The following is a 47,924-nucleotide window of genomic DNA, read 5'->3' as shown; positions in this document are numbered from 1 at the left end:
CGGAGAAATGCCTTCATTACTGTTCTGTGATTGTCGATTTCAATTTTATTCCAGTTGATCTTTGGTTTTGTGTTGTCAAAATTCCTTATAGTTAGCGCTTGACTTATTTCACATTAAACGCTGTGTCAAAAACTATTCTAAAAGATTCTGGCAATACACGACAATTTATAATCCATACATTGCCACACTCGATGCATTAACATTTCAGATGTGGTTTTTCGATTCTATTCATTCGTATAAATTGTGTTTGAATTGTTTGTAACATAGGGACCATTTGGTAATCCCTCTCTTTTTTCATTAGGATTGTATATATAAAACAGCTTTACATTAATTACCTCTGTCGGAGAAATGTTACAATGAATTAAGATGGTAAGCGGGAACAAGTAAAACTAAAGGAGAGAGGCATATGCTCGATACTTCTGCACAAAAATCAATTGATAATTTAAAGAAGATTCTCACCAATGAAGACATGACCTTTAATGAACAGACAACGAAGCACTTTCTTATTCTTCCCTTCCTCACTTCACTCGGATACGACATAACAGATCCGAATGTCTTGAAGCATGAGTTCAAGCCGGCCAACCTACGGGGGAACAACGACAAAGTGGATTATGCGTTGGATTTGGGTGACTTCAAAATCATCATTGAGGCCAAGCCTTTAAACACCAATATTAAAAGGCATTACCATCAACTGCAGAAATACTATAATTCCACACCGGAAGTACAACTGGGAATCATTACAGACGGACGAAATTATCACTTTTTTACGGACTTCTACTATGAAAATCTAATGGATATCGAACCCTTTTACTCCTTAGATGTTTTAAATCTCACCGATTATGATTTTTACTTCTTGAATTTACTCAGTTACACGAAGATATCAGCAAACAGCATTCGAGAAGCCACTGAGGAAATTATCTTCCGGGATAAACTGCTCACCTCATTTAAGAAGACACTTGAAGAACTTCCGCCTGAGTTCATCAAATTGGTTGTCAAAGACTTTTACCCACATGCTGTTACAAAGAAAGTGATTGAAAAAGCGACGGCAATTGCCAAGCAGGTAGGAGCGAACAGATTGGATTTGAGCATTATCGACGAGTCCATCATTATGTCTAATGAGCGAGTAGAACAATTGGATAGCCCAACTACTGTGCCGGCTGAAGAAGTAGCACCGGAAACACCAGCCGATTCGGAAGTGAAAGAAGATAAGCCTGCTGAGAAAGAACCTGAAGTGTCAGCCCCTCAATCAGAAGAACCAGAGACCAAATTAGTGGAAATTGAAACGACACCTGCTCCAACCAAGAGGCCATCATTACGAAAAGGTGAGCGTGTCTCCTTAACTATGGATGACCCTCCGCTAACGAAACTCAAAGTTGGACTGGGCTGGGATGTCAGCAGCCAGCAAGGAACAGAGTTCGATCTTGACGTTCATGTATTCCTTTTGAATGAAAATCAAAAAGTGCCGAAGGAAGAATTTTTTATATTCTACAACAACCCTCAATCGCCAGATGGCAGCACGAATTTATTGAAGGATAGTCGTAATGCAGGAAACAATACTGAAACAGTCTTTGTGGAACTGGATAAAGTATCAAGCGAAGTAGAAAAAATTGTGTTTATTGTAACTATCTACGATGCTTTAACTCGAGAGCAGAATTTCAGCATGGTGAACAATGTCTTTATCCGGATGACGAATGCAGAAACCGGGGAGGAAATGTTCCAGTTTGATTTGGCCAATGGTGGTGGTCCGGAGACTTGTCTGATAGTTGGGGAAATCTATCGTTACAACGAAGATTGGAAGTTCACTGCAGTCGGAAACGGTTATCAGTCTGATATTCAGCAATTGTGCACCAACTTTGGAGTTCAATTAGCATGAAAATCAGTCAGGGTTTTTTAACGGAAGCAGACAAAAGAACAGAGGAAGTTCTGAAGTCGTTCTTAAGCGGTGATGAAGTGAATGAGGTTATTGTTGAGTTTTATTAAAAATTTAAATCGCGCCCATGGGAAAGAATTCTAAACGATTTTTACAATACACGACAATTTATATCCTATACATTCTCACACCCACTGCATCAACACTACGGGTGTGTTTTTTTGATCCTTTTAGCCTGTATAAATTTATGAGAACTGTACCGAATCCAGCGAACACTCACTAGAAATGGCGTGCTAAAAAAATGAGTGTTCTTAGCGAGGTGAAATCAATATAAGTGAAAAGTATTGCGATACGCCAACCAGATAGTACAAATGCTTCATGTATGTTAAATAAAACAGTTTGTTGGAGTGGTTTTAAGGGAAAGTTAATATATAAGGGAGTTTTTACCCATAATATGCAGCGCTTAATCAATTTCTGGTAATTGGTTTCTATGAACTGAATTTAATAGTGATTCAGTTTAAAAATATAAAAAAGGGAGGAAAAACGATGACGAAAATTTCATGGTCGAAATTAATGTTCTTTACGATGCTGATGTTCGTATTGACTTTGGCAGCATGCGGAAATGATGATGCTTCAAACGAAGAATCCCCTGATGATTCGGATGCTCCAACAGAAGAAAGTGCTGCAACAGAAGAAGGTGTTGACGAGGGCACTGAAGAAAGTGCTAATGAAAGCGCAGAATCTCAACCAAAAGTTACGGAGTTTGAACCGGCATTTCCAGAACAAACACGAGCACCTGCAGTAAAGACTGAAACAGAAATTGAGACAGAAGTGGTTGTGGAAGGTCTTGGCGTATCTTGGGGGATGGTAGAGTTTGAACCCAATCGCTTACTTGTAACGCAACGAGATGCAGCAGAACTTTTGATTGTAAATCTTGAAGACGGCGCTGTTTCAGATCCAATCGAAGGTACTCCCGAAGTAAATAACGAAGACCAAGGTGGTTTACTTGATGTAGCGGTTGCACCTGATTTTGACGAAACAAGGTTAGTCTTTATGACGTTTGCTCAAGATGTTGAAGGGGGTACAGTAACGGCTGTTGGTAAAGGTATGTTGTCAGAAGATGAAGCTTCACTTGAAGATTTTGAAGTGATCTTCCAAGCGACACCAGCATATGAAGGTACCTTACATTATGGTGGCCGGATTATCTTTGACGAGGAGGGCAACCTATTCTTAACAACGGGTGAGCGTTCAGATGATCCAATTCGCGAACGTGCACAAGACTTAGATGCTTATCTAGGTAAAGTCATTCACCTTACACAAGACGGAGAACCCGTAGAGTCGAATCCATTTATCGAAGATGAAGACGCATTGGATGGTATTTACAGCTACGGTCACCGTAATATTCAAGGAATAGACTTCCACCCTGAAACAGGAGACTTATGGATTGTTGAATTCGGTCCACAAGCTGGGGATGAACTGAATATTGTTAAACCAGGCAATAACTACGGATGGCCAATTGTTTCTTATGGTATCGAGTACACGGGTGAATTGATCAATGGGGGTGTTTCAGAACACGAGGCGCAAGGCTTTGTGGAACCACGCTATTATTGGGATCCAACAAGTGCGCCAAGTGGTAGTTCATTCTATGATAACGACGCAATTCCTGAATGGGAGAACAACTTGTTTATCGGTGGGTTAGTGTCGAGCTATATTGCGCGTGTCGTTATTGAAGGAGACACCATCGTTGGAGAAGAACGTCTATTAACTGATGAAGGCGAACGTTTCCGTGATATTCTCGTAACGGAAGATGGCGCGCTTATTGCCATCACGGACGGCGGTAAGGTTTATAAGATGTCTGCAGCAGGAGAATAAGTTATGATTCTCTAAAAGCACTTAAGCTTATATCAAGATCTTAAGACGCTTGAAAATATTAAAGAAGCAGGCAATCGTGGAAATTCATGATTGCCTGCTTCTTTTTTGTTGCCTATGCAGGTATTAACATTATTGAAGTTTGCCTCTGTGGAAAAACAACTTTAACAATGCATGATACTGGATAATTTAAATAAGGAAATAGCTGTATATATTTTGTTGATGGTGGTGTTTCCGAGAAATTGCTTTTTAAAATTCTGTAAACAAAATTCAACATGTATTATAGTGAAATTAGGGAATAGATTTAAGTAACTAAAAGGAGGAATCTTAATGGTAGTTTTAGTAAAAGGACAAAAGGTGGATTTAACAAAAGCGAATCCTGCACTGACAAAAATCAAGGTGGGACTCGGCTGGGATACTGGTAGCCATGGTCGCCACTTTGATTTAGATGTTTCTGCATTGTTGGTCAATGAAGCAGGGGAGCTTGCAGGGAAAGAAGGCCTTGTTTTTTACAACAACTTGAAAAGTGTGGATGGTGCAGTTCAATTAACTAAGGATAATCGTACAGGTGAAGGTGCCGGGGATGACGAGGAGATCCTTATTGATTTAAAGAACATTTCTTCTGGTATCAAAAAAGTTGTGCTGGCAATCCATTTGTATGATGGAGAATCCAAGAAGCAGGACTTCGGCCAAGTGGCAAACGCTTACGTCCAAATCGACAATGCCGAAAATGGACAACAATTACATAGGTACGAATTAGGAAAAGATTCTTTAACAGGAACGGGCGTCATTGCGGGTGAAATCTATGTGCATACCGGGGAATGGAAGTTTGCTGCTATTGGACAAAGTTCTAGTGACGGACTAGCTGAGCTATGCAAAAGCTATCACTTTCAGGCGGGTCTCGATTTCTTTCAAAAAGCACCAACGCAAGCAGAGCCGGTAAAACAGCCAGCAACCGCTTCGATTAATCTTACGAAAGTAGAGCTGAAAAAGACCGGAGATAAAATCAATTTAAACAAAACGAATGCCCCACTTGGAGAAATCCTTGTCAATTTAAATTGGAATCAGAAAACAGCCAAAGGATTTTTGTCTTCAGTCCTAGGCGCAGGCTCTTCTGTCGATTTGGATCTAGGCTGCCTCTTTGAACTGGAAGATGGCTATAAAGGAGCTGTTCAGGCTCTCGGAAATGGTTTTGGGAACTTAAGTAGCGAACCATATATTGCACTGGACCAGGATGATCGGACAGGAGCCATAAAAGGCGGCGAAAACCTGCGAATCAATGGCAATAAAATCACTAAATTCAAAAGACTTCTTGTCTATGCCTTCATTTACGAAGGTGCAGCGAATTGGTCAGAAGTGGATGGCGTTGTGACAATGAAACAACAAAGCGGACCGGACATTGAGGTTCGTCTCGATGAACACCGAAAAGGCAAGAGAATGTGCGCGATCGCGCTTCTCGAAAATGTGAACAATGAAACGATGAGCGTGAAAAAAGTAGTCGAATACTTTAATGGCCATAAAGAAATGGATAGAGCGTTTAAGTGGGGGATGAACTGGAGTGCCGGGTCGAAGTAATGGAACTGATTCTTGAATGGAGATGAGGGAACTGGTGACAGAAACAGTTTTTTATTTACACGCCTACTCATTTTGTCGACTATTAAGCATGCGAAAAAGTAGAAGAGTTAATTTAAATTAACTCTTCGATCTTAAAATACGAAATATTCACACTTTTTAAATTTCTGACTGGTAATCGAACATGAGTTCTGTTATATTAAATGCATACCACTATGGAATGAGGTGTATTTCGATGGTGCTTGCGATCAAAGAAGTGAACGGATTTGAAAAAGGGAAGAAATATACGAGGGATCTTAAGCTTTTGTCGTGCTTTAAAAATGACGAGCACCGCGTAGTCGCTTTGGTGGATACAGATGGCAATGTTCTTTATTGGATGACCACAGAAAATTCACCTGAATATCAAAACTTCCGTATAAAAGCTACCTATACTTTTACAGTTAGCTATATTTCTACAGTATTTGACCCTTCCACCCCTAAGGTTGTTATTGCCGAATTAAATGAGCTAACAACTGAGAACGGCATGTATGACAGAGCAATATAAATTAAATGCTTAATATATATAATTGCAAAAAGAACCTTGACAACCTCAAGGTTCTTTTTGTTTGGCTATCTAGTCAGTTAATGTCCTGTCCTAAAGAAAGAAACCATTCTAAACGGTTCCTACACTACAATGAATTGTACGGGACACATGGAATGTATGGAGACTGCTAGGAACAGCACAAACAATACTGCATATCTTCGAAAAGACTTCGTCATATAAAGCGACAGTCGCCTCACCACTCAAAATCTTCCGGATACTCTTCGTTAAATCGGATTTCCGATTCAGGCACATTCAAGTCGCGGGCGGCATCCATAATCCCTACTCTTGCATTTATATAGAGATGGTCCAGTTCACCGAGACGCTTTGCCATAATGCTGATGTTGGCCAGGCGTCTTTCTGGCTTCATTTTCAAAAACTTGATATTCAAGTGATCGACGTATTGAGTCGCGTAGTTGTGGTAAAGGCCATACGTATAGTTCATATAAGGGCGGATGTACTTTTTGAGGTGGCCATATTTTGATTCGGATAAGGTTTCTTGCAAACAACGCGCAACGGCCCCTTGAAATTTACGGACAGCAATGATGGTCGGATCCCAGGGGTGCGTGTTGCTACGCTTTTCATAGAGTTCAATAAAATCATTGAGTGAAAAGGAAACGAACAGTAATTCCGGCCACATGACTTCAAAGGTTAGGTAGATATTGGTGTCAGGGCCGATAATTGGCATGTAGCGAGCCCGTTCTTTATCGAAGCCATTGGGCACAGCAGTTGCACCGCGGCCGCCCATCATCGCGTGACGGATATCGTAACAGACACCAAGCACCCGAATCCGGACAGAGTCGTATGCAGGCAGTTCACCTTCTTCACCAACGATTAGGTGCAGCGCTTCGTATAATTCGTCAAGATCCTGGTAGTCGCCAGCAACGGTAACGCCAGCGTAATGTGGGGTATTGTTGATTTGCAGCATGTGAAGTCTCCTTTGAGGTTTTTCTCCATTGTAGCAAAAATCAGTCTTTTGCATACGAGTAACAAGAAAAGATGACAAAAAGCACAGTATCCATGAAATAAAACTGTCCACCTTTCTATAAGAGGAAAGGTGGGCAGTTCGCATTAAAATTATTTCTCCGAGTTATCTCTATCAGAATCCGTAGTAAAAGGTTTTTCTTCATAGAGTGATACGTCATACTCTCGAATTGATGGATATGTTTCGGAAGTTGAGTTATCAAGAATTGTGTCGTTCCCTGGGAAGAAAAATGATGTTATTCAGCTGTATAAATTGTTTAGAAAATTTATTCCTCCTAATTTGTCGACTGGATGTAGAGCATATTTTGCAGTTGAAAAGTCAAAGGATTTAAAATTAGTTTGACAATTTTGAATATTTTCATTATGGTTTCTTTAATCTGGGAATTTAAGGAGGAGTTTTATTAGCATAAAATTTAGTATGTAAATTGCTATTCTTGCCACGGAGAACAAAATGTTTAGTGATAGTCGATCTAATGTGCAATTGGTCAAAAAAAAGATAGGGAGATGAAGTCTTTGAAAAAGGTTTCGTATAGCTTATTGATTTTATTATTGCTCAGTACCGTGTTTACGTTTAGTTCAACGCCAAGTTTTGCAAAATCACAAGCACCTTTGTTGAATCCGAATAAGATTTTAAATGTGGCTCATCGAGGAGCTTCCGGATATGCACCTGAGCATACACTGGTCTCTTATGAATTGGGAGAAGATCTGCACGGAGATTATATTGAAATCGATTTACAAATGACAAAAGATGGTGTATTGATTGCTATGCATGATGAAAAAGTAGATCGGACGACGAACGGAACAGGCTACGTAAAAGATATGACACTTGCAGAGATTAAGCAATTAGATGCTGGCTCTTGGTTTAACGAAGCTTATCCTGAGCAAGCAAAAGCAGAATATGTTGGTCTAAAAGTGCCAACTCTTGAAGAAGTCTTTCAAGAATTCGGTCGCGGTGCAAGATATTATATCGAAACAAAAGCGCCAGAAGTTTACCCAGGTATGGAAGAAGAATTGCTGCGCGTTCTTACTAAATATAAAATGATTGGACAGAATGCGCCATCTAGTAAAGTTTTGGTTCAATCGTTTAGCCAAGAAAGCTTATTGAAAATGCATGCATTAAACCCGAGAGTTCCATTGGTTCAATTACTTTCATACTCGGGTCCTGCAACCATTACAGACGAACAAATTGCTGAGATTAAAGAATATGCCATTGGTGTTGGTCCAAGTTTCAAGCGCATCGATAGAGCGTATGTAGAAAAAGCTCGCGAAAATGATTTGTTGATTCATCCGTATACAGTGAATACAAAAGAGGACATGGAACGACTATTAGACTGGGGAGTAACCGGAATGTTTACGAATTATCCTGATCTTTTAAACGAAGTATTGAAAGGGAAAAAATAAGGTGGCTAGCTGACCTGATGGGTAGATTTAACAGGAATTCATAAGTATGAAGAATATGTAAGAAACATCAAGTAAGCGCTTGCAATATTCTGAATCTATTGTATAATTTAGCTAGTTGCATAACGAGGCAGAGACGATGAGATGAACGCCTGAATGCAAGTTCCTAATTACAGGGGCTTGGTTCAGCGTTCATTTTTTTTCTGCAAAACAACTAAAACACAAGGGGGAATTGGGATGAAGAAGGTTTCAGGATTAATGGTCGGATTAATGTTATCAGCAAGTGTGTTAGCAGGATGTGCTGGTGGAGGCGGCGATAGTGGAGAAGGCGGGGGAGAACGAATTACCTTGTATTCACCTGAAACACCAGAGTTTACAAAAGAATTGGCTACTAAATACGAAGAGCTTAACGGCAGTCCAGTTGATGTACAATACGCAGGAACAAACGTACTTGTCAACCAAATGCTAGCAGAAAAAGATAATCCAAAAGCTGATGTTTGGTACGGCGGTGGAGGAATTCTTCCTTTTGAAGCGGCGGTAGACCGCGGGATTTTGGCTTCTTATATTCCAGATGTTGCGGCTGACTGGAGCGAAGTAGAAGATGGCATCAAAATGAAACACGGCGATGGAAAATACGTAGGGGTAGAAGTCTTTGTACTTGGTTTTTCATATAATACAGAATTAGTAACTGAAGAAGAGGCACCAAAAACATGGGACGAGCTGTTAGATCCAAAATGGAAAGGCAAAATTCAATTTCCAAACCCAGCAGCTTCAGGAACAGCTACTTTAATGGTAATGGATCAGTTAATGCAACGTGGTGAAGAAGAAGGATGGGCATATTTCGAGAAGCTATCTGAACAAGCGAACTCTATGCCTGACTCAGGTTCTGCTCCAACAAAAGGCGTTGCAATGGGAGAAGCTCATATTGGAATTGGTTTTGACTTTATGGCATATGAGCAAAAGAATGCAGGCGAAAGCGTTGATTTTATTCTTCCAGATAAAACGCCAGTCCTCGTTAACCCAGCTTCGTTAATCGAAGGCGGACCAAATCCAGAAGGCGGAAAAGCATTTATCGACTACTTACTAAGTGAAGAAGCTCAACAAATCATGGCGGATGCTTATCATATTCCAATCAATTCAGAAGTAGAATCTAAGACAGATTTAACGCTAGAAGAAGTTAAAAAGAATGCGGTGGATCTTGATATTGATTGGGTCAACGAAAACTACGACCGTGTAAGAAACGAATGGAAAGATCGATTTCAATAATTAAAAAGAGGGTGAATGGATATGGGTTCTGTCAAAGTAAATAACTTGATAAAAAGTTTTGGAAGTTTTACAGCTTTACAAAATATTGATTTGGATATCAAGGAGGGGGAGTTTTTCGCCCTCCTTGGCCCTTCTGGGTGCGGAAAAACGACGATGATGCGCTGTATTGCGGGATTTGAACAACCAACTTCGGGGACAATTCGTATTGGCGACCGAGAAGTAGAAAAAATTCCTGCAAACAAACGAAATTGCGGTATGGTCTTTCAAAGTTATGCACTTTTCCCACATATGAATGTGTTTGAGAATGTGGCATACAGCTTGAATATTAAGCAACTAAATAGCAGCAATATCTTTAAACAAGCTGGAATTTATGCGCGTTTATTGAATAAAAAACTAGGTAAAACACCTAAACATATTGAAGCGAAAGTAATGGAGATACTAAAGTATGTAGAATTAGATCAACATGCGCACCGTTTAACAAGTGAGTTATCTGGTGGACAACAACAACGTGTCGCACTGGCAAGAGCTTTAGTAATGGAACCGGCTGTTTTATTGATGGATGAACCTTTATCGAATTTAGATCAAAAACTTCGTCATTCGATGCGCAATACGATTCGTCGAATCCAACAAGAATTGGGGATTACGACAATATTCGTTACACATGATCAAGAAGAAGCAATGAGTATGGCTGACAGAGTAGCTGTAATGGATGCAGGAAATATTATTCAAATTGGAACTCCTACAGATCTTTATAGTAATCCTGCAACTCCTTTTATTGCTAATTTTGTTGGAACTTCAAACATCCTTAAAGGAACGGTAATTGGAGAAGAAAATGGCTTGTACAGAGTACAAGGAGAAGGCTTCGATTTACAATCGACTAAAAAACCGAATAAACCAGAAGTAGATGTTATTATTCGTCCCGAACACATCAAAGTAGAAGCAGCAGAAAGTATTATCGAGTTATCAGAAACAAATGTTATTCAAGGAATTGTACTAATGTCTACATATTTAGGGTCGATTGTTCGCTATGACGTTCAAGTGGGCTCGTACCAATTAGTCATCGATACTACCTATTCTACGGGTGGGAGTATTTACGAAAAAGGCAAAGAAGTAAAACTGACAGTTGCTCACGAAAGGGTGCTGTTAATATGAAAAAGATAAAAAATACTTTTAGTGGATTAACAGTTATTAAGTGGTTGATCTATCTATTCTTCGGTCTTTTTATGATTTTGCCGTTAATCTCTGTATTCGTAGTCAGTTTTACAGGAGAGCCCATTAATATTTTAGGTTCGATAACGGATCCAGCTATTATGAGTTCCACAATTGAAAAACTTGGAAACAGCTCACTTGATAATTACAAACAAATTTTTAGTAATTCAGGATATGCAGATGCATTGAAAAACAGTTTGTTTTTGGCTTTTGGTGTAACGATTATTGTTATTATTCTTTGTATTCCTCTAGCATACGGAATTGCCCGTACTAAAATGCCTTTTAAAAAGACGATTTCTGCGCTATGTACTGTGCCGCTAATCGTACCGACATTCATTTCTGCTTACGCATTTATCATCATGTTTGGTAGAGCTGGATGGGTCACCGAGATTTACAATAAATTAGGTGGAGAAGGCATGTTAATTGATCCGTATTCCATGACTGGAATTGCAATGGTGCAGGTGTTCTTCTTCTTTCCATACGCACTTTGGCCACTAGTAGCAGCATTTAAAATTAGTGATGTTAGTTTAGAAGAAGCTTCCCAAAATTTGGGGGCAAAAAGTTGGTTTACATTTGTTTTTGTCACATTCCCACTAGCAATTCCAGGAGTAATTTCAAGTGCATTATTGATTTTTACAGTCAGTTTCTCGGATTTTGGAACGCCTATTATTCTCGCACCTGCTAATTTAAACTTATTGGTCGTTGAAGCATACCGTGAAATTGCTGGTTTCTTTAACTGGGGTGGTGCTGCCATCTTAACTGTTGTGATGGTAATTGTAGCTGGATTTTTCTTCTGGCTTCAGTATTTATTCACAAAAGGCAAAAATTATGGTTCTGTTTCAGGTAAACCGAAGCAACAAAAATTAGTAGAGCATAAAGGATTGAGCCGAGTGCTTGCTATATACTCATTTTTAATCGTATTAATTCCACTTTTTGCGATATTGTCCGTTGCATTGCAATCAATCGCAACAACGTGGGGAAGAGGAATGTTACCAAATGGATATACATTGGATCATTACCGAACCATTTTTAGTGGATCAATGGGCAATATTACAAATAGTATTGTCTTGGCAACAGGAGCGCTAATTTTAAGCGTAATTATTGCTACATTTGTTTCCTACTTTGTAGTCCGTCAAAATTCTTCGAAACTAGATTTCATGGCATCTATTCCATTAGTAGTACCAGGTATTGCATTTGGTATCGCTTTGATTCAGACCTTTAATACCGCTCCATTACAACTGACGGGAACCGCTTTCTTGTTAATCGTGGCCTATACAATTAGAAGGCTGCCGTATATGGTTCGTTCAACGATGGGATCAATGAGAGCTATCAAGCAAGATATTGAGGAAGCTGCAGTAAACCTGGGAGCTACTCCATTAACTGCGGCCATTACGATTATTGGGCCACTGTTACTGCCCGGTATTGCAGCTGGATCGGTTCTTGTATTTATCACGGTTATTAAAGAAGCGAGTGTGTCTATCCTGCTAGCTCCACCTGAATGGGCGCCAATGAGTTTAGCGATTTTCCAAAATATTTTGCGCGGTGAATTCTATACGGCTGCGGCAATGTCGATTGTGATGATTGTGATTGTGTTGATTTTACAGTATGTAGCAAGTCTGTTAACGCGTAAAGAGCAATTATAAAGTAGCCGAGGTGGATAGCATGAGGGGTTTCATATTTGATTTGGATGGAACAATTTACGTTGAAGATATCGTCATCAAAGGTGTTGTTGAAGCGATAAAAAGCTTAAAAGCGCGCGGAGATAAAGTTGTGTTTTTGACTAACAAATCGATAGCTAAAAGAGAAGATTACGTCACTAAACTAAACAGTCTGGGTATTCAAGTGAAATTAGATGAAGTCATAAATTCAAATTACATTACTGCTCATTATCTAAAATCACAGATGAAGGAAGACGATACCGCCTATGTAATTGGAGAGAAACCATTGTTTTTGGAACTGGAAGAGGAACAAATAAAGCTGGCAGATATTCCTGCCAGCGCTTCTTATGTCGTTTTAGGTTGGGATCGTCAGTTTACTTACAATAAATTAAATGATGCATTTCAGGCATGGCGTAATGGAGCAGTGATCATTGCAACAAATCCAGATAGAACTTGTCCTATGATTGAAGGAGAAGTTCCAGATTGTGGTGCAATGATTGGGGCAATGGAAGGTGCAACAGGAGAACCTGTCACTTTGATAACAGGGAAACCATCTTCATTAATGGCCGACTATATTTTAAACCGTGTATTGAAAATGAAAGCTTCAGATTGTTTTATGGTGGGGGATCGTCTAGAAACAGATATTCGAATGGCAAATGAAGCGGGTATCCAATCTGTTCTTGTCCTGACGGGAATTACGAAACCAGAGATGTTGAAACAAGCGACTTTTAAACCTGATTATGTATTAGAAAGTGTGAAAGACATTTGCACCTTATAAATCAAAATTCCACATCTCAGAATTTCCAGAAGAAACAGCAAGTGCACCAGCTTTTAAAGCTTCGTGAACTTCAGAGATGTTATCGATTAGGCCACCAGCTATGATAGGGAAGTCAATCTCATGTGATAATTGATCAATGATTTTTGGCATAATGCCAGGCATAATTTCAACAGCGTCGGGTTTACAGGATTTGACCATTTCAATCCCTTTTGCAATTGCAGTATGATCTAAAAGAAAAATTCGTTGAATGGTTTTTAAACCAAGTTCATTAGCCATTTTAACCATATGACTTTTAGTCGTAATAATTCCTGTGGGTTTCCATTGACTAGAAACGTATTCAATGGCATTACGAGAATTAGAGAGGCCGTCGATAAAGTCCAAATGAATAAATACGTGTTTACCAGCATCGCGCAGTTGATCAACGTAACTTGAAATCGTCATTAAATTTCCAGTTAATAAGAAGACAATATTTGCCTTGCTGTTCAGTGCATGATCTAAATCCATTTCGTTTGTTACAGATGCGATCATTTGAGATTCAACCATATCCACTAAACTCATACTTATCATCCTTTCGCCTTAGTATGTATTATAGGGATAGTGTACCATATGCACAAATTTCTGAATAAAAAATTTTAAAAGGAATCATCTAAAAATGGCTTGTGGGAAGTACTTCCATGAGCTTTTTTTAACTTCTGCGTACCATCTGTTGGTGAGTGGGTCGTACAAGCACGGATTATATTAAAAGCTGAATAAAATCACATAAAATTTCTAAACGATTCCAACGGTACACGACAATTTATATCCTTACATTGCCACACCCGCTATACCTGCATTGCGGGTATGGCTTTTTTATTTTACTCATCTCTAATACGCCTGGTTACACAACGTCAACTATACCGCTCTTTATAAAAGAACTACCTGCAACCTTAGTTCCACAAAGGTTATAATCAACTCAGGGGGGATTCTCATGAACTTACGTAATTTGAAGACCTATGTGCCGACAGTGATTTACAAGCGCGGCTTGGATTATTTTGAGCGAGATTTTGTTGAAGAGCTGACGGAAAACGCGCCGAATCGTTGGCATGCGGTTGTGGAGGGCACTTGGGATTATGATATAACCGTCAAGTTGACGGGAGAGGAAACGATCGTGTCGACTTCTTGTAACTGTCCGTTTGAATCGGATTCGCTGTGCAAGCATGAAGTGGCCGTGTGTCTCGCAATCTGTGAAGCTAAAAAAGAAAAGAGTTCGGCAAGCGTGGATGTGCGGGCGCAACTAAAGGCGTTGAAAAAAGCAGAGCTACTTGAAATTTTTGAAGAGTTGTTGAAAAAGCAGCCAGCAGTAGATCTTTACTTAACAGAGAAATTTTCGAATGCGAGCGGGTTGGACGAACAAACGGCACGTCGTATTATTCAGAATTCAGCTAACCGCGCGAGTCGTAGAGGATTTATCGAATGGGACCGGGCAAATCAGGCAATTGAAGGGGCAGAAGAAGTTCAAGAATATGTAGATAGCTTGCAGATAGAGCAAGATGCTGAGAAAATGATCTGCCTCAGTTTGATCGTCATCGAGGAATGCAGTGAAATGATGCAAATGGCGGATGATTCAGGAGCAGATATCAGTTCGACAATTAATGAGAGTCTAGCTAAAATTGATAAGACACTGGCAGAGTGGCCAGAACAACTGGATGAGTCGACTGTTGATCACATGCTCGAACTACTATATCCACACATCTTATTCCATTTGAAACAAGACATTATAGACGTTGCGGGTGATTTACTACAATCAGTCCTGCTATGGAATGAAAAGGGCGATTTCGCGGACAAGTTCTATGATTTTATTGAAAAAGTGATTGGCAGTAGAGAAATGCAAAATCAGTCGTATTCGTATACTGAAGAGCAGTTCCGCATGTGCCAGCTCGTGATTCTGCAGCAGGCTGGCGATCAGCAAGCGATCGAATCTTTCTGTATGAAGCATCATCGCTATTCGGGAATTCGTAAAGCACAGATTCTACAGGCGCTGGATGCGGGTGAATTCGAAAAAGTCATCCGGTTGTGTGCCGAGTCGGAACAATTGGATGTGAAGTCTGCAGGGTTGATACAGGACTGGAAAAAATTGCGCTTTCGAGCTTATAAAGGCATGGGTAACAAAGCGGGGATGATAGACCTCAGCTACCAATTCGCATTAGATGGAGAGCAAGAATATTATGACAAGTTGAGAAGTTTAGTAGCTGTGGAAGACTGGCCGAAAAAGATGGAAGCGATGCTTGCGGAGATGAAAATGCGTCCGCGGTGCCGTCCGCTTTATCTGGGTATTTTGATTGATGAAAAAAGATTCGCTGAACTGCTGGACTATTGCGAGAAAGATGTCGCTGCGATCGAACACTTGCATCCGCATTTAGTAGCTGATTACCCACATGAAGTGAATGAAATCTATACAAGCTACATCTACCGCTTAGTTGAACCTGCTTCTAATCGCAAGGCATACTGGAGTGCGTGTCAAAAAATCAACGGTTTCCAACAAGCGTTGGGTGCTGATGCAGCGAAGAGGTTGGTCGAAGAGCTGAAGTTTATGTATCCGAAACGAAAAGCGTTTTTGGATGAGTTGGGGAAGGTTGAGGGGAAGTAAGTAAAAAGCGCGCTCTGTGAAACGAAACGATAATATGCAATGATAGAATCAGCAAGTAATTCAAAGGAGTGACAAAATGGACGGAATAGTAAAACAAAAATTGAAAGAAATACGTGAAGTGTTTGAGGAACTTCCTCATTGTAAAGTTGAAACGAGCGTAGATGAGCAGCTTGTAATCACAGGTGACAAACCGGTTTCTTGGAGTGACTCTCTTGAAAACCAAAATGCGGAATCTACGCATAAAATGGGAACGATTAAACCGCATAAAGCTTCCCTTGGTCTTTATATTGATTTTCCGCACGGGTATTTGGATGTGGATAAGTTGGAAGCCATTATTAACCCAGAAGGAACGTTAATGTATTATCCACCGGGTACAAAGGCGCCTACTATAAAAAGCTGGTGGCGGTTCCGATCTGATGAACAATTTGACAGTCTTCACCTCGTTCTCAGAAAAATTGAGTTAGCTTATTATAATTTTAAACGGGAAGACTGGGTGGAGTTAATGCGAGAGATTACGGACGCTCATGAATAGACTATGATGTTAGAAATTACTTCTCTAACAAGCAGTAATTCTAATTGCATGTTACCGTTTATACTTTATACATCGCTACACCTGCCAATCAACAGAGCAGGTGTAGCATTTTTTATTTAGTCATTTGAGACTACCTTTATATTAGTTGCTGCAACCTATTAGCTGAGAATTCTTCTATCTTATATTTTATTGTTTTATTTTGCTGGTTAACAATGGAGTAAGTGTTTCCTTGTTCAATGATATTGAACTTCCAATGGTTGCCCATGGTCTTCGTAAATACAAATCGTTCTTCAGGCATCATTTGCTTCTTAAATTGAGCCAGGTCTGTTAACAAGAACTTATCGAAAAAGCGAATAAGCAAAAATCCCTTTGTAGATCTTTCATTGAAACGATCAATGTTAATTTTTCTCAAGTCAAACCAGTTGTGAGCGTTCTGCATTGAAGGCGATAAGACAAAAACCTGACTTTTCGTAAAGACTGTCGTATTTGATAATTGCATCAATCCTAAATTTTGTTTCAAAACAGATTTATTTACTTCGCTTGATCTTGAACGGATAGACATATAATCTCCTCATTTCTAGAATTTGGTATTATTCTAATTATACTTAATTGTAAGGAAATGTCTATAAGGTAAATAAAAAGACTCAATCTCTTTTGTGGTTTTTAAAAACTATTATTATGGAAATATGAATAGAACTAAAATCTACTTATAGAAAAAGGAGGTCTAGCCACCAATCCCGCAAAATTATTAGAAACTGTAATGAAAAACACCCTTACTGAGCGACGGGCATCTCGATGCCGACGATCCAATAAAGGGTGTTTTAAATGTCTCAATTAAACTCTGTAAGACTCCAAATCCGGTGCTTGGCGTTTCAAGCTTGCCTGTTCATAAGAAAAGGCGAGCTCGATCAAACGTGCTTCGCTAAACGCTTGTGCGCTAAACGTGACACCAACGGGATGCCCGCTGCTCGTATAGCCGGCCGGAACGGTGATGGATGGGTAGCCTGCTTTTGCGGGCATATCGGCACCGCGGTTGTTTTGGAATAATAATGCGTCCAGTTGGTGTTCTCGAGTGACGAGATCCAACCCTTCTGAAGTAGAAGTTCGTAAATCAGTTTCGCGATGTTCTAGGTATGTCGGGTTGTTCAAATCGTCGCTCAAAGCCTGCGATTTTTCCAGCTCGGCTTGGCCGAATTTCATGCGACGCTCGGGTTCTTGTTTGTTGAATTCGATAACGTCTGCGAGTGATTTGACCGACACTTCAGTAGGTGTGGTGCGCAAATAGTCGTTGACGTTTCGCTTGAATTCATACCACAAGACGTCTGACTCAAATGTTGACTTAGGGATCGTCACTTCAACAACCGTGGCGCCGAGTGCTTTGAATTGCTCGATGGCCTCATCCATGATGGCACGTTCTTCTGGTGCTTTATCGTTTAAAAAGCTAAGGTCGACGCCAATGCGGGCACCGTTCAAGCCGTCTTTTTTCAAATGAGACGTGTAATCAGTGAGTGCATGTTCCGCGCTTTTTAGTGTTGCCGCATCTTGTTTGTCGACGCCAGTCATCGCGCCAAGCAAAATCGCGGCATCCGTCACAGTACGCGCCATTGGTCCGGCTGTATCCTGGCTTTCAGCGATTGGAATGATGCGCGAGCGACTAATGAGGCCTAGGGTTGGCTTGATGCCAACAATCGAATTGGCACTTGCTGGACTCAAAATTGAGCCGGACGTTTCTGTACCAACTCCGACAACAGCGAAATTCGAAGCGATCGCGGCACCTGTTCCTGAACTCGAACCGCCAACGTCTTCTGCTTTAAAAACACCGACGCCATATGGGTTTAGCACTTGTCCTCCAAGTGAACTATAACCGCTCGGTCCATCTTGCGACATAAAATACGCCCATTCGCTCAAGTTTACTTTGCCAAGAATAATCGCGCCTGCGTTTCGCAATTGCTTAGCAACAAAAGCATCGTCTTTCGCAAAATTGTGTTCGAGTGCAATCGCGCCGGCTGTTGTTGGCATCGGGTCTTTTGTTTCGATATTGTCTTTTACTAGCACCGGTATACCGTAAAGGGGAACTTGGTTATTTTCTCCGCGCTTTTCATCGAGTTGTGCTGCGATTGTTAACGCGTCTGGATTGATCGCTAAGACGGAATTGATTTTCGGTCCATTTTGGTCGAAAGCTTTGATCCTGTCAAGATAAGCTTGAACCAATTCCACGGAGGTGAGTTTGTTGTTATGGAAAGCTTGTTGAATATCTTGGATTGTTGTTTCGTTTAACTGGAAAGTATTTGTTTTCATATGTAGGCTCCTCGCTAAAATGATGTGCTGTTGTTAATTGTACATTAATTCTTAATTTTACATAAAGTATAATGTGCTGCTTGGTGTAAACAACAAATCCGAAACCAAAGTGTTTGAGTTTAGAGAGAAGTAAGAGTAATCTGAAAATAGAATTGAGAGGAGTGGGAGTAGATGGAAAAATCAATTCCAGAAGTGACATTAAACGACGGAACAACTTTACCTGTTATGGGACTCGGTACATACGGGCTGTGGGGCAACGCCGGAGCGAACGCAGTCAGCAGTGGGATCAATGCCGGTTACCGGTTGATCGATACGGCGTATAATTACGAAAACGAAGGAGCGGTCGGCGAAGGCATACGACGCAGCGGCATTGCGCGTGAAGAGCTATGGGTAACGTCCAAATTGCCGGGACGTTATCACACATATGAAAAAGCTTTAGTAGCCATTCAAGAATCGTTGTATCGTTTACAGCTAGATTATTTCGATCTGTATTTGATCCACTGGCCAATGCCCAATCAAGATACTTACGTAGAAGCGTGGCAGGCATTGATTGATGCGCAAAAATGGGGACTCGTCCGGTCGATTGGTGTCAGTAATTTCTTGCCAGATCATTTAGAGCGCATTATTCAAGAAACGGGAGTGACGCCGAGCTTGAACCAAGTGGAATTGCATCCGTTCTTTAACCAAGCACATCAGCGAAACGTGCACGCGGATCATGGAATCCAAACACAGTCGTGGAGTCCAATTGCTAAAGCGAAAGATATTTTGACGAATGACGCCATCGGAAAAATTGCGGAAGCCCACAACAAGACCATTGCTCAAATTGTATTGCGCTGGCAATACCAAATCGGCTCTGTCTCAATTCCGCGTTCTACTTCGCCCGAGCGGCAGCGTGAAAACTTGGCTATTTTCGATTTTGAGTTAAGCGAAGCCGAAATGACGTCAATCTCAGAACTGTCCCACCCAGACGGCAGATTGTTTGATATGGACCCGGCTACGCATGAAGAATTTTAAGAGAAGGTGCTAATCTACATGCTAAAAAACGGACGTGCCAGAAACCACTCAGTTTCCAGCACGGCCGTTTTTATTTTTTATTTCTCCACATTCTTCTCTATTTTCACACTCTCTGGATCAAAAAACTTATCCACTAAATCGTAAATCGTGATGAGCTCGTAAAGAATGGTGAATTCGGGTGGGAATTCCGTTGGGCGCAGGGCGTCGCTTGCGGTGATGTTTTTACTATTGTCCCAAAACAAATCGGTCATGTTTTTTAATTGGCATTGGTGCTTTTCGTGATCGTAGTCAACCGAGTGTTTCAAGTCGTTTGCGAGTTCTGTGACGGCGTTCATAATAATCTCTCGCTCATCGGTTGTCCACGTCAACTTATGTAGCGGGATATAAAGTAGGGCATCTAAATGGAATTCTAAGTTATGTAAGAAGAGCAATTGCTTTTCTGCCATTTGAAGTTCGGCTTCTCGCTCGCGCACCCACGGGTACAAACTGGATTCGTCGCGCTGGAAATGGATGAGCTTCTCGGTTTTTCGAACTTCTGTAACTAGTTTTTTTACAATCAATTTTTCTTCTTGGCGATTTGCATCGCTGTCAAAAAGGATGGTTTGAAATGTCTGTTCCAACATACTGCCTGCACGTTCACTGATCGATTGAATGCTTTTTAGAATGTCTTTTCGGTAGTTGGGTGGGAACACCAGCATGTTGACAGCCGTAGACACTAGCAATCCAATCGTTGTTGTTCCTAGTCGAATGAAGAACGACACTAAGACATCGTCATGGATCACTTCAACCATCGCAACAGAGGTCAATGTGGCAACGAGTAATCCAGCGTGCAGATTGAGCCGGTAACAAACTAAAATCGTGGCAACTGCAGCGAGTGTATACGTAATCGGTGAATTCCCGAAGAGTGAGATAAAGAGGACAGCGAAGGCCGAACCAATGGCAGAAGCCGGAAACCGGACCAGTCCTTTTTTAATCGAATCGCTAACGGTTGGCTCGATGGTCACAATGGCCGTGATGACGGCGAAGACAGGCGGCCAGCCAAACCATAAACAAATCGTTGCGGTCAAAAAGATCGCAATGCCGGTTTTCACAATTCGCCCGCCACTGAAATGAAAGGATCGCATCATCGTTTGACCCCCCTTCCTTTTGTGTAGTATTTTTTCCTGTAGTCCAGTATATCATTCATGTCTATAGAGACTCTAACTCAATTAGCAACATGTCCTTGGGGAGATTTCGTATCTATTCCGGAAATCACGCAATATTTAAAGCATATTGACTATTGACAACGTTTACATTAGCCTAAAGAAAAGGAAATAAAAACGTTTTCTTAAAAGAAAATAGTAAGAAAGTTGGTTGTATTCGCCTTATGAGATCTTGTGTTTGAGACTGTTGTTCAACTACTACTAGTTGCCCTGTACTAAATAATAAAAAAAGAAGGAATGCCGAGAAAATGAAAGTAAATAATCATCAAAGCGAGACAAAAAGCGACGCACCTTACAAAAGGAGGAAATGAAAATGAAGAGAAACTATAAAAAAGATTTTACTTTACTAGCACTTTTACTTATTCCAATCGGGGTAGCCATTAACTTTGTTGGGTTTCAAGTAGCCCAAGTTTTAAGGTTACCCATTTTTTTGGACACAATCGGCACGATCTTAGTCGGTGTGATTGCAGGTCCGTTAGTTGCGATTGTAGCAGCTTTTATAACAAACTCAATTACTGCGATTTTTAATCCAATCTACTTCCCGTATGTTATTACGTCCATGGCAATCGGTTTAGGTGCAGGTTTGCTTTCAAAATACGGCATGTTCCGCACGATTTATAAAGCCATAATTTCAGGTCTTATAATTACAGCAATCGCGGTAATAGCTTCTGCACCTATTACGGTTTTGTTTTTTGGAGGAGCGACAGGCAATACGTCGTCTGCCATTACGGCGACATTTTTAGCGATGGGTCAGAATATTTGGAGTGCAGTTTTCACTTCAACTATTATTACGGAAATTGCGGACAAAGTAATCTCGGTCTTATTTGTTTACTTTATCGTGAAAAGTATTTCGGATCGCTATTTATCCAAAATGAAGTACGGCCATTTGTATATGAAAAAGAGCAATCGCAATAAATAAGTATTTCGCTGCTTTTGACTAAGCAAAAAGTACGTTAAGGGAGATAATATAGGATGAAAAACTCACTAGTGAATTTGTATCCGTTAACCAAATTTTATTTTGCTTTATTTATTGCTGCTACTGTCATCATTGTTCCTAATTATGTGTTTGCCTTTGCCTGGTTTCCGGTGTTGGTACTGATTGCAGTTGCTGCTGGTGTAGCCAAGTCATTTTTATCTTTTATCTCAAAAACGTTAGTTATCTTGTTAGTCATTGTATTTTTGATGCAGTTATTCTTTTATCCCGGAGAAGAAGTTCTTGCGTCCTGGTGGATTTTTGAGGTTTCCAGAGAAGGTTTGAATTATGGATTGACGTTAACATCACGAATTTTAGCAATTGGTTCTGCTTTTATTTTGTTTTTCCGCATTGTGGAAGTAAAAGATTTTGTGAAATCACTGGAAGATGCCGGCATGCCATCTGCAGGAGCGTATGTTGTGTTGTCAACATTACAAATCATTCCAGAGATGCGACGTCAGTCAAACACCATAATGGAGGCTCAAAAAACACGAGGAGTCGAAACAGAAGGTTCGATTATAACTAGAGCAAAAGCTTTCTTTCCGACATTAACACCGCTCATTCTTTCTTCGATAGCAAGTACAGAAGAGAGAGCCATAACTTTAGAGGCACGGGCTTTTTCTGCACCTGGGAAAAAGACCAGTCTTCACAAGTTGACTAAACGGCCAATCGATCGTGTCCTGCCGTGGATTTATATCATCATTGTGATAGGACTTATTATTTGGAGGGTTTTCTGATGACATCAATCATCCAACTGAAAGACGTTTCTTACAGGTATCCCGTTGGTGATGAATGGGTACTGAAACATATAACAGTAGATATAGAAAAAGGAAGCTTTGTATCCATAGTCGGAAATAATGGATCAGGTAAAACGACACTTTGCAACATCATCAGAGGCTTTATTCCACATTTTCATAAAGGAGAATTGGACGGTACCGTTATACTGGATGGCAAAGATATGAATGACTATGAACTTGGCCAACTAAGTGAAAAAATTGGGTATGTTTTTCAAAATCCATTTACGCAAATATCGGGTGTAAAAGAGACGGTTTTTGAAGAAGTGGCATATGGTCTAGAAAACTTAGGAGTTCCTGTAGAAGAAATCTATCCGAGAGTAGAAGAAGTTTTAACACTCGTTAATATTCAGGACTTACGTGAAAAAAATCCATTTGAACTTTCAGGAGGCCAGCGACAGCGTGTAGCACTAGCTTCTATTATTGTAATGGATCCAGAAATTTTAGTAATAGATGAGCCTTCTTCCCAGTTAGATCCTATCGGGACGGATCAAGTATTTGACATCATTCGATTAATGAAGGAAAAAGGAAAAACAATTATCCTTGTAGAACATAAAATGGATTTGGTAGCTGAGCATTCGGATACATTAATTCTTTTAAACGAAGGCGTTATTTTAGTGCAAGGTGAGACGAGGAAAGTATTGAGCGATCCTCTTTATGCAAGCGCAAATGTCCAGTATCCTCATGTAACCGAAGTGGCTCTTGAACTTCAAAAAGCCGGAGTTCCGCTAGAATTTTTACCTATAAAATATGCTGAAATAATGACTTGTTTTAAAACTAGCGTAGGGGGATTAACTGATGACTAATCTCGTTTTGAACAATATTAGTTTCAAATACCCTGATGGAACACTGGCATTGGAAAATTTATCACTGGAAATTCCGCAAGGGCAGAGAGTGGCAATAGTGGGACAAAATGGTGCAGGAAAAACAACGGCAGTAAAACTGATGAACGGCTTATTAAAACCAACCACCGGCGAAGTTGTTGTAGGAGAGTGGAATACAACTTCCAAGACCACCGCACAACTGTCGCGAAAAGTAGGTTACGTTTTTCAAAATCCAGACGATCAAATCTTTCATAACGAAGTGATAAAAGAAGTGCGATTTGGACCGAAAAATATGGGATTTGATCTGGAGCGTATTGAAGAGATGACTCAATGGGCATTAGAGCTTTGTGGCATTTCACAGTATGCAGAAGAAAATCCGTACAATTTGCCGTATTCCATGAGAAAATTTGTGACGATAGCATCTGTTATCGCAATGGATTCTGACGTGATTATTCTGGATGAACCAACAGCGGGACAAGATAAAATTGGTTTGGAAATACTGGGGAATCTGTTGAAAACACTAGAGTCCATGGGGAAGACTGTAATAACCATCACCCATGATATGGAATTTGTAACCGATCATTTCAAGCGAATCATCGTGATGGCGAATCGTCGAATTGTAGCAGATGATCAAGCAATCGCCATTTTTTATCAAGAAGAAATTTTAAAAGAAAGTAAGCTGAAGCCTCCGGCAGTTGCTCAAATGGCTGCTTTACTGAATATTCCTCATGCGGTTCTATCTAAAAAAGAGTTGATTGAGTATATAAAAAGTCACCATCAGTCTGTAGAAAAAGTATAATGCGTACGAAGACAATGGAGAGTCCGTCACGGCCCTCACTCATCTACATTGATGAACGTTACAAAGAGAAGACTGTGAATGTTTTACTGGAGAGCGGAGAGACCATTTCTATAGATTCGACCGTGCGTAAAGGAACGCTATTTATAGCGGAATAAAATAGCTACAATTCAATGGAACCAAAAGCTTAAGAGGATGCGCGTCACAGGCATTCTCTTTTTTCATGGTCTCTTTTGAACTTTACTATACAAAATCTTTTAATAAAAATCGGATTTTTCAGATTAATAATTATATTTTAGTAAAATAAACGATAAAAGGGTTTACTTTTAGTAAAACTATTGATTATAATACATTTATAAATAGCTAGGAGGGATAGGATGAAATTTTCAAAGGGGTATGTATTTCTCGTCTTTACTTTAGTGCTTGTCATGTTGTTATCGGCATGCAGTTCGTCAGAATCAAGCGATGGAAAAAACGAGGATGGCAAAGTCACACTTCGTTTTGCGACATGGGATGTAGGGGAAGATGTTGAACTTCAAGAGAAACTAATCGATCAATTTAACGCAGAAAACACAGATATTAATGTGGTTTTGGAGGCCTATGGTGGGGATTATGATACCAAAATCACCGCAGGCATCGGGGCTAAAGATGCGCCTGACGTCATGTATATGTGGAATTACCCGCAATACAAAGATGCGCTCGAGCCATTAGATCCTTATATTGAAGGACGCGACAAAGAGTATAAAGAAAATTTCTATGAGGCATTATGGAACTACAACTCAATCAACGAGGATGTCTATGGACTTCCAGTAGGATACACAACTCATGTTGTTTACTACAACAAAGACTTGTTTGACAAAGCAGGCCTAGCGTATCCGAAAGCTGGATGGACATGGGACGAGTTCCAGGAAGCTTCTAAGAAGTTAACAAATAAAGGGGACAAGACAACAGGTTTCGCTTTTCCAGGAAAACCAGATCCATATGATTTTGAAATGTATTTATGGGGTAACGGTGCGTCTTACGTCGACGACAAAGGAAACCTAGATGGCAGCTTGAATTCACCTGAGTCAATCGAGACGTTTGATCTGTTTTATAACATGCTTGAAGAAAAAGTGGCTATCACTTCTGAGAGCTGGGGCGATACAGAAATGAAATCAGGCAAAGTCGGTATGATCATCAATGGCGCTTGGTACCTGTCTGCGTTTGAAGAAGCTGGCATAAACTTCGGCGTTGTTGAAATTCCATCGTTTGGAGACAAGCCAAGTGCAAGTATTGTAAGTTCTTCTGGAGTTGCGATGTCTAAAGACTCGGAGCACAAAGAAGAAGCATTTCGATTCATGGAATTCTGGACTGGGGAGCAAGCAAACAAAGAAAGACTTTCGTTTGAATTGCCAGTTCTTAAAAGCGTCGTAGAATCAGAAAAATTACAAGAAGATCCAGCTAAAAAAGTATTTTATAGTATGTTAGAACAAAGTGAAGAATATACACCAACCTCCTTTATAACAGAGGATTGGAGTCAGTTATCGGAAAATTTAGAACTTACTTTCGAACAAATGTTCAACCCGAGTACACGAGTCGAACCGAAAAAAGCCATTAAGACTGTAGTGGAATAATTATGGACAGTTAGAAATATGAAGAAAAATGAGAACGCATTCAAGTTTATTCTCATTTTTCTTTATAAAGTGATTTATTGTTTTTAGGTCAAACCAATAAGAGGGAAAAACATGCCCATTAAAAAGAAAAAAGAAAAAAAGTTCACATTAATCCGTAAACGTGTTCCTTATCTATTCATCTTGCCATGGATTATTGGTTATCTTGCATTCACGCTGGGACCACTCGCTTTTTCGCTAGTCATGAGTTTATTTGATTGGCCGATTGCCGGTGAAGCGAAATTTATCGGTATAGCCAATTTTACTAAAATGTTCACAGCTGATCCTCAGTTCTATAATTCGCTTTTTATTACGTTCAAGTTTGCCCTTATTTTTGTTCCGCTCAACTTGGGAGTGGCATTGATTCTCGCACTTCTTATTACGCAGCCAATAAAAGGGATGAAATTTTTCAGGACCATCTTTTATCTGCCCGCTGTCGTATCGGGTGTAGCGGTATCCATTATTTGGGGATGGATGTTTAACACGGAATATGGGGTTTTCAATTACTTACTGTCTTTTCTTGGACTTGAAGAACCCAGCTGGCTTATCGATCCGAAATGGGCGATTGTAGCCATCGTCATTGCCAGCGCATGGGGCGTCGGCACTATGATGCTGATTTTCTACACGGATATTAAAAGCATTCCGCACGATATGTACGAAGCGGCTGCAATCGACGGCGCCGGTGTGATTCGCCAATTTATTAGTATCACGATTCCGTCTATTACACCGACCATTCTCTTTAACGTGATTACTTCTGTCATTGCCGCATTGCAGCAATTAACGCTGGTGCTACTCTTGACGGGTGGTGGTCCGTTAAAATCAACGTACTTTTACGGACTGTTTGTCTACAACAATGCATTCAAGCACCATGAACTGGGCTATGCCAGTGCCAATGCGTGGTTCATGTTTATCATCATCATGCTATTTACATTAATGATCTTTAAATCTTCCTCAGCTTGGGTCTTTTATGAAGCCGAAGTAAAAAAGGAGAAAAAAGAAAAAAGGGAAAAAAAGAAAAAAAGGGAGGTGAAAAATAATGAAGATTTCCAAAAGGCATAAAATTATTGTTTACTCTGTCCTTGTTATTTTTTCCCTTTACTTTGTCTTTCCTTTTCTATGGGCATTGATTACTGCGATTAAAACAGAACCTGAAGTATTTTCGTACCCGCCAAAATTTATACCGGAAGAACTATTGTTCGGCAACTTTGTGGATGCCTGGAACAGCCAAAATTTCGGGGTTTATTTTAAAAACTCGGTGATTGTGACCGTCCTAACAACAATTGGCCAGCTAATTTCCTGTTCTCTCGTAGCTTATGGATTTGCGAGATACGATTTTAAATACAAAAACTTTCTGTTTGTTCTTTTGTTGTCCACAATGATGATTCCGTGGGACGTCACAATGATTCCACTTTATATGCAATTCAACATGCTTGGTTGGATCAATACGTTAAAACCTTTAATCGTTCCGGCGTTCTTTGGTTCTGCGTATTATATCTTTTTACTTCGCCAGTTCTTGATGAATATACCGAAAGATTTGGAAAACGCTGCCCGTATTGACGGAGCGAACGAGTTCCAAATATTTTATAAGATTTTCTTGCCTATTATGAAGGCGCCTCTCGTACTGGTAGCTGTTTTGAATGTTATTTTGGTGTGGAACGACTACCTTGGTCCTTTAATTTATTTGCAAGACAAAGCAAAATACACGATGACCCTTGGACTGGCATCGTTTCAAGGAGTCCATGAACTGCAAATTATTCCGATTATGGCTATTACACTGGTCATGGTTATTCCGCCAGTACTGGTCTTTATATTTGCCCAGAAATACATCGTTGAAGGAATCAGCGGTTCAATAAAGTAACGCTAATACGGAGGGAAATACATGCAACGAAAAATGAAACGATGGGAGGACGTCAGCCTGCTCGCTATGAACAGGTTGCCTGCCCATTCAGACTTTTATAGATACAAACAAATCAAAGAAGCTTTAGAAGTAACGAAAGAAAAAAGTGATGGATACCAAAGCCTTGATGGAGATTGGAAATTTCTTTACCTTCAGGCTCCGGAATATTCACCTCAGCATTTTGAGCAAGCTGAATTCGACATTGCGAGCTTAGACACGATTGCAGTGCCCTCTTGCTGGCAGTTACAAGGATATGGAAATATGCACTATACGGATGTTTTATACCTCATTCCGCTTAACCCTCCATATGTGCCGCATGAAAATCCAACCGGCATTTATTTCAAAGATTTAGTAGTCGAAAACATCGCCCAAGACGAAAACATTGTCTTAAAATTCAATGGCGTTGATTCTGCTTTTGACTTATTCGTCAATGGACAACATGCGGGCTACAGCAAAGTCTCAAGACTGCCGTCTGAATTCGACATTACGGATCTTATTCACGAAGGAACCAATCGATTGACGGTCAGAGTGTACCAATTTTCTGATGGAACTTACTTGGAAGACCAAGACATGTGGTGGTTTTCGGGAATTTACAGAAGTGTTGAACTTTTTAGACACCACAAAGATACGCTGCAGGATGTATGGATTGAGACGATTCCTGATGAATCTTATGAATCGTTTATGTTCCGTATCAACGGTTCTTTTTGGACGGACAGCATTAAAAAAGTAGACATACAGATTTACTTGAATGGCAAAGAGCAGAATTCCTTAGCAGTCGGTGTTGAGGGCGGCAGTTTCCAAGCGACCAAAGAAATCAGTAAGCCTTTACTATGGAGTGCTGAAACTCCTCATCTCTATACAGCCGTCTTGCAATATGACTTGCCGTCAGGAATCTCTGAGTCTGTACCGGTTCGATTTGGGTTCCGGTCTATTGAAATCAAAGACAATGAAATGAGAGTGAACGGCAAACGCATTTTCTTTAACGGAGTAAATCGTCACGATTTCAATCCAGATCAGGGAAGAACGGTTACTTATGAAGATATGTTGCAAGACGTTTTATTGATGAAGCAACACAACATCAACGGAGTCCGAACAGCTCACTACCCGAATCAGGACGTTTTTTATGACCTATGCGACGAATACGGACTTTATGTGATAGATGAGACAGACCTGGAATGTCATGGATTTGAAAACACCGGAAATTACAACTGGATCAGCGACAACGAACAGTGGGAAAAGCAATACGTCGATCGTGCGATTCGGATGGTAAAGAGAGACCGGAACCATCCGAGTGTCATCATTTGGTCTTTAGGAAATGAATCGGGTGTGGGCCGAAACTTTACAGCGATGTACGATGCCATCAAGAAAACGGATGCGACTAGGCTTGTTCACTACGAAGGAGACCGAGTGGCGGCTTACAGTGACATGTACACAACGATGTATACTCGGTTAAATGCACTCGAAGAAATCGGACAAGATGCGGAAGGCAAAAAACCACATTTGCTTTGCGAATATGGTCACGCTATGGGAAATGGACCTGGCGGCTTAACGGAATACCAAGAAGTCATGAGAAAATACCCGAGACTACAAGGTGGATTTATTTGGGAATGGTACGATCATGGCATCCGGAAGACTGATGACGAGGGAAACACTTATTTTCTTTATGGTGGGGATTACGGAGACTTCCCTACTAACGGAAACTTCTGTATCGATGGACTGGTCTTTCCGGACCGCACACCTTCTCCTGCGTTAATTGAATACAAAAAAGTAATTGAACCCATTGTGACAGAAGCAACAGCGGGCAATCCGTTTCGTGTGAAACTAAAAAACCGCTACGACTTCCGAAATTTGAAAGGCATCCATCTTTGCATTCGAGTGGAATCATTTTCAGAATTAATCGAAGAAGTGGAAGTCGAACTGCCCAATCTTTCAGCAGGTGAAGAACTCGAGTATACGTTGCCGATCGATCAAGCGAAAGCATTGGCACATGAAGAGGTTTGGCTGCGGTTCATCTACAGTGAACCAGAAGCTACAAATTACGCAGAAAAAGGACACCCAATCACGCGTGAGAGTTTCTTGGTTGAGGTGACGAAGCGAAATAAGACCGTTAAAGATTTGGCTCTCACTTCAAAAAAACACATTTCAGTCGAGGAGACGCCTGTAAGGTTACATCTGACTAGTCCACATTTTCAAGCGGAATTTTCAAAAGTGGAAGGGACCTTAATTTCTTTTGCTCTCGACGGAGAAAAAATTGTTGAGGATGGTCCGGAACTAACTTTATGGCGAGCATCAATCGACAATGATATGTACAAACGGGATGCTTGGCTCAACAAATACTTCATAAAAAATGCCAAGGAACAAATGGTATCACTGGAATATCATGTTGGCGATGGATTTGTCGATGTAGAAATTCAAAAGTATATGTCTAGCCTCAACCAAGCATGGGGTTTTAACGTTCGCTATCATTATCGAATTACATCACACGGCGTATTAAATCTTCAATTGGTTGGTGAAAAAGTAAGTAGAGGAAACGAAATACCAGACATGCTTCCGAGAATTGGCATCAATATGAAGCTTAACCAGGCTTATAACGAAGTGACGTGGTACGGTCGTGGCGACTCTGAAAATTATCAGGACTCCAAGCGCAGTCAGCCAATTGGTCTTTACACGAAATCGGTTGAAGAGTTGCACACGGACTATGTCTATCCTCAAGAAAATGGATCGAGATGCGATGTCTCCTTCCTGGCATTGTCAAAAGGACAGCAGTCAATCCTAATTAACTTCAAGGAGATTCGCGACTTCACCATCCATGATTACGAAGTAGCAGCGCTTGAAGCGGCACAGCATCGTGGGAAAATTGAGAAATCCCCCTATAATGTGTTGACTGTCGATTACAGACAGAGCGGCCTGGGCAGCAACAGCTGTGGTGAAGAACAGTTACCACCCTATAGAGTAGGGGTAGAAGACTTTGAAATGACGCTTGAAATCAGAGCGATTCCTAAGTCCAACCTTATTGAAGAAAGTCGATTTTTTGTGGCAAGATAAAAAAGGGCTAGGAGAGATCGGATGAAACTAGATATTAAAGAAATCCCGTTTTCCAGATATGGCTCGTATTTTTGCATTTCGGAAGAGAAGGATTCGAATGATGTTTATATAAGAGATATTCACGGAGGGGATGATGCCCCTTCTCGGTTGTTCAAAATTGCTTTGGTAGAGAATGGAATTGAGCAGGATTTTGAAGTCCATGCTTCGGAATTTTCTGTTCAATTCCACATTAAAGGACGTTCCGAAGCCGCTGTAGAAATGATAATTCCAAAAGAAAATGAACTTCATATAGAAGTGAAAAATATTGAACTTAAGCTGACTGCAGATAAAGGTAAGTATGATTCCATTATGGAATTAGCGAGAGGCATGTTTGAATATCATATTTATCCTAAAGAATTAAAACTGATGCTACTTAACCTTGGCGGGACTCTAAATGTTCAAGCGCCTTGGAACATTATTGGAAATGATTATATCGATATTTGTTTGAGTAAAGGACATTTTGTCTTTGAAAGTTACCAAACCGTTTACAAGGAGAAGAAATACTCGTCGTTTCACGAAGGCAAGGACCAAGTCACTAGACAATACAAGGCATGGTTTCAATCGATGAAACCTCTTCAGGCAGATGATCAGTATCTTTCTTCTATTGAAAGAGCGGCTTACATCACCTGGTCGAGCGTCGTTCACCCTCACGGACTATTACGGGAGCCTGCCATGTATATGTCCAAGTTATGGATGTATAATATTTGGTCATGGGATAATTGTTTTAATGCTTTAAATTTAGGAAGAGAACACCCGGAACTGGCTTATAAGCAATTGAAAATTTTTATGGATACACAGGACGAATCCGGAGCTTATCCAGATTTTGTGAACGATAAATTTATTTCTTATAACTGCACGAAGCCGCCAATATTTGCGTTAGTGTATGATCAGCTGATGCAAAAAAATGACTATTTTAAAGAAACATCGCGAATAAGGGAAGTCTTTGAATCTACTAAAAAAGTAGTGTCTTATTACGACAACTACCGGACATTCAAAGAGCGTCTTCCGCATTATAAACATGGCAATGATTCAGGTTGGGATAATGCTTCACTATTTCATGAAGGCATGCCAGTAGAAGCGCCGGACCTTGCCAGTTTTCTCATCCGTTCATACGATATTTTAGCTTCTTTTGCGGAAATTCTGGGTGAAAAAGAAGAAGCCGTATCCTTTAAAGAAAGAGCCGATTCCATGTTTAAGTTATTGATGGAGCGGCTGTATGACGCAGATGGTTTTTATGGTAGAGTCGGAAAGGACGGCAAAATCATAACGAATCGTTCCAGCTTGATTCTTAGACTGCCGTTGCTGATTGCCTACCGGTTGGATAAAACCATTGCAGAAGAACTTGTTAACGACCTTGAGCAAAAATTTGAAACTCGCTTTGGACTTGCAACCGAAAATCCTTCAAGTCCTTATTACAAAGAAAATGGCTACTGGCTTGGTCCAATTTGGGCACCAGTCACTTATTTGTTCATTCACGCATTGGAGGCGAATGGCTACACGGAAGCAGCAGACAGGTTGCGGAAAAAGTTCCTTGACCTGACTTTGGAAGGCGGCATGGCGGAAAACTTTGACCCATTTACTGGGGAAGGGTTGGTCGATACATCGTTCACTTGGACATCAAGTGTGTTTTTACAACTTTTACATGAACACTATGGGGATGATTAAATGCGCAAGTACCTGGGAGAAACGCTTCTTATCATTACAGCAATTATATGGGGTAGCGGTTTTGTAGCAAATGCCATTGCGTTGAATCATTGGACACCTTACCAAATTTTGGCAGGTAGATTTCTGATCGGGGCAGTTATGCTAATCGCTATTTTTTATCGCAGTATTCGCAATCTCAACAAAAAAATAATTATCCAAGGCGTCATATTGGGAATCTTCCTTTATGCAGCTTTTGCGCTCCAGACAGTAGGACTACAATATACAACACCATCAAAAAATGCGTTTTTGACGGCTGTTAATGTGGTGATTGTTCCTTTTTTAGCGCTCGTTATCTATAGAAGAAGAATAGACTTTTTCGAATTAGGCGGTGCCTTTTTGGCGATGCTCGGCGTCGGCGTGCTTTCGCTGAAAATAAATTCGTCTATCAATATCGGGGATTTGTTGACCCTCGGTTGTGCCGTGTTTTTTGCACTTCAAATTTTTTATACGGCCAAGTACGTAAAAGACTCAGATCCGATACTCCTGACGCTTGTACAGATTACTGTGGCTGCAGTGATTGGTGTACTGGTTGTCGTTTTCAAGGGAGATCCGCTTGTTGTAGCTGAAAAAGAAGGGATTCTATCTCTCGTCTACTTAGGTGTTTTTTCAACTACGATTGCCTATCTTCTTCAGACGGTCGCTCAGAAGTGGTTATCTGAAACGACCGCGGCGATTATTCTTTCAACCGAATCTTTTTGGGGGATGGTCTTTTCCGTAGCGCTTCTCGCAGAAGTGATGACGTTCAAAATGATCGTGGGTGCTGCATTGATTTTATGTGCCATTGTCGTTTCAGAAACGAAATTTTCGTTTCTCAAAAAGAATAAATTAGAAAGAATCAGCTGAACATGTATATAATGGAAGAAAGAGAAAAGTTAGTAGGAGATTAATGATGGCCACAATCAAAGATATAGCCAATCTGGCTAATGTTTCAATTACAACCGTGTCGAGAGTTCTGAATTACGATGAGACACTCAATGTCTCGCCAGAAACTAGAAGAAGAGTATTTGAGTCAGCGGAGGATTTGTCCTATGTAGTGGCGCCGAAAAAAAAGAAAAAAAGTAAATGGCGAGTCGGCATCTATGACTCTTTCTCAATGGAAGAAGAACTGGTCGACACCTATTACCTATCGATTCGCGTAGCTCTTGAAAAAAAGCTGATCGACAAACAGATTGAATTCTACCGGATCGACGAAGAACAAAATGGCAATAAGCCAAAAAATCTCGATGGCATACTAGCACTGGGTACTTTCAAGAAAAAAGACATTGAAAAAATTCTCGACTTTGGAAAACCGTGTATTTTTGTGGATTCAAATCCGGATCCTCAGTATTATGATTCAGTCATTATTGATTTTAATTCGGCGACGAGAAAAGCACTTGATCACTTGATTGAATTGGGTCATGAATTTATTGGATTTATTGGCGGGGTAGAAACCGACATGTACGGCAACCGATTTAAAGATTTGAGACAAGATGTATTTGAAAAATACTTAAAAGAAAAAAACATTTTCAATGAAGAGCTAGTGAAAATTGGTGGCTACGATCCAAAGGATGGGTACACAAACTTAAGAGAAATGCTGGCAGGCAAGGTTAAACCAACGGCTGTATTTGTTGCTAACGATACGATTGCTGTCGGATGCTACAAAGCTGCTTTTGAACTGGGAGTAAAGATACCTGAGGACTTAAGTATAGTGGGATTCAACGATGTAGCTACAGCTAAATATATGATGCCTCCTTTAACTACTGTTAAGCTCTATACAGAAGTAATGGGAGAAACGGCGGTTGATTTGTTAATTGATAGATTGACGACTAAACGGGAAGTCAGTAAGAAAATAATTATCGATACCAAATTAGTCATTCGAGAAAGTTCCGCTGAGCCACAAAAGTGACCGGGTACCGTTTACACATAGACACTTACCACTTCAACAGTTGAAAAAGACGATGGTGAATGTTCTAGTGGAGAGCGGCGAAACGGATGTGGCAGAGCTAACGAAAAAGTTTGATGGACTAGAAGATAGGTAAATATAGAATATCTGCAATTCAATTGAACCGAGAAAGCACAAGAGGATGCGCGTAACATGCATCCTCTTTTTTGACATGCCCCCTTTTTTCATACCTTGTACTAAAATGTAAGTAGATTAGCTAGGTGCTAGAAATTGTCTGTTTTGTTTGCTTGTTTAGACGTGAAAAATTCGGGGATATACTAGTATTAGGATTTTTTATAACCTAGAGGAGGAAATTTAACATGGCAAAAGTATTAGCAGTCTTATCAAGTGGACATAAGGATACAGAAAATAATTACGAAACTGGCTGGTGGGCAGAAGAATTATTCGCACCGAAAGAAATCTTAGAAAAAGCAGGACACCAAGTAGACTTGGCTTCACCACTCGGTGGCAAACCGACATTAGACATGGTCAGCATTAGTGAAGATTATGATCCTGAAGGCAAATACAAGAAAATGTATGAATCGGGAATCGCGGACAATACTGCTGCTCTTTCAGACGTCAATGCTAAAGACTACGATGTCGTATTTATCGTGGGTGGTCACGGAGCGATGTATGACTTGACTGAAAGTGAAGAGCTTCGTAACATCATCAATACCGTGTATGACAATGGCAACATCGTTTCGGCTGTCTGCCACGGACCAGCTCCATTAGTTTGGACAATGCGTCCAAATGGCAAAAGCATCATCGATGGGTTAGACGTAACCGGCTACCCAGAAGCGGTTGAACCTGAAGGCCTTCCAGAAATTCTCCCATTTAGCTTGGAAGCAAAAATGAGCGAAGTTGCTAATTATAGTGCTGACAACAAAGTGGTATGGGGCAATGACCAATTGGTAACTGGCCGCGATCCATTTTCTGCTGAAGAATTGGCAGAGGAATTGGTGAAGGCTTTGGAAAAAGGAAACAATAAAGGAAACTAAATGATGGAACCTATCGTCATTACCGCGATTCTTAAGCCAAAAGAAAACATGGCAGATCAATTATTGACGGAACTGAACACAGTTCTAATTGCGTCACGCGCAGAAGCGGGGTGCGTAAGTTATGTTCTCCATCAATCGATTGAAGACGACACGTTTGTTCTTCACGAGATCTGGCAAGACAAAAACGCGCTCGAGAATCATGTCGCTACTCGTCATTATCAAGAATACCGGACGCATACGGCGGACTTGGTTGAGAAGCGAGAAGTCTTTAAGTTGAAAGCTCTTTGATTTAGTGGAAATGTTAAAAGTAGAACTTTGCGGTGATTCACTGCAAAGCTCTACTTTTTTTTGTGCTGAATTGTCTGTTGGCAGGATGGAGAACGTCGTAAAGTGTGATAGGGTTAAATGAATCGTTGATATTCCTGTTAATTCCTAATGGGCTGCTCGTTTTGCTGTGGACAAGAATATAAAATAATCTCGAAAGAAAGCCAGGTGGTCAAAGATGAAATCGTATAGTATCCGAATTGAATTGGAACACTCAAATCCACTTATTTGGCGCAAAGTAATCATGCCAGCAGGTGCCACATTTAATATGCTGCACGACATTGTGCAACAGACTAGCAATTTTCAGAGTGGCTATCCGTCGGAAGGCTATCATCTATTCGAATTTGAGTTAGCGGAAGACGGCATTCGAGTGACAAATGACGAAGAAGCTTACGAAGAACACCAAGGGTTTAAAAAGAACAAAAAGATGTTTGCGGAGCGATTAAAGAATATGGAACCGCAGTATAGAAAGTTTGAAGAAGCTTATCAAAAGCGGTTATCGGCAGTTGTTCGGAAACCTTCGGGCATTAAAATTGATGAATTTTTGGAGAAGCACAAAGAGTTAGTATACAGCTATGATTTTGGTGATGGCTGGCAGTTCCGTATCAAGCTTGAAACTATCGTCGACGATTATTATTTCGGTTTCCCAACGCTACTAGACGGGGCAGAGACAGCACCACCGGAAGATGTAGGAGGCATTCCAGGATTTTATGACTTCTTACAAATTTACCGAGATCAAAAGCATACGGAGCATAGAGAGATGAAAGACTGGGCAGATAGCCAGTCTTTTAGAGAGTATGATCCTGAATGGATTAATCAGCGATTGAAAAGCCGGATGTACAAAAAGACGGAATGGGATAAAATCCACCATGACAATTACCGGATCATTGAGGATAAGTACCGGAAAGCTTAGCGTTTAGTGGTTTCATTAGAAGAAGAGAAAGACTTGTGAGGAGAGGTAAATTGATAAAGATACACACAGGATCAGAAAAACTGGTCATTGTACTCCATGAAATTTATGGAGTCAATGTGCATATGAAAGAGGTATGCAGGTCGTTATCAAAAGAAGGTTTTGATGTTAGTTGTCCTAATCTACTGCAACAGCAAACATCATTTGAGTATACACAAGAAGCAGCAGCTTACCGCAATTTTATGGAGAACATAGGCTTTGCAGATGCTGCGACTAAAGTACAGAAAATCGTGGTGGATGCCCAGGACAAATATAAAGAAATTTATCTTGTTGGGTTTAGCATAGGCGCGACGATTGCTTGGCTATGCAGTGAGACAGACTGTATTAAAGGTGTGGTTGGCTACTACGGATCGCGAATTAGAGACTATTTGGAAACGAATCCGCGATGTTCAACTCTCTTGTTTCTTTCAGAACAAGAACAATCTTCCGGTGTGGCTGAATCACTATTCAATAAGAAAAATGTTGAACTACATCAATTTAGCGCAGAACATGGTTTTAGTGATCCTTATTCGTCAAAACATCATGCACCGTCTCGGGACGAAGCATACAGCAAGATGCTCAATTTTCTTCTGCAACCTTGATGGAAAAGCACTGTCATAGATGAGTTCTGAATCAACGTTGCTTTGCGATAATGTATACAGGTGAATACTTAGTATTGTGAGATAGTGGAAGGCATCCATGTATTTCACAGCGTACTGATTTACAAAATCCAATCCTATTGGTACATTTTGCAGTAATCCCATTGTCTACAAATCACACGAGGAAAAGAGGTTGAGAAAATGGACGTAAAATATCCAATTGGAGAATTACAAGTTCCTGATTACGTAACAGCTAAACATGTCGAAGAATGGCTTGGAAAAATCGAGACGTTCACCACACGACTGAGAAAAATTGTTGATTTATTAGATAACGAGCAATTAGCTAAGCAATACAGAGAAGGCAGCTGGACAGTCCGCGAACTTGTGCATCATATTGCAGATTCGCAATTGATTATGTATCAGCGCTTGAAATTGGCTTTGACGGATGACAATCCGACGGTTCCTGCTTTTGATCAAGAGAAATGGATCGCGCTTCCTGACAACGAGTTGCCGGTAGAAAGTTCGATTCACCTACTAGAAGGACTGAACGAACGAATTGTAGCACTTGGCAAGCATTTGTCGGATGAACAACGGGCGCGTATCTTTACACACGAAACAAATGGCGAAATCAGCGTCGCAACAAAACTAGCAAAACTGTCTTGGCACGAAGAACATCATTTGGCGCATATCAAAATGGCCTTGGAAAACTGAATTCCAATAAAAAATGGGGAAAAGCAAGTAAAAGCTTATAAACACAAAGCCGCTAATGGAAGTTATTCCATCAGCGGCTTTGTGTTTTGGGAATAAATAAAAAAATATTAAAAATTTTAGGACTACCATCAAACGATTGTTAGTAAAGAGTAATCGGCACATTTTAGTATACGGCAACAAACTCAGTGAATGTCCCGTTTTTTGAAATTACCGCCTCGAACTTCGGCAACGTCGTAAACCGCAACAAAGGCGTTGTTATCAATTTCAAAAATGATTTCTTTCATTTTACTGTCTTCGAGTCGGTTGATGATACACGTGATTTCTTTGTAGTCCTCATTTGTGTAAGCCCCTTTGACGATATTGTAGGTAGCATTACGTCCGAGACGGTCGTAGATGGTTTGGACGAGCAGTTCGGGGTCACGCGAAATAATTTTATACGTTTTAGAACCACTAAATCCTTCTTCGACCAAGTGGATTACTTTGGCTGCAATGTAATAAGCGATTCCCGACAGAAAAGCGCCTTGCAGACCAAAGACGAATGAGACGATGATAAAGACGAACATGTTGAGAAATAAGATCAGGTCACTCGTCCCAAATGGCAATTTGCGCGATAATAGTACCGCCAGCATATCGATTCCATCAAGCGCACCCCCATTTCGCAAAGCAACCCCCATTCCAAAACCAATGATGATTCCGCCAATGACTGTAATCAGTAAGGTGTCTCCTACGATGATGGGCGGGAGATGGTGCATGAGGGTCGTTGCATAGGCAAGGGAAGCGATGCCGATGGTGGAATAGATGGCAAAGCTTTTCCCGATTTGCTTATAGCCTAAATAGACAAATGGAATATTCAAGACAGCAATCAGCAAACCTAAAGGCATTCCGGTCAATTGGGAGCCGACGATGCTGATGCCAGTGACTCCGCCGTCCGATACATTGTTTGGAATCAGCACGGTTTCAAGACCATAGGCAGTGATAAAAGCGCCGATGATAATGGGCAGTGCTCGTAAAATTAACTTCGCTTTATGGAATTTTCGTTTTTTATTTGTTGCAATCATGCGATTCCTCTTTTCTGTCGTTTCATGATGTTTTTTATCCTCAACTATTAACTATAATGCTTTTACTCCTTGTTTAGTAGGATCAAGTTCAATGGAATCGAGTAAATTTCTAAAGTAGTATATACAATCAATTACTCTTGTGATGAAGAGAAAGCTTCTTCAGTAGAGGGAAGACTGATTTACATGATCGCAGTCTGCGCGTGTGGTGCAGGAAGATAATTTTATGAAATGACGCTATCCAAAAAACTCCTTTCACATGATATGATAGAAGCTTATCAAAGTGTTGAAATGCTATAAAGACGGATAAGAATAGGAGCTAACTAAGCAATGGAGATTACCTACGATGTAACCGAAGAGGCGTATATTGATTTTAATTTATACCACGCAAAAAATTCTAAAACTGTAAGAAAAACAATGACTATGCAGCGCGTGTGGGTGCCTATTATTTATTTGGTGATGGCCGTCGTTCTTTCGTTTGTATTAGATATCCCCATCTTGTTTATGGTAATTCCATTTCTCATCATCGGAATTTTATGGACTATTTTTTATCCGAAATATTTTTATCATCATATCCAGAAATCATCCAAAAAACTGCTTCGAGAAGGAAAAAACGAAGGCGTACTTGGAACACATACGATGATATTCACAGAAGCGGGTCTTCGGGAAGTCAGTGCGACAGGTGAAAAACTCGTATCATGGGCCGGTATTGAACATATCGGCGAAGATGCATCCAATTTGTACTTATACAATAGCGGATTGTCTGCTTTTATTGTGCCAAAAGGAAAGTTAGCTGATGTTTCGGAAGTGCGACAGTTTTTGTTAGCCAAGGTCAAAGGACGAATCTAAAAGTCCACTGTTTTTAGAAAGAGTTACCTACACTAGACGATATCTGACTACACGTAGGAACACAGTAAAACCCTCGAATCTTTAGTCAAAGATTCGAGGGTTTTCGCTGTCAGATCAGTTTTCCGTTTTTCTTCATTTGCTGCGTAAGTTTGATGAACAAGTAAACATAAAGTAAGAGTACGGCAGTAACCAGCGCTAAAACGAATTTTGAGAACAGGTTGCCATCCCACGTCAGCAATAAACCGATTTGAGTAACGAGCATACAAGCAAAGATGACAAGATAGAAGGAAAACATTCTTTTATACATGCCTTTAATAGAAGCGGGATCTGAATAAATCCGTTTGTTGCCAATGATGGTAGTGTCGGCACGGAAATAATGAAATTGCATCACTTCTGTATGCATATGTTCCCAGCCGACTTGTTTATACAAATCAAAATACTCATCGGTCGCTTCTTGGAAATCGACTTGGTAAATATACGAAATTTCAAGATTTTCTTCGAAATAATAAAATCCCCATTTGTATTTAACGAAATGCCATCCTTTGGCTGACATTTCCGTTAGCCAATTGGCTTCTTTTTCGATATCATTCGCGAGCGACAGTTTAAACTTCTTCATTGTTTTCATCAGTTTCCGCTCCTTTTAAAATGTCATCACTAATCGTCAGCATCTTTTTAAAGCGTTGATATTCTAATTTGAAAACTACATGACCTTCATCTGTCAGTTGATATGTTTTCTTTTGTCTACTTTCTTTTTCAGCAGTGACAAGTTCAATAAGTTGTTGTTTTTGCAAGTTGGTCAACACGCCATACAAGGTGCCAGGTGCTAAAACAATAGCGCCATCGCTGTATTGTTCGATTTTTTTTATAATTCCATAACCATGCAAAGGTTTTTTCGTTAAGGCTAATAACACTAAATATGTGGACTCGGATAGAGATTGCATTAAATCACCTCTTTTTATATATCGTTACTCGATATATCGTTACTCGTAGTATAAGGGAGGATATATCGAGTGTCAAGGTGGTAGAAAGCGACGTTTGGTTCTACTGGCTAGTTTTAAAAAGGTGTTTAACCTTACTAACTGACAGGAATAGTAAAAGTAAATCGCTTGACAAGGATGGAGAGTCAGATGGACATTTACACAATTGGTCACTCGAGTCACTCAAAGGAATTTTTTAGAAAGATGCTGAAAGACAATTCGATTGAGGTACTGGCAGACGTGCGAGCGTTTCCTGGCAGTCGCAAATGGCCACAGTTTTCGAAAGACATTTTTCCAGAATGGCTGGAAGCGGACAATATCCACTATCAGCATTTTCCAAAGCTCGGTGGACGGCGCCGCAAATCGAAAGAAATTGATGGAGATGTAAACGCAGGATGGAACAATCAGTCGTTTCACAATTACGCCGATTACACATTGACTGATGAATTTAAAGAAGGCATAGATGCGTTAGTGACAATCGCAAGCGAAAAGCGTGTAGCTTACTGTTGCTCGGAGCGGCACCCTTCTCGCTGCCATCGTTTTCTGATCAGTAATTGGCTTGTTGCGAATGGCCATCAGGTTTTTCACATTATTGATGGGAAAGACGAAACGGTAGAACTAGTCAAACACGAAATCGCCATGTGGGGAGCTCCAGCTAAAGTGAAAAAAGAAGATGGCGTAGAGGTTGTTTATCCGGATGGTACAGAAGAGCGTTGAAATGAGGCAATCACGTAAAAAGCAGGAGGCTGAACCAATGGGTTTGTCCTTCTGCTTTTTCAATGCGAATTATCTTTTAGCTGGTAAATCTTCTGTTCTTTATTTTTTTCAAATTTTTAACTAGTTTGTTTAAATCAGTCGTATTTTTTCTGTTATATATGGTAAAATAGTCTTAGTTAAAATTTGTAAAATTAAGTCATCTTGTCGGAGGTAAATAAGATTCACACTAGTAAAAGAGAGGGGGATGTATGTATGTTAGAGGATAAAGACGAAGACGTGTTCACGAAAAAAACAGTGGAGAAACGCAGGCTTGGAGAACCGACTGGCGCGTTTAAAGGTGCAGCATGGGGAGCATTGCTCATAGGGGTATCAACTTATTTGATTGGATTATACAATGCAGCGATGGAGTTAAACGAGAAAGGGTATTACATCACAGTCATGATCCTTGGCCTATATTCCGCTGTGTCACTTCAAAAAGCAGTTCGAGACCGCGATGAAGGAATACGTGTTACAAATCTGTATTATGGCATCAGCTGGTTTGCGCTCATTTCAGCAATCGCACTTATGGCGATTGGCTTGTTTAATGCAGGCAGTATCATCTTGAGCGAAAAAGGATTCTACGGCATTTCGTTTATCTTGAGTTTGTTTGCAGTAGTGACGGTACAAAAGAACGTCCGCGATACAGAAGAAGCGAACAATATGGATAAATCGTGAAAGTGGTAGAACAGTTTTGTCAGATCCAGTAAGAAATCAGAGGAATAACAACGATAAAAGTTTACTAAACAGAAAGAGGAAACCAATTGAAAATCCAATTTAAGAAACTGATGGTCTCTGTTTTATTAATCAGCATGTTGTTTACAGGAGGAGTTGGCAACGTTTTTGCACAGGAAACGTTGACTACTGTTCAACAAAGCCAGCACCATAAAGAAGATACCAAGTATTCCAAAAAAGTTATGGAAGCCGTACGTGTTGGTTTAGGAGAAGATGCTAAATCTACACAGCTGGATAGTGTCATCAACAAAATGCCGAAAGTGAAAGTTATGGATTATTACGTAGCTTCCTTTGGTAAAAAGCTGAAAGGCAATGAAGTTCGTCGTGCAGTAGACGAAGTTTTTTCAGTTGATTTAAATCTAGTTTCCAAAAAGGATTATGGCAGTAAGCTGAGCATTTATTCAGATGGAATTATGAAAAGTTTGCGAGTATCTCTGAAAGAAGGAGCAGAATCTACAGCTAAAGACGCGAAGATTATGAAGATGAAGAAAAACGAAGTGATGGACCGCTATATAAAAGAACATGACTATGCGCTTACAGGAGCAACGAATCGAACGCTAATTAACGAGATTTATGGCGTTAACTTAGAGGGGATTTCTGGATTGGAATACTTACAAATAGCCATCTACTCTAAAGGACAGTGGATTATAAAAAGCGATCAGGATTTATTCATGCTAACATCTAGTTTAGACGATGTGGATGTGTCAATTTCGACAACTCCGTACTTTAAAAAAGTGACAGGCAGCGACCAACTGCCACCGTCTTTAAAGAGCCAATTTCTAGCAATGGGTTTTACTTATGTGGAAAAAACAAACCTTCTGTATTATAAAGATCCGGCCGGTCATTCTGTTCCAGATCAATTTAAAGGCCAAGTAATCGGTCTTCTAGCTAAAACAGTCGTGACACAATATCAAAAGTAATCAATAGCAGTTTGAATAGCATTACTAACTATATAGACCGCAAGAGAAAAGTTCGCCATTTTCTCTTGCGGTTTTTGATTTGACTTAAAAATAAAACGTTAGTAGTAAAACGTAAAAATAAGTAGAAGTTTAGAAGGAGTGAGTAAAATTGAATCGACTGAGTAAGTTCTTTGCTTTCACTGTACAGAAAGAAGTCGCCAATAGGATGCTGAGAGTAGATTTTTTAAAATTTATCGCTAACAGATAAATTATCTGAATATCAATTAAATTATTATTAACTTTTAACGAGTCTTTGTCGATATTAATGATAGAATGATTGTACAAAAAATACATGAATAACCTATTGTCTAAATAGAATAGGTAAAAAAGAAGTTCTAAGTGTTAAAAAAAGGTAATTTTTGTTTTGGATGTTTCGATGGCATTTTGTCACCTTTTATAACATAGATAACGAAGTCAGTGAATGGAGGTTGTGCTAATGAAAATTGAACAAACTCGTTATTCCCGGTTGGCCGATATTACGAAACTAATCAACACGAATTTTGAACTCCGTCCACTTCTTGAACATGTGATTACGGCTATATCCGAAGAAGTTGTGCAATGTGACTCGGTTGGAATTTACTTGCCGCAAGAAGATGGGAGTTTCCGTGGATACGTGGGGAAACCGGAAGTTATTAATGGTATGACACTCGATATGCATGTAGTAGATACAGAATATGATTTATTAGCAAAAGAAGTAATTGAAACGCAACAAACTATTTATATCGCAGATACGTCAAAAGATAACCGTCCAGATCCAAGAGCAGTTGCAGGATTTGGAATCAAATCACTATTAGCACTTCCTATTTCATATGAAGGTGAATTGTTCGGACTGGTTTTTCTGTTTGACTACGGCATCCCGATGAATTTGACCGCAGATGAAATACAAACGGTAGAAGCCTATGTCAATATGGCAGGTGTAGCAATTCGCAACGTCAACAATTTACAACGTAAGGAAAGTATCCTTGCTGAAAAGCAATTGCTGCTAGATTTGACGCGTGACTTATCTATGACTTCCTCAATGACAGATGTAATGGAAAAATGTTTTCATTATGTCGGTAAGGTTTTGAAAAATGATAATATAGGTGTTCATTTATTAGATCCAATAGTAGGTGCGAAGATGAAACCGACTAATTTAAGTACGAAAAGTGAATGGGCTGAAGAAGACTGGCTGGACAAGCACGAGGAGTTGCAGTTTGATCCATCAAATGATCGTGTGTTTGATGCCGTAGTCGTTTCTAAAAAGCCGCTGTATATTCGAGACGTGACAAAAGACGAACGAGTTAACCAAGAGGTTTCTAAAACATTTGGGTTTGAAGCGATGTTGATGCTTCCTTTTGTATCGATGGGGGAAGTTTTAGGAGCGCTTGTCCTCGTCAGTTTTAATAAAACGGAGCAAGTCTTCAGTGAATCCGATATCGAACTAGCTCAATCGATTGCAGAAGCTACTGCCTCCACACTATCAAATTTGCTCTATATGGAAAAACAAGAAATGCTAATTGAAAAAAGAACTTCAGAGGTTGTTTTGAAAAATAATGAACTTAAAACAGTGGTTACAGAATTAGAAAACTTGAGTCGTGAAAAAGAGCTGATTTTAAATTCGGTAGATGAAGGTATTTTCGGTTTTGATTTAGAAAACAAGATCACGTTTTGCAACCGAGCAGCTGAGTCTATATTAGGTTATAACACGGGTGAACTGATCGGACAGTCCTATAAAATCTTATTACACGACAATCAAAACCTGAGGATCACCTCCGTGTCTTTAGAAGAAGATTTGAAGTTTCTCAAAAAAGATGGTTATGGTTTTTCTGTTGAGTACGTCGTTTCTGCTATAAAAGAAAACAACCAGGTGATTGGTGAGGTTGTTACGTTCAGAGACATTACTAAGAGAAAGCAGTTGGAAAAGGAAATTAGTCACTTGGCTTATTACGATCATTTGACCGATTTGCCGAATCGAATTTTGCTTGAAAATTATTTGGAAAAAGAAACAGGAAAAGCCGGACTTTCAGGACAGAAAGTCGCAGTGTTGTTCTTGGATTTGGATCGCTTTAAAATGATAAACGATAGTTTCGGACATAGTTATGGAGATATGTTACTTAAGAATGTTGCCAATCGTTTGAGACGGTGTGTACCGGAAGGCGCGTTCGTATCGCGTCAAGGAGGCGATGAATTTACGATCGTCTTACCGAACTACAACAAAAATCAAGATGTATTAAAAGTTGTGGATAAGTTAGTAGAATCCTTTGAAGATCCGTTTTCGTTAAAAGGAAATGAAGTATACATTAAAGCGAGTATTGGCATTAGCTTATTCCCTGAACACGGCGATACAGCCGAAATTTTGATCAAAAATGCTGATGCTGCTATGTATAAATCGAAAGAAAAATCCGGTACCTATCATCATTTCTTTAAGAGTGAAATGAGTGACTGGAGTATGGAGAGCATTTACTTAGAAAATGCACTGTATAAAGCATTGAAAAATGATGAACTCAGTCTCCATTATCAACCACAAGTAAATTGCAAAACCAATCGCATCGTCGGAGTAGAAGCGTTGCTAAGGTGGAATCATCCAACTCGAGGCATGATTTCTCCAAATGAGTTTATTCCGGTTGCAGAAGAGACCGGATTGATCGTCCCAATAGGCAAGTGGGTGCTATTGAACGCTTGTAAGCAATTGGAAATATGGCACAGTCAAGGGCATTCACAGTTATCGGTTTCCGTAAATTTATCAGGTAGACAATTTGAAGAAGACGATTTGATCCCTATGATTGAAAGCATCTTAGTAGATACAAAGATAACACCAGAATTTTTGCATATCGAATTAACTGAAAATCAGATTTTCAAAAACACCTATGTGACATTGGAAAAAATGGGAGAAATCAGATCATTGGGCATAAAAATAGCGCTAGATGACTTTGGAACGGGCTATTCGTCATTAGGCTATTTGAAAGATTTTCCAATCGATACGTTAAAAATAGACAGATCGTTTATGCTTGATATCTTAACGGATAAAGACAATGCGGCGATTACGAGTACGATTATTACCTTGGCTCAAAATCTTAACTTAAATGTTATTGCTGAAGGTGTAGAAACAAAAGAGCAGTTAGACTTTTTAATCGCTAGAGATTGCCTTAATATCCAAGGGTATTATTATAGTAAACCTTTACCAGTCGAAGAATTGGAATTCTTCATGGATCGATTTGCACCAAAAATATAAAATTTGTAAGCAAAAACCACTACTGGCAAAGCCATCTCGAAATAGTTTATGATCCCAAAACGCCAATAACACTAATGAACAAACTAATAGCACGTTAAAAACAGCCGATCAAATTATTATAGAAAATAGAAAAACTCGCCATTTAAGAAGAAATGGCGAGTTTTTATTGTTACCCCAGGTGTTTTTTTCATGTGATATTAGTGCTTTTCCAGTTCTTGTTTCTTCAAATGGATTTTTGAAATCTTTCCTGCTGCTGTCATCGGGAACTGCTCAAGGAATTCGAGTTCTCGTACTTTTGAATAGTGGACGACGCGCTCATTTGTATAGGTCATGAGTTCTTTCTCAGACAAGCCACTGCCGGGTTTGAGGATGACGAATGCCTTTGGAATTTCACCGATGCCTTCTACAGGTTTTCCGATGACAATCGCGTTTTGGACGTCAGGGTGAGAGACGAGAACTTCTTCAATCCGGCTCGGATAGACGTTGTAGCCGTTGTAGATGAGCATCTCTTTTTTTCGATCGACAATCGCGAGATAGCCGTCTTCATCAATGATGCCGATATCCCCAGTATGCAGCCAGCCGCTTCGAAGTGTCGCAGCCGTTTCTTCCGGCTTATTGAAATAGCCTTTCATGACTTGTGGACCGTAAATACAAATTTCTCCAGTCTGTCCAGTCGGAAGAGGGTCTTCGCTCATGCCGTCGAGCGATACGACTTTGATTTTTGTGTTGTAGGTTGGCAAACCAACTGTTCCGACTTTATGAACGCCGCCTGTGACCATGACACTGCCGGCTACAGATGCTGTCGCTTCCGTCAGTCCATAGCCTTCGCCAACACGTGCATTCGGGAACATTTCTTTTAGCAGTCCTAACTCTTTTTGTGACAGAGGAGCTGCACCAGAACTGATGTTGCGGATTGTCGAGAAATCGTATGAGTCGACTCCAGGCAAGTTTAATAAGATATTCCACATTGCAGGTGCTCCGTTAATAGAAGACACACTGTATTTTTCGATTAAATCTAGAAATTGTGTAGGAACGAACCGGTCCGGTAACAAAGTCGTGACTCCTTGTGCCATCGGAGAGACAATCATTCCAATACCACCCGTAATATGAAATAGCGGAGAAGGACTTAACCGCACTTCTTCACCGAGAGGAATTAAGTATTTTTTCTTGTAGATTTCACGGTCTTGTTCGACCGCTACGAAACGCAGTGCACCGTCACTATCTAAAATAGGTAACGCCCCAGCCGTCCATGCGGCAATTTGTGTAATATTACTGACTAAATTCGCGTGGGTAATCATCACGCCTT

The 47,924-nt window shown here is 40.2% G+C and carries 42 protein-coding genes (1 of these 42 cut by a window edge); 33 read left to right on the top strand and 9 right to left on the bottom strand.

Annotation, left to right across the window (positions count from 1 at the left end):
- Nucleotides 1–406 precede the first annotated feature (406 nt).
- The 4 genes from QMF37_RS07850 to QMF37_RS07835 all read left to right on the top strand — a co-directional run bounded on the left by QMF37_RS07850 (nucleotide 407) and on the right by QMF37_RS07835 (nucleotide 5,855).
- A complete protein-coding gene (locus QMF37_RS07850; protein WP_283477667.1) occupies nucleotides 407–1,873 on the top strand; it encodes a TerD family protein in 1,467 nt (488 codons plus the stop codon).
- 543 nt (nucleotides 1,874–2,416) lie between these two features.
- The gene (locus QMF37_RS07845; RefSeq protein ID WP_283477665.1) at nucleotides 2,417–3,742 is read left to right on the top strand and encodes a PQQ-dependent sugar dehydrogenase; all 1,326 of its coding nucleotides are present in this window, start codon (nucleotides 2,417–2,419) and stop codon (nucleotides 3,740–3,742) included.
- Nucleotides 3,743–4,069: 327 nt separating this feature from the next.
- Nucleotides 4,070–5,314 carry a TerD family protein gene (locus tag QMF37_RS07840; RefSeq protein ID WP_283477663.1) on the top strand — a complete coding sequence of 415 codons (1,245 nt, stop codon included), beginning with the start codon at nucleotides 4,070–4,072 and terminating at the stop codon, nucleotides 5,312–5,314.
- 232 nt (nucleotides 5,315–5,546) lie between these two features.
- Nucleotides 5,547–5,855, top strand: coding sequence for a hypothetical protein (locus tag QMF37_RS07835; RefSeq protein WP_283477661.1), 309 nt, complete (start codon nucleotides 5,547–5,549; stop codon nucleotides 5,853–5,855).
- Between the two features lie 232 nt (nucleotides 5,856–6,087).
- Here QMF37_RS07835 and QMF37_RS07830 read toward each other — a convergent pair whose 3' ends face one another.
- Entirely contained in the window at nucleotides 6,088–6,819 is a 732-nt protein-coding gene (locus QMF37_RS07830) for a DUF6904 family protein (protein ID WP_071153931.1), read from the bottom strand.
- A gap of 560 nt (nucleotides 6,820–7,379) precedes the next feature.
- On the opposite strand from QMF37_RS07830, the gene QMF37_RS07825 reads away from it, so the two are divergent.
- The 5 genes from QMF37_RS07825 (at nucleotide 7,380) to QMF37_RS07805 (ending at nucleotide 13,184) form a co-directional block, all read left to right on the top strand.
- Nucleotides 7,380–8,276, top strand: coding sequence for a glycerophosphodiester phosphodiesterase (locus QMF37_RS07825; protein WP_283477658.1), 897 nt, complete (start codon nucleotides 7,380–7,382; stop codon nucleotides 8,274–8,276).
- A gap of 234 nt (nucleotides 8,277–8,510) precedes the next feature.
- Nucleotides 8,511–9,539, top strand: coding sequence for an ABC transporter substrate-binding protein (locus tag QMF37_RS07820; RefSeq protein ID WP_149456549.1), 1,029 nt, complete (start codon nucleotides 8,511–8,513; stop codon nucleotides 9,537–9,539).
- Nucleotides 9,540–9,560: 21 nt separating this feature from the next.
- Nucleotides 9,561–10,691, top strand: a complete 1,131-nt coding sequence (locus tag QMF37_RS07815; protein WP_283477654.1) for an ABC transporter ATP-binding protein — start codon at nucleotides 9,561–9,563, stop codon at nucleotides 10,689–10,691.
- Nucleotides 10,688–12,391 carry an ABC transporter permease gene (locus QMF37_RS07810; protein ID WP_071153928.1) on the top strand — a complete coding sequence of 568 codons (1,704 nt, stop codon included), beginning with the start codon at nucleotides 10,688–10,690 and terminating at the stop codon, nucleotides 12,389–12,391. Before QMF37_RS07815 ends, QMF37_RS07810 begins: the two co-directional genes overlap by 4 nt.
- Nucleotides 12,392–12,410: 19 nt before the next feature.
- A complete protein-coding gene (locus QMF37_RS07805) occupies nucleotides 12,411–13,184 on the top strand; it encodes an HAD-IIA family hydrolase (RefSeq protein ID WP_177167587.1) in 774 nt (257 codons plus the stop codon).
- Here the strand turns inward: QMF37_RS07805 and QMF37_RS07800 are convergent.
- Complete coding sequence (locus QMF37_RS07800) at nucleotides 13,179–13,742, bottom strand: glycerol-3-phosphate responsive antiterminator (RefSeq protein WP_071153926.1); 564 nt, start codon at nucleotides 13,740–13,742, stop codon at nucleotides 13,179–13,181. The genes QMF37_RS07805 and QMF37_RS07800 overlap by 6 nt on opposite strands.
- A gap of 409 nt (nucleotides 13,743–14,151) precedes the next feature.
- On the opposite strand from QMF37_RS07800, the gene QMF37_RS07795 reads away from it, so the two are divergent.
- Nucleotides 14,152–15,810 carry an SWIM zinc finger family protein gene (locus QMF37_RS07795; protein WP_283477652.1) on the top strand — a complete coding sequence of 553 codons (1,659 nt, stop codon included), beginning with the start codon at nucleotides 14,152–14,154 and terminating at the stop codon, nucleotides 15,808–15,810.
- A 76-nt stretch (nucleotides 15,811–15,886) separates the two neighbouring features.
- Entirely contained in the window at nucleotides 15,887–16,342 is a 456-nt protein-coding gene (locus QMF37_RS07790) for a hypothetical protein (protein ID WP_071153916.1), read from the top strand.
- A gap of 136 nt (nucleotides 16,343–16,478) precedes the next feature.
- Here QMF37_RS07790 and QMF37_RS07785 read toward each other — a convergent pair whose 3' ends face one another.
- Both QMF37_RS07785 and QMF37_RS07780 read right to left on the bottom strand, forming a co-directional pair.
- Nucleotides 16,479–16,904, bottom strand: a complete 426-nt coding sequence (locus tag QMF37_RS07785; RefSeq protein WP_078080163.1) for a hypothetical protein — start codon at nucleotides 16,902–16,904, stop codon at nucleotides 16,479–16,481.
- 272 nt (nucleotides 16,905–17,176) lie between these two features.
- Complete coding sequence (locus tag QMF37_RS07780) at nucleotides 17,177–18,640, bottom strand: amidase family protein (protein WP_283477649.1); 1,464 nt, start codon at nucleotides 18,638–18,640, stop codon at nucleotides 17,177–17,179.
- Between the two features lie 171 nt (nucleotides 18,641–18,811).
- Here QMF37_RS07780 and QMF37_RS07775 point away from each other — a divergent pair, with 171 nt between their 5' ends.
- Nucleotides 18,812–19,654 carry an aldo/keto reductase gene (locus QMF37_RS07775; RefSeq protein WP_071153915.1) on the top strand — a complete coding sequence of 281 codons (843 nt, stop codon included), beginning with the start codon at nucleotides 18,812–18,814 and terminating at the stop codon, nucleotides 19,652–19,654.
- 77 nt (nucleotides 19,655–19,731) lie between these two features.
- Here QMF37_RS07775 and QMF37_RS07770 read toward each other — a convergent pair whose 3' ends face one another.
- Nucleotides 19,732–20,778 carry an FUSC family protein gene (locus tag QMF37_RS07770; protein WP_283477677.1) on the bottom strand — a complete coding sequence of 349 codons (1,047 nt, stop codon included), beginning with the start codon at nucleotides 20,776–20,778 and terminating at the stop codon, nucleotides 19,732–19,734.
- 391 nt (nucleotides 20,779–21,169) lie between these two features.
- Between QMF37_RS07770 and QMF37_RS07765 the strand changes: the two genes are divergently transcribed.
- From QMF37_RS07765 to QMF37_RS07690, 16 genes are all read left to right on the top strand, one after another.
- Nucleotides 21,170–21,775 carry an ECF transporter S component gene (locus tag QMF37_RS07765; protein WP_245830230.1) on the top strand — a complete coding sequence of 202 codons (606 nt, stop codon included), beginning with the start codon at nucleotides 21,170–21,172 and terminating at the stop codon, nucleotides 21,773–21,775.
- 53 nt (nucleotides 21,776–21,828) lie between these two features.
- The gene (locus tag QMF37_RS07760; RefSeq protein WP_071153913.1) at nucleotides 21,829–22,566 is read left to right on the top strand and encodes an energy-coupling factor transporter transmembrane component T; all 738 of its coding nucleotides are present in this window, start codon (nucleotides 21,829–21,831) and stop codon (nucleotides 22,564–22,566) included.
- On the top strand, nucleotides 22,566–23,429 hold the full coding sequence (locus QMF37_RS07755; protein ID WP_283477645.1) for an energy-coupling factor ABC transporter ATP-binding protein: 864 nt from the start codon (nucleotides 22,566–22,568) through the stop codon (nucleotides 23,427–23,429). The genes QMF37_RS07760 and QMF37_RS07755 overlap by 1 nt, the downstream gene beginning before the upstream one ends.
- Nucleotides 23,422–24,246: an energy-coupling factor ABC transporter ATP-binding protein gene (locus QMF37_RS07750; RefSeq protein ID WP_283477643.1), complete on the top strand. Its 825-nt coding sequence runs from the start codon at nucleotides 23,422–23,424 to the stop codon at nucleotides 24,244–24,246. Before QMF37_RS07755 ends, QMF37_RS07750 begins: the two co-directional genes overlap by 8 nt.
- A gap of 374 nt (nucleotides 24,247–24,620) precedes the next feature.
- Nucleotides 24,621–25,856, top strand: coding sequence for an ABC transporter substrate-binding protein (locus QMF37_RS07745; protein ID WP_071153910.1), 1,236 nt, complete (start codon nucleotides 24,621–24,623; stop codon nucleotides 25,854–25,856).
- Between the two features lie 111 nt (nucleotides 25,857–25,967).
- On the top strand, nucleotides 25,968–26,951 hold the full coding sequence (locus tag QMF37_RS07740) for a carbohydrate ABC transporter permease (protein WP_283477641.1): 984 nt from the start codon (nucleotides 25,968–25,970) through the stop codon (nucleotides 26,949–26,951).
- A complete protein-coding gene (locus QMF37_RS07735) occupies nucleotides 26,929–27,750 on the top strand; it encodes a carbohydrate ABC transporter permease (RefSeq protein WP_058386222.1) in 822 nt (273 codons plus the stop codon). Before QMF37_RS07740 ends, QMF37_RS07735 begins: the two co-directional genes overlap by 23 nt.
- A gap of 21 nt (nucleotides 27,751–27,771) precedes the next feature.
- Nucleotides 27,772–30,834: a glycoside hydrolase family 2 TIM barrel-domain containing protein gene (locus QMF37_RS07730; RefSeq protein WP_283477638.1), complete on the top strand. Its 3,063-nt coding sequence runs from the start codon at nucleotides 27,772–27,774 to the stop codon at nucleotides 30,832–30,834.
- A gap of 21 nt (nucleotides 30,835–30,855) precedes the next feature.
- Nucleotides 30,856–32,538, top strand: a complete 1,683-nt coding sequence (locus tag QMF37_RS07725) for an amylo-alpha-1,6-glucosidase (RefSeq protein ID WP_283477636.1) — start codon at nucleotides 30,856–30,858, stop codon at nucleotides 32,536–32,538.
- Entirely contained in the window at nucleotides 32,539–33,420 is an 882-nt protein-coding gene (locus QMF37_RS07720; RefSeq protein WP_283477634.1) for a DMT family transporter, read from the top strand.
- Between the two features lie 46 nt (nucleotides 33,421–33,466).
- Nucleotides 33,467–34,462 carry a LacI family DNA-binding transcriptional regulator gene (locus QMF37_RS07715; protein WP_283477632.1) on the top strand — a complete coding sequence of 332 codons (996 nt, stop codon included), beginning with the start codon at nucleotides 33,467–33,469 and terminating at the stop codon, nucleotides 34,460–34,462.
- Nucleotides 34,463–34,818: 356 nt separating this feature from the next.
- Complete coding sequence (locus QMF37_RS07710) at nucleotides 34,819–35,496, top strand: type 1 glutamine amidotransferase domain-containing protein (RefSeq protein ID WP_283477630.1); 678 nt, start codon at nucleotides 34,819–34,821, stop codon at nucleotides 35,494–35,496.
- A gap of 3 nt (nucleotides 35,497–35,499) precedes the next feature.
- Nucleotides 35,500–35,784 (top strand): putative quinol monooxygenase, encoded by a 285-nt coding sequence (locus tag QMF37_RS07705; RefSeq protein WP_283477628.1) that lies wholly within the window; start codon nucleotides 35,500–35,502, stop codon nucleotides 35,782–35,784.
- A gap of 214 nt (nucleotides 35,785–35,998) precedes the next feature.
- Entirely contained in the window at nucleotides 35,999–36,733 is a 735-nt protein-coding gene (locus QMF37_RS07700) for a plasmid pRiA4b ORF-3 family protein (RefSeq protein ID WP_283477626.1), read from the top strand.
- Between the two features lie 50 nt (nucleotides 36,734–36,783).
- The gene (locus QMF37_RS07695; RefSeq protein WP_283477624.1) at nucleotides 36,784–37,371 is read left to right on the top strand and encodes a dienelactone hydrolase family protein; all 588 of its coding nucleotides are present in this window, start codon (nucleotides 36,784–36,786) and stop codon (nucleotides 37,369–37,371) included.
- A 198-nt stretch (nucleotides 37,372–37,569) separates the two neighbouring features.
- On the top strand, nucleotides 37,570–38,079 hold the full coding sequence (locus QMF37_RS07690; protein WP_283477622.1) for a YfiT family bacillithiol transferase: 510 nt from the start codon (nucleotides 37,570–37,572) through the stop codon (nucleotides 38,077–38,079).
- 182 nt (nucleotides 38,080–38,261) lie between these two features.
- Here the strand turns inward: QMF37_RS07690 and QMF37_RS07685 are convergent, their stop codons facing one another.
- Nucleotides 38,262–39,137, bottom strand: a complete 876-nt coding sequence (locus QMF37_RS07685) for a YitT family protein (RefSeq protein WP_071153901.1) — start codon at nucleotides 39,135–39,137, stop codon at nucleotides 38,262–38,264.
- A 327-nt stretch (nucleotides 39,138–39,464) separates the two neighbouring features.
- Between QMF37_RS07685 and QMF37_RS07680 the strand changes: the two genes are divergently transcribed.
- Complete coding sequence (locus QMF37_RS07680) at nucleotides 39,465–39,983, top strand: YcxB family protein (RefSeq protein WP_071153900.1); 519 nt, start codon at nucleotides 39,465–39,467, stop codon at nucleotides 39,981–39,983.
- 109 nt (nucleotides 39,984–40,092) lie between these two features.
- On the opposite strand, the gene QMF37_RS07675 is transcribed toward QMF37_RS07680, so the two are convergent.
- Both QMF37_RS07675 and QMF37_RS07670 read right to left on the bottom strand, forming a co-directional pair.
- Nucleotides 40,093–40,608 (bottom strand): DUF2812 domain-containing protein, encoded by a 516-nt coding sequence (locus QMF37_RS07675; protein WP_283477619.1) that lies wholly within the window; start codon nucleotides 40,606–40,608, stop codon nucleotides 40,093–40,095.
- Entirely contained in the window at nucleotides 40,586–40,924 is a 339-nt protein-coding gene (locus QMF37_RS07670; RefSeq protein ID WP_058386211.1) for a PadR family transcriptional regulator, read from the bottom strand. The genes QMF37_RS07675 and QMF37_RS07670 overlap by 23 nt, the downstream gene beginning before the upstream one ends.
- Nucleotides 40,925–41,110: 186 nt before the next feature.
- Between QMF37_RS07670 and QMF37_RS07665 the strand changes: the two genes are divergently transcribed.
- The 4 genes from QMF37_RS07665 (at nucleotide 41,111) to QMF37_RS07650 (ending at nucleotide 46,618) form a co-directional block, all read left to right on the top strand.
- The gene (locus QMF37_RS07665) at nucleotides 41,111–41,677 is read left to right on the top strand and encodes a DUF488 domain-containing protein (RefSeq protein ID WP_071153898.1); all 567 of its coding nucleotides are present in this window, start codon (nucleotides 41,111–41,113) and stop codon (nucleotides 41,675–41,677) included.
- Nucleotides 41,678–41,929: 252 nt separating this feature from the next.
- Nucleotides 41,930–42,391 (top strand): inner membrane protein YiaA, encoded by a 462-nt coding sequence (yiaA, locus tag QMF37_RS07660; RefSeq protein WP_283477615.1) that lies wholly within the window; start codon nucleotides 41,930–41,932, stop codon nucleotides 42,389–42,391.
- A gap of 86 nt (nucleotides 42,392–42,477) precedes the next feature.
- A complete protein-coding gene (locus QMF37_RS07655) occupies nucleotides 42,478–43,368 on the top strand; it encodes a hypothetical protein (RefSeq protein ID WP_283477613.1) in 891 nt (296 codons plus the stop codon).
- Nucleotides 43,369–43,843: 475 nt separating this feature from the next.
- Nucleotides 43,844–46,618: a bifunctional diguanylate cyclase/phosphodiesterase gene (locus QMF37_RS07650; RefSeq protein WP_071153896.1), complete on the top strand. Its 2,775-nt coding sequence runs from the start codon at nucleotides 43,844–43,846 to the stop codon at nucleotides 46,616–46,618.
- Between the two features lie 197 nt (nucleotides 46,619–46,815).
- Here QMF37_RS07650 and QMF37_RS07645 read toward each other — a convergent pair whose 3' ends face one another.
- Nucleotides 46,816–47,924 carry the 3' portion of an AMP-binding protein gene (locus tag QMF37_RS07645; RefSeq protein WP_283477611.1) on the bottom strand. It continues 625 nt past the right edge of the window, so the window shows 1,109 of its 1,734 coding nt (coding positions 626–1,734); its start codon lies beyond the right edge, outside the window; its stop codon occupies nucleotides 46,816–46,818.

The sequence above is a fragment of the Planococcus sp. S3-L1 genome, from assembly GCF_030063085.1.
In the GTDB taxonomy this organism is placed as follows: domain Bacteria; phylum Bacillota; class Bacilli; order Bacillales_A; family Planococcaceae; genus Planococcus; species Planococcus kocurii.
The sequence above is the reverse complement of the archived record's forward strand: the minus strand, read 5'-3'. Positions and strand labels throughout refer to the sequence as shown.

Excerpts from the sequence above, each read along its gene's own strand:
- QMF37_RS07850 (WP_283477667.1), top strand. The coding sequence starts at position 407 with ATGCTCGATACTTCTGCACAAAAATCAATTGATAATTTAAAGAAGATT.
- QMF37_RS07770 (WP_283477677.1), bottom strand. The coding sequence starts at position 20,778 with ATGCGATCCTTTCATTTCAGTGGCGGGCGAATTGTGAAAACCGGCATT.
- QMF37_RS07820 (WP_149456549.1), top strand. The coding sequence starts at position 8,511 with ATGAAGAAGGTTTCAGGATTAATGGTCGGATTAATGTTATCAGCAAGT.
- QMF37_RS07675 (WP_283477619.1), bottom strand. The coding sequence starts at position 40,608 with ATGAAAACAATGAAGAAGTTTAAACTGTCGCTCGCGAATGATATCGAA.
- QMF37_RS07685 (WP_071153901.1), bottom strand. The coding sequence starts at position 39,137 with ATGATTGCAACAAATAAAAAACGAAAATTCCATAAAGCGAAGTTAATT.
- QMF37_RS07810 (WP_071153928.1), top strand. The coding sequence starts at position 10,688 with ATGAAAAAGATAAAAAATACTTTTAGTGGATTAACAGTTATTAAGTGG.
- QMF37_RS07730 (WP_283477638.1), top strand. The coding sequence starts at position 27,772 with ATGCAACGAAAAATGAAACGATGGGAGGACGTCAGCCTGCTCGCTATG.
- QMF37_RS07735 (WP_058386222.1), top strand. The coding sequence starts at position 26,929 with ATGAAGATTTCCAAAAGGCATAAAATTATTGTTTACTCTGTCCTTGTT.
- QMF37_RS07665 (WP_071153898.1), top strand. The coding sequence starts at position 41,111 with ATGGACATTTACACAATTGGTCACTCGAGTCACTCAAAGGAATTTTTT.
- QMF37_RS07705 (WP_283477628.1), top strand. The coding sequence starts at position 35,500 with ATGGAACCTATCGTCATTACCGCGATTCTTAAGCCAAAAGAAAACATG.
- QMF37_RS07720 (WP_283477634.1), top strand. The coding sequence starts at position 32,539 with ATGCGCAAGTACCTGGGAGAAACGCTTCTTATCATTACAGCAATTATA.
- QMF37_RS07780 (WP_283477649.1), bottom strand. The coding sequence starts at position 18,640 with ATGAAAACAAATACTTTCCAGTTAAACGAAACAACAATCCAAGATATT.
- QMF37_RS07745 (WP_071153910.1), top strand. The coding sequence starts at position 24,621 with ATGAAATTTTCAAAGGGGTATGTATTTCTCGTCTTTACTTTAGTGCTT.
- QMF37_RS07650 (WP_071153896.1), top strand. The coding sequence starts at position 43,844 with ATGAAAATTGAACAAACTCGTTATTCCCGGTTGGCCGATATTACGAAA.
- QMF37_RS07755 (WP_283477645.1), top strand. The coding sequence starts at position 22,566 with ATGACATCAATCATCCAACTGAAAGACGTTTCTTACAGGTATCCCGTT.
- QMF37_RS07680 (WP_071153900.1), top strand. The coding sequence starts at position 39,465 with ATGGAGATTACCTACGATGTAACCGAAGAGGCGTATATTGATTTTAAT.
- QMF37_RS07670 (WP_058386211.1), bottom strand. The coding sequence starts at position 40,924 with ATGCAATCTCTATCCGAGTCCACATATTTAGTGTTATTAGCCTTAACG.
- QMF37_RS07845 (WP_283477665.1), top strand. The coding sequence starts at position 2,417 with ATGACGAAAATTTCATGGTCGAAATTAATGTTCTTTACGATGCTGATG.
- QMF37_RS07740 (WP_283477641.1), top strand. The coding sequence starts at position 25,968 with ATGCCCATTAAAAAGAAAAAAGAAAAAAAGTTCACATTAATCCGTAAA.
- QMF37_RS07690 (WP_283477622.1), top strand. The coding sequence starts at position 37,570 with ATGGACGTAAAATATCCAATTGGAGAATTACAAGTTCCTGATTACGTA.
- QMF37_RS07840 (WP_283477663.1), top strand. The coding sequence starts at position 4,070 with ATGGTAGTTTTAGTAAAAGGACAAAAGGTGGATTTAACAAAAGCGAAT.
- QMF37_RS07775 (WP_071153915.1), top strand. The coding sequence starts at position 18,812 with ATGGAAAAATCAATTCCAGAAGTGACATTAAACGACGGAACAACTTTA.
- QMF37_RS07750 (WP_283477643.1), top strand. The coding sequence starts at position 23,422 with ATGACTAATCTCGTTTTGAACAATATTAGTTTCAAATACCCTGATGGA.
- QMF37_RS07815 (WP_283477654.1), top strand. The coding sequence starts at position 9,561 with ATGGGTTCTGTCAAAGTAAATAACTTGATAAAAAGTTTTGGAAGTTTT.
- QMF37_RS07800 (WP_071153926.1), bottom strand. The coding sequence starts at position 13,742 with ATGAGTTTAGTGGATATGGTTGAATCTCAAATGATCGCATCTGTAACA.
- QMF37_RS07795 (WP_283477652.1), top strand. The coding sequence starts at position 14,152 with ATGAACTTACGTAATTTGAAGACCTATGTGCCGACAGTGATTTACAAG.
- QMF37_RS07830 (WP_071153931.1), bottom strand. The coding sequence starts at position 6,819 with ATGCTGCAAATCAACAATACCCCACATTACGCTGGCGTTACCGTTGCT.
- QMF37_RS07700 (WP_283477626.1), top strand. The coding sequence starts at position 35,999 with ATGAAATCGTATAGTATCCGAATTGAATTGGAACACTCAAATCCACTT.
- QMF37_RS07790 (WP_071153916.1), top strand. The coding sequence starts at position 15,887 with ATGGACGGAATAGTAAAACAAAAATTGAAAGAAATACGTGAAGTGTTT.
- QMF37_RS07835 (WP_283477661.1), top strand. The coding sequence starts at position 5,547 with ATGGTGCTTGCGATCAAAGAAGTGAACGGATTTGAAAAAGGGAAGAAA.
- QMF37_RS07765 (WP_245830230.1), top strand. The coding sequence starts at position 21,170 with ATGAAGAGAAACTATAAAAAAGATTTTACTTTACTAGCACTTTTACTT.
- yiaA (WP_283477615.1), top strand. The coding sequence starts at position 41,930 with ATGTTAGAGGATAAAGACGAAGACGTGTTCACGAAAAAAACAGTGGAG.
- QMF37_RS07825 (WP_283477658.1), top strand. The coding sequence starts at position 7,380 with ATGAAGTCTTTGAAAAAGGTTTCGTATAGCTTATTGATTTTATTATTG.
- QMF37_RS07725 (WP_283477636.1), top strand. The coding sequence starts at position 30,856 with ATGAAACTAGATATTAAAGAAATCCCGTTTTCCAGATATGGCTCGTAT.
- QMF37_RS07805 (WP_177167587.1), top strand. The coding sequence starts at position 12,411 with ATGAGGGGTTTCATATTTGATTTGGATGGAACAATTTACGTTGAAGAT.
- QMF37_RS07760 (WP_071153913.1), top strand. The coding sequence starts at position 21,829 with ATGAAAAACTCACTAGTGAATTTGTATCCGTTAACCAAATTTTATTTT.
- QMF37_RS07710 (WP_283477630.1), top strand. The coding sequence starts at position 34,819 with ATGGCAAAAGTATTAGCAGTCTTATCAAGTGGACATAAGGATACAGAA.
- QMF37_RS07715 (WP_283477632.1), top strand. The coding sequence starts at position 33,467 with ATGGCCACAATCAAAGATATAGCCAATCTGGCTAATGTTTCAATTACA.
- QMF37_RS07785 (WP_078080163.1), bottom strand. The coding sequence starts at position 16,904 with ATGTCTATCCGTTCAAGATCAAGCGAAGTAAATAAATCTGTTTTGAAA.